The organism is Halomonas sp. ML-15, from assembly GCF_014779595.1.
Lineage (GTDB): Bacteria > Pseudomonadota > Gammaproteobacteria > Pseudomonadales > Halomonadaceae > Franzmannia.
Genome location: NZ_JACXZT010000019.1, coordinates 349,185 through 406,089, shown reverse-complemented (window position 1 = coordinate 406,089; position 56,905 = coordinate 349,185). Strand labels below are relative to the sequence as shown.

Sequence of the window (56,905 nt, the reverse complement as noted above, 5' to 3'; positions counted from 1 at the left end):
GCCGGGGGTGAACGCGCCGGGTACGGCGAACAGCACCACCCGCTTGCCGGCAAACAGCTCGCCGGTGGAGATGTCCTGGGGGCCATCCGGGCCATTGGTCTTGATGGTGACGTCGGGAATCTTGTCGCCTACTGTCAGTGTCATTACCAGATCCTTCCATGTGGTGTGAGTGATACTCCCAGGCTACGCCGATGTGCTCCCTTGTCCAACATGCATCGGGCCAGTCGGGCTCACCATGGCATCGGCAAGGTGAACCAGCTGCCTGCTGGTGGGGTGAGCCGCATCAGCGCGAACATCCCCTGGGCGGTGGCATACACGATGGCGCCGTAGAGTGCCGCGCTGGTCAGGCGCATTCCCGCACACTTCAACAGCAGCCAGGCCAGCAGCAGCGGGGTGGCCAGATTGAAGCCGATCAGCCACATCGCCACGCCATAGGCGAGAATGCCCGCCAAGACTGGCAACTCCTGACGCGAGCCCAGGTGAATGATCCGACCTTGCAGGCGTAGCCGGTAGAGCTGGCGGCCGAGAATATACAGACTCAGCAGCAGCCCCGGCACGATACCCAGCGCCGGCATCAGCCGCGCGTTACTGCGAAAGCCCAGCATCTCGTAGAGGGCATAGGCGAAGGTGACCAGCAGCAGCGATGAGGCAAGCAGCAGAATGGCGGTGTCGCGGGGCGCTTCATCGTCACTGGTGATGTGGTCGGCTGGGCTGGTCGAGTCGGTTGACGCCGGTGTCTTCCTGGTGCGCCATTTGCGTACCATGCTGAGCAGCATGGGGACGACAATCAACGAGGCGATGATCAGCACGCCGGGTCGGGTCAGCCAGGTAAAGCCGTGAATCTGCGTGGTCAGCCAGAAGTACTGCTCCATGGGCGTGGCCAGCACGAAGCCCACCAGGACAGGTGCCCGCGGCCAGCCAGCGTTTTTCATCAGCCAGCCAATCACCCCCAGCACCAGCAGGGCGAGAATGTCGCCAAAGGTCTGGGTGCCCTGGTAGGCGCCGGCGACCATGATCAACAGCAGCGGGGCGGCGATCAGCGCAAAATTGATGCGCGTCAGCCGGGCCAGATAGGGCGTCACGGCGAAGCACAGTGCGGCGCCCATCACCGAGGCGAGTGCCACGCTCCAGACGATCATGTACATCAAGTCAGGCGTCTCGCTGACCATGCGTGGGCCGGGATAGAAGCCGAACGAGAACAGCGCGCCGAGGAAGATGGCCGCCGCAGGACCACCGGGCACGCTGAACAGCATGGTCGGCACCAGATCGGAGATCACGGTGGCGTTGTTGGCGCCCTCGGCGCCGGCTACCCCACGAATCTCGCCCTTGCCGAAGCGCCGCTTGTCCTTGGTCGAGCTCATGGCGTGGCCGTAGGCGATCCAGGTCGAGGCGCTGGCGCCCACGGCAGGCACGAAACCGCCGAAGATGCCGATGATCGACGAGCGCACGATCAGCCAGCGGCTGCGCCAGAATTCCCTGAAACTCTCGCCCCACTTGCCCATGGTCATGGGCTTGCCGGCGATACCGCCGCCGGAGGCGACCATGCCGATCAGCTCGGCCACCGCAAACAGCCCCAGCGCGACGATGGGCAGCGACAGGCCATCCATCAGGTAGGACTGGCCGAAGATGAAGCGGTAGTTGGCGGCGGCAGGGGCGGCACCGACCACGCCCAGCAGGATGCCGAAGCAGGCCGCGGCCAGGCCTACGACGATATCCTTGCCGACCATGCTGGCGGCAAAGCACAGCCCGACCAGGGCGAACATGAACAGCTCCGGCGTGCCCAGCGCCAGCACCAGCGGCCCGGCAATCGGGATCGCCACGGACAGGATCATGGCGCCGAACAGACCGCCGACCATCGACGCCAGAAAGCCGACACCCAGTGCCAGCGAGGCCTTGCCCTGCTTGGCCAGCGCATGGCCCTCGATGGCGGTGGGGGCCGAGGCCGGTGACCCCGGGGCGCCCAGCAGCACCGAGGTGATGGTATCGGCGGTGTAGATCACCGAGATGGCACCCAGCAGCATGGCGAGCCCCGAGTAGCTGTCCATCAGATAGATAAACGGCAGCAGGATCGAGACGGCGGCGACGCCGCCCAGGCCGGGCAGCATGCCGAATACCATGCCGGCCAACATCCCGGCGAACAGCGCCAGCAGTCGCATGGGTTCGAACAGCAGCCCCAGGGCCGTTGTAATGTTCTCTAGCACAAGACATGTCCTATGCAGCGGTCAAAAAAACGCGGCCACTGCCACCCGCGGGGCGGGTGGCTGGCCGCGACACGAGGCGAGGGATCAGAGCTCGACGTCGTACTCTTCCGAGAGCAGCGTGCGCAGGTGCTCACGTACTTCGTCCGAGGGCTGCAGCGCCTCGCTGAGCGCTTCGGTGACCTCCGAGGCGGGAAGCAGCGAGTAGCCGCCTACGGCATCCTGACTCTGCTGCTGATACTCGGGGTCGTCGTTGATGGCGGCGATCGCCGCTTCGAAGATCTCTAGAATCTCGTCCGGTGTGCCCTCCGGCAGGTAGGCGGTAAGGCCATAGTTGAAGGTCACGGCCCCGATCGACTGGAAGGCGTCCCACTCCACGCCGGAGGGGGCTTCTCCGTAGAGCTCCTCATAGACTTCGTAGACCGAGGGGTAATCCGGGAAGGCCGCGTCCCGTGCGCTGAGTACGCCATCGTCTCCGACCGAGCCGCCGGTCATGATGGGCACCGCGCTGCCGGCTTCCACCATGTCGACGACCTGGGACATGTAGGCAGGGGTGAACTGGAAGTCGATATTGGTTTCGCCGCGCTCGAAAGAGAGGCGAGCCGGGCCACGGCCGTCGAAGCCGAGCACCTTCTGGATATCGAGGTCGAGCAGCTCGAAGGCCAGCAGCGTCGGAAGGTCGCTGGCCGCCGCGGCGATGCCGCCGTAGATCAGCGGCATGTCGGGTTCCTTGAGGCCGGCGGGTGAGTCGATCCCGGTGCTCGGCGAAACGTAGACCACCGCGCCGAAGGGCAGGCTGTAGGCCGGGCGCATGGCGGCGAGATCGTATTCCACGGCGTCCATGCCCAGCACATAGGGGTTGGAGGTGGACGAGGTGGTGAACAGGATGGTTTCGCCGTCCGGCTCGGCGTTCTGTTCGAACCAGTTGGCGCCGAGGATCGAGCCGCCGCCGGGGCGGGTCTGGACATCAATGCGCGGATTGCCGGGCAGATGCTTCTCGAGGTAGGGCTCGAGGAACTTGGCGGCGACGTAGGTGGCGCCGCCCTCGCCGAAGGGCACGACCATCTCGATGGTCTTGCCCTCGTAGAAGTCGTCGGCCAAGGCCGGAGCGGCGGCGATACCGCCGGCGGCGACCAGTACGGCGGCTGACAGTGTCTTGAGGGGGTGGGTTTGTGTGAACATGGCGTGCTCCTGGTGTTGTTGTGGAATATTGTTGACCCGGTGCGTCTACCTGGTGGGCGGTTACTGACCGACCCGGTTCTCGATGGCGCCCATGCCCTCGACCTCGACGCGGACCACGTCACCGGTCTGCAGGAACTTGGGCGGATTGAAGCCAATGCCGACCCCGACCGGGGTGCCGGTGATAATGACGTCGCCGGGCTTGAGTTCGATGCCGGCCGAAATGGTTTCGATCAGGGTCGGAATATCGAAGATCAGCTGGCCGATATTGGAGTCCTGACGCAGCTCACCGTTGACCCAGCACTTGATGCCGGCATTGCTTGGGTCGATCTCGTCGGCGGTGGTGATCCAGGGTCCCATCGGGCAGAGTCCGTCCAGCGATTTGGCCAGGTGCCACTGCTTGTGCTTCTTCTGCAGATCGCGGGCGGTAACGTCGTTGGCCACGGTGTAGCCCCAGACGTGATCGAAGGCCTGATCCTTGCGGATGCCGCGCCCCCCCTTGCCGATGATGATGGCGAACTCGGCCTCGTAGTCGAGCTGCTCGGTCACCGCGGCGTGACGCGGGATCTCGTCGCCGTCTGCGATCAGGGTGGTGTAGGCCTTGGTAAAAATGATGGGGTGCTTTGGTACTACATCATCGGCACTGGTACTGCTGTCGAACCCGGAATTGCTGAACTCGGCGGCATGCTCGAAGTAGTTCTTGCCCACACAGAACATGTTGCGCTGTGGGTGGATGGGGGCCTCAACCCGCGCTTGATCGAGGGGCTGACCGTCGCCTTGCGGTACAATTTTCTGCTTGAGGCGGCCCCATTCCTGCACCAGCTGGTTCATATCCCCCGTGAAGTCGGGTATCAGGTCGGACAGTGGCCAGTAGCGCTGGGTGTGCTCATCGACCAGGGCGACGCAGGTCGGCTGGTCGGGATGTGAGCGAAGCGTCGCGAATTTCATCTGGCTTGGTTCTCCATAGGTTTGTTTTGGTTCCGTATCCATCGAGACTAGATCCTATGAAGTACCAATTCAAGGGTATTTTTTGAATAGTGGGACCAAATGGTATAGTTTTCTCAGCATTGGTGGCGTAATGGCACGACATGAAGGACAGCCTGTGAGTGACAAGACTTTGGGCAAGGCGGTGCGTGCTGACGGTGCGCGCTCGCTGGCTCGCTATCTTCAGCAGCAGATCGAAAACGGCAGCTTCCCTGCGGGCCACCGTTTGCCCACCGAGCGTGAACTCAGCGAAAGGTTCGCTGCATCGCGTGGCGCGGTCAGGCGCGTGCTCGGCAACTTCAAGCAGCAGGGGCTGATTACTCAGGTGGTGGGGAGCGGCACCTTCGTCTCTGAGGAGGTCGCTGAGCTGATGCCGCAGCGCGAAGAGTCCCCTACAGGAGCGCGAGCAGTGGCGGTGCAGACCAGCCCGGCGCAGTTGATGGAGGCACGCCTGCTGATCGAGCCACAGATGGTAGCGCTGATTGTGCGCTACGCCACCGCGTCCGACTTCGAACTCATGGATGAGTGCATCCTACGCGCGGAAGCCGCCACGGCCATCGAGGCGTTCGAGCACTGGGACGGGGCGCTGCACCAAGCATTTGCCGAAGCCACCCACAACAGCTTCTTTCTGCGCATCCTCGAACTGACTAACGTGGTGCGTGAGGAGGGGGAGTGGGGACGGCTCAAGCGCGTCTCGCTGACGCCCGAACGGCGTCAACGCTACGAAATGCAGCATCGCGCCATCGTCGCGGCACTGCGCGATCGCGATGAGGACACGGCCAGGGCGCTACTTGAGGAGCACCTGAGAGAGGTGCAGAAGAACCTGTTCGGTAGAGACTGAAGCGAAGGGGGCCGAAACCCTCGCATTCCCGCAGGGCGCCTGCAATCATTGCGGCAATCTCATGGGGCAGGGGGCCCGTCTGTGAAACGTCGTACTCGAGTTGCCGCCTACACGGCCGTGGTGATTGCCGTGATTTTCAGCGTGGGCAGCGTGCTGCTCTACAACGCCACGCCGAAGCCCAAGCGGCTGCTCGAACCAGTGGAAGTTGACTTTACTACCAGCGATGCGGATTTCCGGCGCAGCATGGGGCTGATCCTCGAGCAGCCGATTGTGGCCGGCAATCGCATCGCCATGCTCGAGGACGGCGAGGCGATCTATGCCGACATGCTCGACGCCATCGACGCGGCCGAGGCCTCCATCACCTTCGAAACCTTCGAGTTCTGGGGCGAAGAGGCCACCGAGCCATTCGTCGACGCCCTGGTGGCTGCGGCCGAGCGTGGCGTCGCGGTGCATGCCCTGATCGACTACGTCGGTTCGGTGCCCGCTGCGGCTGACAAGTTCGAGCGCATGCTGGACGCAGGCGTCGAGGTGATCCGTTGGCGCAAACCGTCCTGGTACGAGTTGGCGCGTTTCAATCACCGCACTCACCGCAAGCTGCTGATGACCGATGGTCGCACCGGTTTCATCGGTGGGGCCAATATCACCGACAGCTGGCTGCCCGACGACGACGGCCTGGCCTATCGCGATCACCACTTCCGCGTTGAGGGACCGGTGGTGGGCAACATGCAGGCTGCCTTCGTCGATACCTGGCTGGACGCCAGTGGCCGGCTACTGCTCGGCGATGCCTATTTTCCCGAACTGGAGGAGCAGGGCGAGCTGGATGCGCAGATGGTCACCAGTACGCCCCGCGAAGGCCGTCACCGCATGCGCAAGATGCTGATGGTGGCGATCGCCACGGCCGAGCAGCGAATCTCCCTGGGCTCTGCCTATTTCTACCCCGATGCGGAGTTCCTCGAAGCATTGGTCGATGCCCGCGAGCGCGGCGTCGAGGTCAATATCCTGGTGCCCGGCGACAGCATCGACATGGGCTTCGTGCGTCACGCCTCGGTCAATCGCTGGGGGCCGATGCTCGAAGCCGGGGTGGTGATCCATGAGTACCAGCCTTCGATGTATCACGCCAAGTTGGTCAGTATCGATGATCGCTGGGCCAGTATCGGCTCGACCAATCTCGACAACCGCTCCTTCCGCATCAACAAGGAGGGCAATCTCAACGTCTACGATGAGGATTTTGCCCAGCGGGTCCGCGAGCTGATCGAGGACGATATCCGCGACGCCGAGCGCTATGACCTCGATCGCTGGGAGAACCGCCCCTGGCGCAAGCGCGTGGCCGGCTGGGTCAGTATGCTAGCCGGCGCACATTTCTAGGCTCTGTCTGAAAACTGGCTGCGCTCGGCCATACTGCGTTAAAAATCGGCTCAAAGTACTCATTTACACCCCAGTAAACTCCGTCTTTTGGACTCGCAACATCCATGTCGCTCGCTCTTCGAGCAGCAGAGCTGCCCAAATCGTCAATCCTGACGATTTGTCGCCGATTTTGCTTTGCGACCCACATGGATGTGGGGAGTGCGTTGGCCCGAAGGGAACGGGCCTAGCCCTGACCTTCGCTCGCCGACTTTTCAGATAGAGCCTAAGTTATGTCCAGACACTGGCTGCGCTCGGCGACTTTTTTTGTGCGTGGCCTAATGCTTAATTGTTGTCGCCTGCGTTGAAGGCGGCGAACACCTGATCGCCGGTCATATCATGGGTCTCGTTGGCGAAGGCGTAGTAGCCGGGCTTTTCATCGATAAAGATCTGGGTGGCGAAGTGCCAGCCGTGGCCCTGGTCGACCAGCCCTACCGGCACGGCGTGATGCTCGCCGCTCTTGAGGCGGTAGAACAGGTGGGTGCCGCAGTGCCGGCAGAAACCGCGCTCGGCCCAGTCTGAGGAGGGGTATACCGTGACATTGTGTTCGCCGACGAGATCTATCGTGCTGACGCTCTCCAGTGCCAGCAGCGGACCGCCTCCCCAGCGGCGACACAGGCTGCAGTGGCAGGCAGCGACCTCGTCGGACGCGACTTCGACGCTCAGGGTAACGGCGCCGCACAGGCAGCTGCCGGTATGTTGAGTGGTGGCAGACATGAGACTCTCCTGATGATGACGATTCCTCAGCCAGTCTAGTCGCTAATCGCGTCGCTGCGAGCTGCCTTGGCGCGAGGCATCATCGAAGCGGTCGACCTGGCGCAGGGTGGGGAACAGCCGCATCCAGGCGCCGACCACCGCCAGGGTGCCGAGGCCGCCGATCACCGCCGCCGGCACCACGCCAAGCCAGGCCGCCATGCTCCCGGCACGGAACTCGCCGAGCTCGTTGGATGAGCCGATAAACAGCATGTTGACGGCGTTGACCCGGCCGCGCATTTCGTCGGGGGTGGCGAGTTGGATCACCGTCATGCGCACGTAAACGCTGATCATGTCGGCCGCGCCGGCGACCAGCATGGCGATCAGCGACAGCCAGAACAGCGTCGAGAAGGCGAACACCAGGTTGGCAACGCCGAATATCGCCACCGCGATAAACATCACCAGCCCGGCGTGGCGCTTGATGCCGCGCACGCCGAGATAGATCCCCATCAGCAGCGCGCCCACAGCGATGGCGCTGCGCAGTGCGCCGAGCCCCTCGGGGCCGACGTGGAGCACCTCCTGGGCATAGATGGGCAGCAGCGCCACCACCCCGCCCAGCAGCACCGCAAAAAGATCCAGCGAGATGGCGCCGAGGATGATCGGCTGGCGGCGGATATAGTCGATCCCGGCGGTAAAGCGCCGCCAGGCGGTGGCCTCCAGGGAGGCAGCGGCCTCGACAAAGCGGATCGGCACCGGCAGCAGCGAAACCAGGGCAACGGCGAAGCAGCCCAGGCATGCCGCGTAGGCGAGGCTGCCGCCGCCCAGCGCATAGAGGATCCCGCCGAGCAGCGGGCCGCCGATCACGGCGACCTTCATGATCGCACTGTTCAGGGCGATGGCCTGGGCGAGTTGGGCGCGCGGCACGATATTGGGCAGCAGACTCTGCAGCGCGGGGCCGGTGAAGGCGCGGGCGGAGCCAAACAGTGCGAGCACGGCGTAGTAGGCGCCGACCCGCTCGCTGGCCGCCAGCGCCAGGCCGAGCAGCAGCGCACTGCACAGTGCCTGTACCGCCCAGCTCAGCTGAAGGATGCGCTTGCGCGGAAAGCGGTCGACCAGGTCGCCGGCGGGCAGCAACAGCAGCACCATGGGCAGGAACTGCGCCAGGCCCACATAGGCCAACGACATCGGATCGCGGGTCATGGCATACACCTGCCAGGCCACCACCACCGCTTGAATCTGCATGGCGAACACCGCCGCCAGGCGCGCTACCAGGAAACTCACAAAACCGGGTTGACGATGCAGGGCGACCAGATCGTCGGCGGGGGAATCAGCGGCGTGGGCGGAGCTCATGGCGTGTCCGACAGCGAGACGAAATCTCGATTCTAGTGATTCTTAGGGAGATATTCACTCGGCTAATGAATAAGGGGCTAACGGATTAGGCAGGCGGCCTGCTAGAGGCCAACGAAGACGCCCCGGTCACTCCCTGTGACCGGGGCGTTGGCTACGTCAGGCTACTCCCGCAGTGGGGACAGGTTTCGTGGGCGCTGCGGGTGGCGGCCTTGCGGGGCTTGGGCGCCGACTCGCGCTCGGGGTTGATGGCGACCAGGGTGCCGCGCTCCCAGCGCAGGCCCATATCCTTGAGCATACGTGGGTCGCACTCCTTCAACTGAGCGAATTGACGACGCTTGGTGGCGCGGTCGCGCAGCGCATGCAGCAGGCTTTTGACGCTAGTGAAAATTGCCATTTCTCGGTCTCCTTGCGGGAGGCCGGGATGCAGCGCGAACAGGAGATAACCAAATAAAGCGGGGGTAATCACATGGCCGCGACGCATGCCGCGGCCATTGTTTCTCAGTGTCGGATTGGCACGCGGCAACGGCAGGCTGGCATCGCATTTTTGGCAATGCGATGCTGCTTGCTTACACGGTTGACGCGGGTTTGCCAGCGCATGAGAAAACGGTCTCTGGATAGGGTTGATGTCGCCCACCTAGGGTGAGTGACCTTTTTCTTATAAACAATCGCTGATCAAGCGTCAAGCGGTTGGGGCCAGACCCTCAGCGATAGCCCTTGGCCTGTAGCCGGAATAGCGTGGCGTAGCGGCCGTCGGCAGCCAGTAGTTGGTCGTGGGTGCCGCGTTCGATGATCTGGCCGCGGTCGATGACCAGGATCTGCTCGGCGCTGCGCACCGTGGAGAAGCGGTGAGAGATCAGGATGGTCATCTTGTCGCGTGCGTGCTCGCGGAAGCGCGCGAAGATCTCCGCCTCGGCGGCGGCGTCCATTGCCGCGGTGGGCTCGTCGAGCACAAGGATGTCGGCGTTTTCACGCATATAGGCCCGCGACAGGGCGATCTTCTGCCACTGCCCGCCGGAGAGCTCCTGGCCGCCCTTGAACCAGCGCCCCAGTTGGGTCTGGTAGCCGCTGGCCATGCGCGCGATGAAGTCGTCGGCCATGCCGTGGCGGGCGGCTTCCTGCCAGCGCTGCTGGTCGTCGAAGGCGTGGGTGTCACCCACCCCGAGGTTCTCGCCGACCTGCAGCTGGTAGCGCACGAAGTCCTGGAAGATCACGCCGATGCGCTCGCGCAGGGCCTCGGTCTGCCAGTCGCGCAGGTCACTGCCATCCAGCAGGATGCGTCCCTGGGTGGGGTGATAGAGCCGCGTCAGCAGCTTGATCAGCGTGGTCTTGCCGGAGCCGTTCTCGCCCACCAGGGCGAGACTCTGACCCGGGGCGAGGTGCAGGTTGATGTCGTGCAGCACCTCCTCGCCGCCGGGGTAGGCGAAGCCGACGTCCTCGAAGCGCAGGCCATCTCCGGGCGTGGCGCCTTGGGTGAGGGTGCCGCCGTTGTCCTCCACCGGTTGCTCCAGATACTCGTAGAGATTGGAGAGGTAGAGATTGTCCTCGTACATGCCGCTGATCGCGGTGAGGCTTGCCGAGAGCGCCGCCTGGCCCTGCTTGAAGACCATCAGGTACATGGTCATCTCGCCCAGCGTCAGGGCGCCGCCGATGGTCTCCACCACCACCCAGCCGTAGGCGCCATAGAAGGTCAGGGTGCCGAGCAGGCCGAGCAGGAAGCCCCAGGTCTCGCGGCGCAGCGTTAGCAGGCGCTCTTCGGCGAACAGCCGCGTGAAGATATCGCGATAGCGCTGCAGGAACAGCTCCTCGAGACCGAACAGCTTGACCTCCTTGATGCTGTCTTCGCGGGCCAGCACGGTCTCCAGGTAGATCTGCATGCGGGTCTGGGGCGAGCGCCAGCGGAACAGCCGGAAGGCGTCGCCGGAGAACTTGGCTTCGGAGATAAATACCGGCAAGGCGCCGGCCACCAGCAGCAGTATTGCCCAGGGCGAGAACTGCACCAGCAGCACGCCGAAGCTGGCCAGGGAGATGGCGTTCTGCAGCAGCCCGAAGGTCTTGTTGACCAGCGCCAGGGGCCGGGTCGAGGCCTCGCGGCGGGCGCGGGTCAGCTTGTCGTAGAGTTCGGAATCCTCGAACTGGCTGAGCGACAGGCGCCCCGCCTTCTCGAGAATCAGCACATTGACCTTCTGGCCGAGCAGCGCCCGCAGCAGTGACTGCTGGGCGGCGAGGCCGCGTTGGGCGAGGGCGATAAGCGCGATGATCAGCCCCTCCAGCGCCACCAGCCACAGCACCGGGGTGATCAGCGTGAGCAGTTCGGGATCGCTGGCCGCGCGGTGGGCGTCCATGGCGGCGACCACGCCGTCGACGATCAGCTGGCCCACCCAGGCCGCCACCGCCGGCAGCACCCCGGCGACCAGGGTGCAGAGCATCAGCCCCAGGGTCATCCAGCGCGAGGTCTCCCACACCAGACCGAGGGCCCGACGGCTGTAGCGAAACACGCCGAAGAAGCCGGCTAGCGGAGTGGCGGAAGCGTGGTCGGGGGTTGAGGGCGGCGACACGAAGGGGCTCCAGGCGAGGGAGCCGCCAGTGTACGCGCAACGGTTGCGTTGCGCATGATGCTCAGCTCAGCTTGAGCGGCGGCTCGGCCAGCCCGCTGACGCCCACTTCTGCCATGAAGAGGCCGCCGGCATGGGGCTGTTGTGAAAGGTCAGCGGCGCCGAGGCCTTCCCGGGCGGTGGTGATGTAGAGGCGCTCGAGCGCCGCGCCGGCGAACGCCGGGCAGGAGGGCTGGCTAATCGTCAGCGTCACCTCGCTGACCACGCGGCCGGCTGGGTCCAGGCGCACCACCATGCCGGCGCCCCACAGCGCCAGCCACAGGTGGCCCTCGGCATCGATGACCGCACCGTCGGGGTTGCCGGGATGGGCAGAAAAATCGGCCCAGGGAGTGGGCTCGCCCAGCGGCCAGCCGTCGGCATCGAGGGGCCAGCGCATGACGCGGCCGGTCGGGGTGTCGGTGAAGAAGGCGAACTCGCCGCCGGGCGTGAAGCACAGCGCATTGGGGATGGTCAGGCCGCTGCGCAGCCTGACCAGTTCACCGCGGTGCAGGCGGTAGAGGCTGCCAGCGCCAGCCTCGGCGCTCTTGCCCATGCTGGAGAGCCACAGGCTGCCGTGGCGGTCGACTCGGGCATCGTTGCTACGGGTGATGGGGTTGTCGGCCTCGAAGTCGCAGAGCGTCTCGAGGGCAGCGCGTGTCGGGTCGAAACGGCTCAGGCGTTTCTCACCCACCAACAGCACGCCGCCCTCCTCAAGCGGCGCGGCCAGCGACAGCATATGGCCCACCTCGAGGTAAGCGCTGTGGCCGCTTGCCGGGTCCAGCCAGTGCAGTCGCCCCTGAGTGATATCGCACCAGAACAGTTTGCCCTCGGCGGCATGCCACTGGGGGCCTTCGCCCAGCGCGCAGCGGCTGTCGACGGCGAGTTCGGCTGAGTGGGTCGGCACGCTCACGCTTCACCTCCCGCAGCGCGCCAGGCCGAGACAAGGGCGTGGGCCTGCTCGCCCACCTGCTCAGGCGTCTGGCCTGGCTTGAACAGCGCACTGCCGAGGCCGGCACCATCCACTCCGGCAGCGCGCCAGACGGCGAAATTATCCACGCCGATGCCGCCCACCGCGTAGAGCAGGGTGCCGGCGGGTAGCACCGTGCGTAACGCCTGCATACCCGGGATGCCTACCTGGACCGCGGGAAACAGCTTGAGGCCAGTAGCGCCGGCGTCCAGGGCGTCGAAGGCCTCGCTGGGGGTGACGATTCCCGGCCAGCTCTGCAGGCCGAGGCGGCGGCTTGCCTCGATCACCGCCGGGTGGCAGTTGGGTGAGACGATCAGTCGCCCACCGGCTGCGTGGACATCGCGCACCTGGTCGACCGTCAGCACGGTGCCGGCGCCCACTAGGGCACGCTCCCCCAGGGCGTCGCTGAGTCGGCGAATGCTCTCCAGGGGCTGCGGCGAGTTGAGCGGCACCTCGAGCCGGGTAATGCCGGCGGCCAGCACCGCCTCGCCCACCGCCACGGCCTGGTCAGGGGTGACGCCGCGCAGGATGCCGATCAGGGGCAGGGTCATGACAGTTCTCCAAGTGATAGCATCAGGCGCCAGAGGCGCGACTCAGGGTGGCGCGGGCCAGTGCCAGGCCGGCCAGCACCGCAGTCTCGCCGTCCAGGTGTCGGCTGGTGTGGCCCAGGGTCTCGAGGGCCAGGGCGTAGCGTGTGCAGAGCAGGTCGTTGCCGATCAGCGTGATGCACGCCTCGTGTTCCAGCTCATCGGCCATGCCGGCCAGCTCCAGGCCGATGGTAAGCCCCGAGAGGCGCGCGGCCAGTTGGGCACCGCGGGCGCTTCCCTGGGGCAGGGGGGCGTCGAGCAGGTCGGCGGCGCGCAGGCCGAAGAGCCGGGCGCTGAAGGTCTGGGGAGCCGAGTTGATCTCAGCCACCGCGGTGACGAACGCCTGGCGACAGCCGGGATCGTTCAGGTCATCTTCGCCGGGTGAGTGGCCAAGCGAATGGCGCAGCACCGACTGCTGGGCCAGTAGTCCGTATAGCTCGCCGGTCAGGCAGGTGGTAAAGCGGGTTACGCTGCCGGCCTCGAGCCGGGCCCACTTGGCGTGGGTGCCGGGCAGACAGGCGAGCCCGGAGACCCTCGGCGTCGCTTGGCACAGCCCGGCCAACTGGGTCTCCTCTCCGCGCATCACGTCGAAGGCCTCACCGCTCTGGCTGAGCCCCGGTAGCAGCCGAATCTTGAGACGCGGGTCGCTGACCGCTGGCGCCACGGCGCCACGTGCCAGGTCATCCAGGCGCGCTGGCAGCGGCAGGTAGGCGGCCTCTCGCCAGCCCTGGCGGGCGCCGGCCATGCCGCAGATCAGCACCTCTAGCGTGCCGCTCGCGGGCAGCCAGCCGCCGATCACCCGCAGCAGCTCGGCCTCGTAGTCATCCGCCGTCAGTGACAGCATGCCGCGTCCACTGCGGCCCCGCGCCAGCACCTCGCCTTGCGCGTCCAGAGCCCAGGCGCGCAGATTGCTGGAGCCCCAGTCGACTGCCACCCAGGCGAGCTGGGTGGCAGTAGTGTCGTGCGGATCTGCGCTCATCTCTTTCTCCCGGTGACCTGGCCTTACCACTCGGCGATAGAGCCGTCTTCATGGGTCCACACCGGGTTGCGCCAGCGGTGGCCCACCTTGGCGCGCTCCTCGACGAAGGCCTCGTCGATCTCCACGCCGAGGCCGGGCCCTTGGGGAATCGCGCAGAAGCCGTCGTCGATGGCCAGCACCGATTTGTCGACCAGGTAGTCGAGGACATCGTTGTCGCGGTTGTAGTGGATGCCCATGCTCTGCTCCTGGATAAAGGCGTTATGCGACACCGCATCCAGTTGCAGCGAGGCGGCCAGGGTCAACGGGCCGAGGGGGCAGTGGGGCGCCAGGGCCACATCGTAGGCCGAGGCCAGCGCGGCGATCTTCAGCCCCTCGCTGATGCCGCCGCAGTGGGAGAGGTCGGGCTGGATGATGTCGATCATGCCTTCGGCCAGCAGGTCGCGGAACTGGAAGCGGGTGTGCAGCCGCTCGCCGGTGGCCAGCGGATAGCCGAGCCCGCCGGCGATCTGCTTGAGGCACGGCAGATGCTCCGGAGCCACCGGCTCCTCCACGAACATCGGATGGAAGGGTTCCAGCTCGCGCAGCAGCGCCTTGGCCATGGGACGGTGCACGCGGCCGTGGAAGTCGATGGCGATGCCCACCGCCGGCCCCACCGCCTGGCGCGCCTCGGCGACCCGGGCCACCGCCTCGTCGATCTTGTGGTGGCTGTCGACGATTGCCAGCTCCGGGGTGCCGTTCATCTTGAAGGCGGTAAAGCCCTGCTCGACCAGCGCCTTGGCGCCGGCGCCCACGTCGCTGGGTCGGTCGCCGCCGGTCCAGGCATACATGCGCATCTTGTCGCGGACCGCGCCGCCCAGCAGCTGGTGGACCGGCACGCCGAGATCGCGCCCCTTGAGGTCCCACAGCGCCTGGTCGATGCCGGCGATGGCGCTCATCAGGATTGGGCCGCCGCGGTAGAAGCCGGCGCGGTAGAGCATGTTCCAGAGGTGCTCGATACGGTGCGGATCCTGGCCGACCAGATAGTCGGCCAGCTCGTGAACGGCGGCCTCCACGGTGGCCGCGCGGCCCTCGACGACCGGCTCACCCCAGCCATAGCAGCCCTCGTCGGTCTCGATCTTGAGGAACAGCCAGCGCGGAGGCACCTGCCAGGTCTTGAGTCGGGTGATCTTCATGATGGATTCCTCAGTGAGCGTCGGCTGTCTCGGCGACGATGCCCAGGTCGATGGCGGTGCGCCGCAGTACCTCGCAGGCGGCGTGTTCGGCGCCCTCGGCGTCGCGGCGGCGGATCGCCTCAAGCACTCTGCCATGGCGGCTCAGGCTGTCGTCGAGGCTATCGTGCTCCTCACGGACGTGGGCCTGGGAGCTGTGGATCAGGGCGATGATGGAGGGGCGCAGCAGATGCCCCATCTGGCGCCACACCAGATTGTGGCTGGCGCGGTAGATGGCGTCGTGGAAGGCCACGTCATACTCGGCGTGCAGGCCCTGGGTGTCGGGATCGCCTGCGGTGCGGGTCATGCCTTCGAAGGCGGCCTCCAGGCGCTGGAGATCGTCGGCTTCAGCGGCCGTAGCGGCCAGGCGCGCCAGCGTCGGCTCGGCGGAGTAGCGAAAGGCGAAGATTTCGCGCACCAGCGTCGGGTCCAGGCTGTCGATGCCGGTCATCCAGTCGCTGATCAGCGGATCCAGCAGATGCCACTCGGCGACCGGCCGAACCACCGTGCCGCGACCGGCGGTGCGTTCGATCAGGCCAGTGGCCGTGAGGCTGGTCAGCGCGTTGCGCACCTGATTGCGGCTCACCGCAAAGTGGGCGCAGAGGTCCAGCTCCTTGGGGAAGGGGTCACCGGGCTGCCAGCGGCCGGCGAGCAGAGCCCGCGCCAGCCGCCGCGCCAGCGCGTCGGCGCCACCGCCGTGGGGGGCAAGTCCATCCAGCGTCATGGACGTCTCCTGAACGTATCAATAACGATAGCCTATTAAATGTCTGACATTTTGGCAATCGTCTATTAAGTCCAGGCGCCCGATTGGCCGGCGAGTCTGCCTTCTGGCTTAGTTGTCGTCGCTGCCGAAGGCCTTGAGGCCGCCCTGGATATTGACCACCTGGGTGTAGCCCATGCGCTGCAGGGTGTCGGCGGCCAAGGCGCCGCGGTTGCCGCCGGCGCAGTGGCAGACGATGGGCGCCTGCTTGTCCGGGGCTGCCTCGGCAATGCGCATCTCCAGCGTGCCGCGGCTGATATTGACCGCCTCATCGATATGGCCCTGCTCGAACTCCTCCTTGTCGCGAACGTCCAGCACCATGGCGCCGTCGCGGATCAGCTGCTTGGCCTCGGCGGGTGAGACTTCCTTGATGCGCCCCTTGGCCTCATTGGCCAGGCGCAGAAAATCCTCGGAATGATTGGCCATGGCGTGACTCCTCTGTTCGAGATGGGGCTTGCCCCGCACCAGCGGGCTTGCTAAAACGGAAACCGATATCGATTTTCGTTAGTTGTCATCGGCGAGTCTACAACATGGAACATCATGACCTGCTATCGGGGTTGGTGCGGCTGCACGTGCTGCACCACGCCGCCGAGCACGACATCTACGGCCAGTGGATGATCGACGAGCTGGCGCGCCACGGCTACCGGCTCAGTCCCGGCACCCTCTATCCCATGCTGCACGCCATGGAGCGCAAGGGGTATCTGCGCTCACGCCAGGAGCAGCAGGGCAGCACGCGGCGCAAGCTGTACCGCGCCACGCCCCTGGGCCTCGAAGGCCTGGCGGTGGCCAAGCGCCAGCTCAAGGAGTTTACCGCCGAGGCGGAGCATAGCGAGAGTACTGAACACGCGGCACCACCACACAAAAAGGAGTCAGGAGAATGACGGCAGTGACCTATCCGGCGGGACGCATCAAGGAGGTCTTTCAGGCCTTCCTGATGCTGGGCCTGACCTCCTTCGGTGGGCCGATTGCTCACCTGGGCTACTTTCGCACCGAGTTCGTGGCACGCCGCAAGTGGCTCTCGGAGAAGGATTACGCCGACCTGGTGGCGCTCTGCCAGTTTCTGCCTGGGCCAGCGAGTAGTCAGGTCGGCTTCGCGCTGGGCCTGATGCGCGCTGGTCCCTGGGGGGCGGCGATGGCGTGGCTGGCCTTCACCCTGCCGTCGGCCATCGTGCTGGTGCTGTTCGCGTTTGGGGCGGCGGTGATGGAGGGGCCGGTGGGCAGCGGCATCATCCACGGCCTCAAGGTCGCGGCGGTGGCCATCGTCGCCCACGCGGTATGGGGCATGGCACGCAACCTTTGCCCGGACCGCCAGCGTGCGGCTATCGGCCTGGCTGCAGTGCTGATCGTGGTGATGGTCAGCGGCCCGCTGGGGCAGGTGGCGGCGATCGTTGCCGGGGGGCTGGCCGGGCTGGTGATGTGTCGCGCCGCGGTGGAGAAGGCGGTCAGCGAGGTGCACTTCCCGGTCACCCGGCGCGCCGGCGGCATCGCGCTGGCGGTCTTTGCACTGCTGCTGGTGGGCTTGCCGCTGCTGGCGTGGGCCACGCCGTCACAGACCCTGGCACTGATCGACGCCTTCTACCGCGCCGGTGCGCTGGTGTTCGGTGGCGGTCATGTGGTGCTGCCGCTGCTCGAGGCCGAGGTGGTGCAGTCCGGCTGGGTCACGCCGGACGAGTTCCTGGCCGGCTATGGGGCGGCCCAGGCGGTTCCAGGGCCACTGTTCACCTTCGCCGCCTACCTCGGTACGGTACTCGAGCCGCTGCCTAACGGCCTGATTGGCGCGGCCCTGGCGCTGGTGGCGATCTTCGTCCCGGGCATGCTGCTGCTGGTGGCGGTGCTGCCGTTCTGGAACCGCTTCCGCCAGTGGGCCAGCGCTCAGTCGCTGATGCGCGGCGCCAATGCCGCCGTGGTGGGCATTCTCGGTGCCGCGCTCTACCAGCCGGTGTGGACCAGCGCGATCATCGGCTCTCATGAGTTCGCCCTGGCGCTGACCGGCTTCCTGCTGCTGACGATCTGGAAGCTGCCGGCCTGGGCAGCGGTGGCGGTAATGGCGCTGGGCGGCGTGCTGATCAGCCTGCTGGGCGGCCTGCCAGCGACCCCATGAGATTAGAGGTTGGTGAAAGCGGTACGGTGGAATGCGGCGGCGGCCTCGACCTCGGCGACGCCAAATTCGCCGGGCGGCGGCGGTATGGCGCCGGCCAGCACCTCGAGCACGGCCTTGACTCCGTGGGAGAGTGAGATCAGGTTGTAGCCGCCCTCGAGCACGAACACCAACCGGCCGTCGCAGTGCCGCTCGGCGAGCAGCTTGAGGCGGTGAGTCATGGCCGCAAAGCCGCCGTAGGAGACATTCAGCGCCAGATCGTGGGCGTGGGGGTCGAAGCCTGCCGACACCAGAATCAGGTCGGGTTTGAACCACTCGGCGGCCGGTTCGAGGATGCTGTCGAAGGCCAGCAGATAGGCGGCGTCGCCGGCATTGGCCGGCATCGGGATATTCACCGTGGTGCCCTCGCCAAGCCCCACCCCGACCTCCTCCAGGCTGCCCGAGCCGGGATAGAAGGGCGCGGCACGGTGCAGGTCGATGAACAGCACGTCGGGGTCGGCCCAGAAGATGTCCTGGGTGCCGTTACCGTGGTGGGCATCCCAGTCGACGATCATGATGCGCTGGCAGCCGAGCTCGGCCTGGGCGTGGGCGGCGGCCACCGCCACATTGTTGAACAGGCAGAAGCCACGTGCGCGCACCGGCTCGGCGTGGTGTCCGGGGGGGCGGACCAGGGCGAAGGCGCTGGCACTGCGTCCGGAGACCACCGCCTCAACGGCGGCAATGGCGGTGCCGGCGGCCACCTCGGCGGCCTCGACGCTGCCCGGTGAGACGGCGGTGGTATCCACGTCCAGCCAGGCGTACTGGCCGCGCAGTTTGAAGACCTGCTCGAGGTAGGACGAGGTATGTACCCGGCCCAGCTGTTCGTGGGTGGCGGCCGTGCCCTCGGCATAGGCCACGCCGTCGATGGGGGTCAGCGCCAGAAACTGCTGGATAGCGGTCAGCCTGCCCGGGTGCTCCGGATACTTCCAGGGCACCCCGAGCCCCGACAGCAGCTGGCGAATGCGGGTATCCATACGGCCGGGCAGAAAGGCGGCATCGGGGCTGGGTTCGTGGGCCAGCATGCGCTGGTCATAGAACACCGTAACGGGGGCGACATCGGTCATTGGGCGGGCTCTGGATCGCGGTCGATGGCTATGAGCATGGTCCTATGACTGCCAGCTTGCCATCTTTGTCGTTATTCCGTGTCGCCAATATGAACGACCGTCACCCGAAGGTGGCGGTCGTTGAAGCACTTGGTCGGACACCGATGTGATCAGGCGCGGGCCTTGGTGGGTTTGGGCTTGGCAGGCTTGTCACGCCGCTCGGCGAGTTGCTCGACCTTGCGCTGTTTCTCGTAGAGAAAACGCAGTACTTCCTGTCGGTAGCGGTTGTAGGCCGGATCGTCGGCCAGGGTGATGCGATTGCGCGGCCGCGGCAGATCGATGTCGAGGACTTCACCGATGCGTGCCGAGGGGCCGTTGGTCAGCATCACGATACGGTCGGAGAGCAGCACCGCCTCGTCGACGTCGTGGGTGATCATGATCACTGTGTTGCCGAGCTCGTCCTGGATACGCATCACCTCCTCCTGGAGGTGGGCGCGGGTCAGAGCGTCGAGTGCGCCGAAGGGCTCATCGAGCAGCAGTACCTTGGGCTCCATGGAGAGCGCCCGGGCGATACCGACGCGCTGCTTCATGCCGCCGGAGATCTCTGCCGGGCGCTTGTCCAGGGCGTGGCTCATGCCCACCATCTCCAGATTCTTGAGAATCCAGTCGTGACGCTCGGCTTTGGTCTTGGTGCGCGCGCAGGTCTTGTTGACCGCCAGTGCGACGTTCTCATATACGGTCAACCACGGCAGCAGCGAGTGGTTCTGAAACACCACGCTGCGATCGGGGCCTGGGGAATTGACCTCCTTGCCGTCGAGAATCACCGCGCCGGAGGTGGAGTCGGTCAACCCGGCGATGATATTTAGCAGGGTCGACTTGCCGCAGCCGGAGTGGCCGATGATCGAGATGTACTCGCCGCGGGCGACGCTCAGGTTGATGCCCTTGAGGACATCGCTCGCCCCGCCCTTGGAGTGAAAGGTCATATCGACCTGTTCGATGCTGAGATAGCGATTGGTCATGGGGAGTCTCCGTTAGCCTTTGGCGGTGCCGCGGGTCACGCGATTGCCGATGTAAGCGACCATGCGATCGAGGAAGAAGCCGACGATGCCGACATACACCAGCGCCAGTACGATGTCGCTGATCATCGAGGCGTTCCAGGCGTCCCAGATAAAGAAGCCGATGCCCACGCCGCCGATCAGCATCTCGGCGGCGACGATGGCCAGCCACGAGAGACCCACGCCGATACGTAGCCCGGAGAAGATATAGGGGGCGGCGGCCGGCAGCATGATGCGGGTGAAATACTCCGCGCCGTTGAGGCGCAGCACCCGCGCCACGTTGCGGTAATCCTCGGGGATATTACGTACCCCGACCGAGGTGTTGATGATGATCGGCCAGATCGCCGTGATGAAGATCACGAAGATCGCCGAGGGGGTGCTGTCCTGAAAGCCGGCCAGCGAGATCGGCAGCCAGGCCAGCGGCGGCACGGTGCGCAGCACCTGGAAGACCGGATCGAGCCCGCGCATGGCCCAGGTGGACTGGCCGACCAGTACGCCCAGGCTGATGCCGGCCACCACCGCCAGCAGATAGCCGTAGGCGACCCGCTCGAGGCTGGCGAGGATCTGCCAGCCCATGCCCTTGTCGTTGCCACCGTAGTCGTAGAAGGGATTGACGATCAGCTCCCAGGTGTCGGTGATTACCTGGGAAGGGGGCGGCAGTGCCGCGCCTGGCGCCGAGCAGAGGATCTCCCAGATCGCCCCGAGCACGGCGAGGATGATCACCGGCGGCAGGACATTGTGGATCAGGGTGTCGCGAACCTTTTGCAGATTGGCGGACCAGCCGCCCAGTAGCGGACGACTAGGACTATCAGCGCTGGATGAAACGCTCATGGCGATTCTCCCGTGTCAGTGTGTCAGTGGTTTGCCAGGACGTCTGATTCAGGCCAGGCGCTTGATCTCGAGGCTGTCGAGATAGGCCTGGGGATCCTCGGGGTCGAACGTCTTGCCGTCGAAAAAGGTTTCGACGCCGCGGGATGTCGAGTCGGGAATATCGGCCGAGGCCACGCCGAGACGGTCGGCAGCCTGGCGCCATAGGTCCTCGCGATTGACCTGCTCGATCAAGGCTGCGCTGTCGAGATCCTGCGGCAGGTAGCCCCAGCGCTTGTTCTCGGTCAAGAACCACAGATCATGACTCTTGTAAGGGTAAGAAGCGTGGCGATCCCAGTAGCGCATCATCTGCGGGTGGTTCTCGATGACTCGCCCGGTCCCGTAGTCGAAGTTTCCTTGAATACGGTCGATAAGGTCGTCGAAAGGCGCGTGAATCCAGCGTCGACGCGAGCAGATCTGTGCCATCTCTTCATGGTTGGCCGGGTCTTCACACCACATCTGGGCTTCCATGATTGCCATCAATAGCGCCTGGGTAGCGTTGGGATTCTCTTCCACATAATCACTGCGCATGGCGAAGGCTTTTTCCGGATGGTCATTCCACAGTTCGCCGGTGGTATTGGCGGTATAACCGATCCCCTGGTTGACCAGCTGATGGTTCCACGGCTCGCAGACGCAGAAGGTATCCATGCTGCCAACGCGCATATTGGCGACCATCTGTGCGGGGGGAATGGTGATGGTCGAGACATCGCGATTGGGGTCGATGCCGCCGGCGGCCATCCAGTAGCGAATCCACATGTCGTGGGTGCCGCCAGGGAAGGTCATCGCAGCGCTCGCCTCGTCGCCACCGGCACGCTTCTCGGCTAGTGCCTGGCCAAATTCACGGGTGTCTAGCTGCACCTCCAGGTCGGCATAGTCACTGCCTACCGAGATGCATTGGCCGTTGAGGTTGAGGCGCGCGAGGATGCTCATCGGCACCGGCTGGTTATTGGGGGTGACGGCACCGGAGCTGATCAGATAGGGCATCGGCGTGAGGATATGTGCCCCATCGATGCCGTTGCGCTGCGAGCCGAGCACCAGGTTGTCGCGGGTGGTACCCCAGGAAGACTGCTTGAGTACCTCGACATCGGTCATGCCGTGCTTGGCGAAGAACCCCTTTTCGTCGGCGACAAACAGCGGGGCGGCATCGGTCAGGGCAATGAAGCCAAGCTTGGCTGCAGTGGTTTCCGGTTTGCCGTCGGCAAAGGCCCAACTGACGGGCAGGCTGCTGAGCAGTGCCGAGCCACCAACCAAGGTGGCGGAGTTCTTCAGAAAGCGACGACGCTGAGGGGAGTAGCCCTTGAATCTATTGTTGTTCATGCGATGGCTCCAAACAAAAAGAAACGGCGCCTGACTCGAGCTACACCCACGTTGGGTGACTCTTATCAGACGCCGTTGTCCGGTATTGAGAACTGCCTAGGAGCTGAACCGTCGTTGACTCAGCGTACGCTAGAACGTTGCAGGTTGGGTGCCATCGTTACATGAAATCGTCTTGATCCATTCGTTAACAAGGACTTGCGAAAGGTGGGCGGTGTGAGCCGATGCCTGGTATGGCGTTGTCTTGGTGCGTGGCCATGATGCGGCGCACCACAGCCGCCCTTATGCCTGGCGCTTTTTCAGGATATCGGCCAGGTCGATGATGGTTTTCGCCATCTCGGCCATGCTCTTGCTCTGGTCCATGGAGGCCTTGCGCAGGAAACGGTAGGCCTGGTCTTCGCTCATGTGTTGATGTTCCATGATCATGCCCTTGGCGCGCTCGATCAGCTTGCGTTCGCGCAGCATTTCACGGGTGTTTTCCAGCTCATCACTGATATGTTGCAGTCGCGTATTCTGGGACTGCATCAGGTCGATCAGGGCGCGATTGAGCCGCGACTCGACGGCAGTGGCAGTCAGCTGACCGAGTTCATGAGTGGCCTCCTGTGGAAACAGATCGACCAGCTGCTCACAGGTCGAGCACTGCTCGATGGCATCGTGCAGCGAGGCGTCCAACTGCTGCTGGTCGTGCATGTCGCTGCGCGCCTGCTCGATCTTGCGGTGGCAGAGCTGGGAGAGTTCGGCCGCCAGTTGCGCCTCGACCTGCTGCATGGCGTCGATACGCGCGGTAGTGAGCTCGTACCAGGTTTCGCCAAGGCCGTGATCCAGCTGCTGGCTCGCGTTATCGGTGCAGGCCCGCTCGCGGAGTTGCTGGATGCCATCCTGGCGGCGCGGAGCGCGCTGCTGTTGCCAGTGCTCGCGGGCAGCGTCGCTGGCAAACTCGCTGAAGGTATCGAAACAGCGCTGCTGGGCGTCGATCAGTTGCAGCAGAAGCTGGCGATGGGCGCTGTCGAACTCACCGGCGGTGAAGCCGATGGCGCCACAGGCGCGTTCCTGGCCGGCCAGCTCCTTGCCCTGCATGAAATGAAAGATCGCCACCAGCGAGCGTGTCACATCGGGATCGTCTGCGGTGTCAGCGGCATCGAAGACCACTGCCAGCAGGCCGCCGATCAGCCGATTATAGGTCTGGGTGGCGGCATCGGCGCTGATCGCCAGCGACTCGATGTCCCGGCGCAGAGTGGGAAGGGCGTCGAGGGCGGCCCACACGCAGGCAATCCGCTTGAGCAGGCGTGCATTGTTCGCGGCGTGATGCGGCAGGTCATCGAGGCGGTCGCGAATGGCATGCTCACGTTTGAGGCTGTCGGTGATGCGTTCCAGGCGGCGCCCACCAAAGCGCTGGGCATGGGAGGTGAGATAGATGTTCGAGGCGCCGCGCTCTTTCTGCAGTGCATGGACGAAGCGGCTGATATCGCCGACCAGTTCGCAGGTGGCGGCGAGCCGCTGAAGGTTGTCGATTTCACTGCGTTTGGCGGCCTGCAACAGGTGGTGAGCTGGGGTCATGGCCGAGGCCTCCTGAAAGAATACGCTGGAATACAATGCCTAGCGTTACGCAAGCCGCCGCCCTCATGGGCGGCGGCTTGCTGTCAGAACGAGCTCGGTGCCAGTGGCAAACCGTGCTCAACGCAGCGAGAGTGCCCCGGCACCGGTGCTCTCTCCCACGGCATCCTGATAGGCGGCCGCTTCTTCGGCTTCGGTCTCCGGAGAGAAGCGCACCAGCAGGGCACAGGAGGCCAGCACCAGCACGGTGAGGCCGAGGTAGAACAGCCCCTGCTGATAAGTGATGGCTTCCGAGCGGAACAGGAAGGCCGCGGCCACGGCCCCGACGTTGCCGCCGGCGCCGACGATGCCAGCAACGGCGCCCAGCGCCCTCTTGTTGATGAACGGCACCACACCGTAGGTGGCGCCTTCGGCCATCTGCACGAACAGGCTGAACACCAGCATGATGCCGATGGCATAGGAGAGGACATGCATCTGCGAGAAGGCCACCAGGGCGATGCCTTCGCAGATCAGGGCGATGAACAGCCAGCGCACGCGGCCCTTGAGACCGCCGTTGCGTGCGAAGAGATCGGAGAAGATACCCCCCATGGTGCGGGCGAAAACGTTCATCAGACCGAACAGCCCGGCGATAAGGCCGGCGGTGGCCAGGGTCAGATCGAAGTGATCGAAGAAGTAGATGGCAGCGATGTTATTGATGGTCAACTCGACGCCGAAACAGATGGCATAGACCACGAACAGTGCCCAGACACGGATATCCTTGGCGGCTGCCATGAAAGTCTGCCCGGCGCCGCTGTCACCGTCTGCCTGGGGCAGCTCACCGCGGGCGCGCAGATCCTTGAAGTTGCCGTTGGGCGCATCCTGGGTAAAGCGGTAGTAGCAGATGCCGGTAATGAACAGCACCACGCCGGGCACGACCATGGCCAGGCGCCAGCCGAGGGTCTCGCTGACGCCGAGCATCAGAATGCCTGAGAAGATTAGCGGCATCAGGATCTGAGTCGTGCCACCGCCCAGGTTGCCCCAGCCCGCCGAGGTGGCGTTGGCGGTGCCGACCACATTGGGGGCGAACATCATGGTGGTGTGGTACTGGGTAATGACGAAGGAGGCGCCGATGGCACCGATCGCCAGACGGGCCAGCAGGAAGGTCTCGAAGCTGTTGGCGAAACCGATACCCATCACCGGAATCGAGCCGAGGATCAGCAGCCCTGAGTAGGCCTTGCGTGGGCCGATGCGGTCGCACAGCACGCCGATCAGCAGGCGCACGATCACGGTGATCGCCACCGAGGCGATGATGGTGTTGCCGATCTGGGTCTGGGTAAGGTTGAGGTCCTCGCGGACCACGGCCATTAGCGGCGCTATGCCGAACCAGCCAAAGAAACAGATATGGAAGGCGAACCAGGAGAAGTGAAAGGCTCGCATCTGAGGAGTGCTGAAGTTCAACAGGCGAATCTTGTTGGCCTTGTTGCGAATTTCCATGGGACTAACCTCGTCAAGTGACGGTCGAACTCACGATCAGGGCCTTCGCCGTTGAAGGTCAGGTCGACGCACTCGTACTCGGTTTGAGCCTGGTCTACGCCAATATCTGTCTTTTGATAAGCAAACATCTTGCCAAAAAAAAGATATTGTTTTTAAACAATGCCTTATGTTTGCTTTGCCAATGGCGGTAGAGGCGCCGCATGGTACATGGTGGTGCAGTGCACCCCCGGCTTTGCCATGCTGGAGTGCATCATGGTTCAAGGACGCTGAGCGCCGGCAGTCTGCTCTGGGGGGTAGCGTCGAGCCGCGAGTGGCATAGAAAATGGTACCCTGAAACGACCACCATGCCGGCCGCCAAGCGGGCCGTGGCATGCGTCAAGCGCGCGTCGGATGCAAGGAGTCTGGATGGCCAAGAAGAAGGGCGATATTCGTCGCCGCAATGTCGAAAAGATCCTGCTCGCCGCCGAGCAGGTCTTTGCCGAGAAGGGCTATGCGGGTGCTGCCATGGGAGATATCGCTCAATTGGCCGATCTACCCAAGTCGAATGTGCACTACTATTTCGCCACCAAGGAGGAGCTCTACCGCGAGGTACTGCTGGGGCTCCTCGAGGTATGGAAACAGGATGCGCTGTGCTTCGAGCTCTACGATGACCCACGCATCGTGCTGTCGAGCTATATCCGCGCCAAGATGCAGCACTCGCGCAACCGGGCCTACGGCTCCAAGGTGTGGGCGGCCGAGGTGATGCAGGGGGCACCGATACTTCAGGAACGCCTGCGCGATAACCTCTATGAATGGGCCAAGCTCAAGGAAGCCAAGATTCGAGAATGGATCGAGGCCGGCAAGATCCTGCCGGTGGAGCCATCGCACCTGCTTTACATGATCTGGGCCTCGACCCAGCACTATGCCGATTTCGATCACCAGATAGCGCTGCTCAACGACGACCGCCCGCTCGACGATATCCAGTTCGAGCGGGCGGTACAGTCGGTGACCTCGGTGATTCTGCGCGGAATCGGTCTGTCGGCCTAGGCCTCCCGCGTTTAGCTCAGGGCTGCAGGGCGGCGACCACCTCTTCGACCTGCAGGCGCAGGCTCTGCAGTCCACCGCCCGAGAGATACCAGAGCGCTGGTGACAGTATTTCGATGCGAATCCCTTCGGCGCCGGCCGCGGCGAGTGTCTCCTGGGCAGCGTCGATGTTGATAGCGTCATCGCCGATAGCGGCACTGCGGTCGATGATCAGCAGCACCTCGGGGGCGATCTCGGCAATGGCGTCGGTCGGCAACGGGGTGAAGACCCGGTTGCCGCGTGTCTCGCTGGTGACGCTAGCGGGCAGGGTCGGTGCTGCCACGTCGAGTACCTGATGCACCACCGGGTGCCGGTTGAGCGTGAAGTTGCCCTGATTGTGGGTGACCACCAGGCTACTGGGCGCCTCGGCCAGTGCTTGGCGGCGTTGATCGATATGCGCATGCAGCGCCGTCAGTGCCTGCTCGGCCGCCTCGCTGGCGTTCAAGCGTTCGGCAAGGGCCAGAACGTTGCGGTCGAACGAGGCCAGGTAGTCATCGCCCGCCAGGCGGGTATCCATGACCGTCGCAATGCCTTCGAGCTCATCGCGCCACTCGCCCTGACGACCGGTGATCAGGATCAGTCCGGGGGCGAGCTCACTCAGTGTGGCGAGGTCCGGGGAGCGTAAGCCGCCGATATCGACATAGGCGGTGTCGTCGAAGTGTGCGAGGTAGCGGGGCAGGTTCTGCTGGGGCACGCCGACGACATGTTCACTGAGGCCGAGCGCGTCGAGGCTGTCCAGGCTGCCCAGATCGAAGCTGGCAATGCCGACAGGCTCGGCGGCGGCAAGAGCGCCGCTGAGCGACAACGCCAGGGTGGTGGCGAAGAGGCGGGAGAGTGACATATAGGCTCCTGGGTCATGAGAAAAATTATCGTATAAGATATCTTCTCATTTTCTCAGGATGCCGTCTGGATGTCGCTATGCGGGGAGGGAACATGGCGTTGCAGAAGTTCGACCGCGCTGCGCGGCGGCAGCGCGGTCGCTTGGTGGGGCGGGCGCTCAACTGGCCTGACGGAAGGGGTTGCGGGGGTCCTGGTCCCAGCTCATATAGGGCTTACCCGTCTCCTGCGGCACCATGGTGATGCAGTCCTGGACCGGGCAGGTGATCTGGCACAGGTTGCAGCCCACGCACTCCTCTTCGATCACTTCATAGCGCCGCCCGCCGCCGGCATCGATCAGCTTGGCGATCGACTGGTGAGAGGTGTCCTCGCAAGCGATGTAGCAGCGCCCGCACTCGATGCACATGTCCTGATCGATGTGCGCAATGGTCTTGAAGTTCATGTCGAGATGCTTCCAGTCGGTGGTATTGGCCACCGCCTTGCCGCTGAAGTCCCGCAGTGACCGGTAGCCCTGCTCGGCCATCCACCGCGACAGGCCATCCTTCATCTCCTCGACGATGCGAAAGCCGTGCAGCATGGCGGCGGTGCACACCTGCACGCTGCCGGCGCCGAGGGCCACGAACTCTGCCGCATCGCGCCAGTCCGAGATACCGCCGATACCCGAGATCGGCAGGTCGCGGGTGGTGGTGTCGCGGGCGATCTCGGCGACCATGTTTAGGGCGATGGGCTTGACTGCGCTACCGCAGTAGCCGCCGTGGGTGCTCTGCTGGCCCACCGTGGGCTTGGCCACCATGCTGTCGAGATCGATGCTGGTGATCGAGTTGATGGTGTTGATCAGCGACACTGCATCGGCCCCGCCGCGCAGGGCGGCCTGGGCGGCGACACGGATATCGGTGATATTGGGTGTCAGCTTGACGATCACCGGCTTGAAGTAATACTGCTTGCACCAGCGCGCGACCTGCTCGATCAGCTCCGGATTCTGGCCCACCGCCGCGCCCATGCCGCGCTCCGGCATGCCGTGGGGGCAGCCCAGATTGAGCTCTATGCCATCGGCGCCGGTCGCCTCGACCAGCGGCAGGATGTGCTGCCAGGCCGCCTCCTCGCAGGGCACCATGATCGAGACGATCAGGGCACGATCCGGCCAGTCGCGCTTTACCCGGGTAATTTCTGCCAGGTTTACTTCCAGCGAACGGTCGGTGATAAGTTCGATATTGTTGAACCCCAGCACCTCGCGGTTCTTGCCGAAGTGCGCCGAGTAGCGCGACGAGACATTGACCGCGGGTGGGTCCTCACCGAGGGTCTTCCAGACCACGCCGCCCCAGCCTGCTCGATAGGCGCGCTCGACGTTATAGGCCTTGTCGGTGGGCGGGGCCGAGGCGAGCCAGAAGGGGTTGGGCGAGGTAATACCGGCGAAGTCGATCGACAAGTCGACGCCGTTGACGAGGCTATCAGTAAAGGTGTTCATGCGGCCTCCTGCTTGGCCAAGAGATCCTGGTGGATGGCGTGGGCAGCCAGCTTGCCGTGCTGCACGGCCTGGACGGTGAGGTCCTGGCCGGGGGCCACGCAGTCGCCGCCGGCATAGACCCGCGGCAGCGAGGTGCGAAAGGCCTCGTCGACGCGGATACGCTCGCCGTCACGAGCCAGTTCGCTGGCCGTGGCATCGCTGAGACTGTCGCCATCGAAGCCCTGGCCGATGGCCTTGAAGATGGCGTCGGCGGCGAGCTCAAAGCGCTCGCCGGTATCGGCCAGGCGTCCCCCGTCGTCATGCGTTCTCGCGAAGCGCATGCCGGTCACGCGCCCTGCGGCATCCAGCAGTACCTCTTCCGGGCGCGCCCAGGTCAGCAGTCGCACCCCGTTGGCCTTGGCGATCTCCTGCTCATGCTCGGTGGCCGACATGGCGCCGATGCCGCGCCGGTAGACCAGGGTCACCTCCTCGGCGCCTAGCCGGGCCATCTGGGTGGCCATGTCGATGGCGGTGTTGCCGGCGCCGATTACCACGCAGCGCCGGGCCAGGGGAAGCCGGGTCAGGTCCTCGGCCTGGCGCAGGGTCTTGATATAGTCCACCGCCGGCGCCAGGCCCGGTGCGTCCTCACCGGTCAACCCGAGTTGGCGGCTAGCCCCCAGGCCGAGACCCAGGAACACGCTGTCATAGTCGGCATGCAGCTGCCCGAGGCTGAGCGCATCGCCGAGCCGCTGGCCATAGCGGATCTCGATGCCGCCGATCTCGAGCAGGAACTCCACCTCCTTGCGGGCGAAGTCATCGGTCATCTTGTAGCGGGCGATGCCGTATTCGTTGAGGCCGCCGGGCTTGGCCTCGGCCTCGAAGACCGTCACGCGATGGCCCAGCATCGCCAGGCGATGGGCGCAGGCCAACCCTGCCGGGCCGGCACCGACCACCGCCACGTGGCGGCCGCTATCGGCGGCACGCTGGAACGGATGTCCGTCGAAGCGCGCATGGTCGGTGGCATGGCGCTGCAGCAGACCGATCAGCACCGGCTGACATTCGCTTTCATGATTACGTACGCAGCTCTGCTCGCAGAGGATCTCGGTGGGGCAGACCCGGGCGCAGCTGCCACCCAGGATGTTCTGCTCGAGGATGGTATGCGCGGCGCCATTGATGTTGCGTTCGCTGATCTGGCGAATAAAGCGTGGGATATCGATATCCGAGGGGCAGGCCTCGATACAGGGCGCGTCGTAGCAGTATAGGCAGCGCTGGCTCTCGAGCATTGCCTGGCGCGCATTGAGCGGCGGGTGCAGGTCGCCGAAGTTGTCGGCCAGGTCGCGCGCGTCCAGCGCGCCGGCCTCGCCGACCCGGGGCAGGTGGGTCAGATCATTCATCACGGTAGTGCCTCTTTGTTATTGGACGGCTGGGCGCCTCGTAGGCCGGGGCGCTGGCGGGGCCTGGTGGGCCCCGACGCCGAGGGTCAGTCGCGCGCGACGGCCTTGGGGGCGTGCAGTTCGGCGCGTCTCTCGAGCAGTTCAAAAACGCCGGGATAAGCGGGGCGCTCGAGGTAGCGGCCGGCGCCTCGCTCGGCATGAAGATCGCCGTCGCGCCACACCCACTTGCCCTGGCTGACGGTGTGGCGGGGGATGCCGCGAACCGTCTTGCCCTCGAAGATATTGAAGTCGACGTTCTGGTGGTGAGTCTTGGCCGAGATGGTGCGAGTGCCTTGGGGGTCCCACACCACCAGGTCGGCATCGGCGCCCACTTGCACGGCGCCCTTGCGCGGATAGAGGTTGAAGATCCGTGCGGTATTGGTGGAGGTCAGCGCGACGAATTCCTGCATCGACAGCTTGCCGCTGTTGACGCCCTCGTCCCAGAGTACCGCCATGCGATCCTCGACCCCGGCAGTGCCGTTGGGAATCTTGGTGAAGTCATCCTTGCCGGCGGCTTTCTGTTCGGCGCAGAAGCAGCAGTGGTCGGTGGCGGTGGTCTGCAGATTGCCGGATTGCAGGCCTTTCCAGAGGGCGTCCTGATGCCCCTTGGGCCGGAACGGTGGGCTCATCACGTGGGCCGCGGCGCGTCCCCAATCGGTATCGAGATAGACGCTGTCGTCGAGCACCAGGTGGCCGGCCAGGCATTCGCCGTAGACCGGGTGGCCCTGCTGGCGCGCATAGGCGATCTCGTCGACGGCATCCTTGGTCGAGACGTGCACCAGGTAGATCGGCGCTCCCAGGGTGCTGGCAATGCGGATTGCCCGGCTGGCCGCTTCGCCCTCGACCTGAGGCGGTCGCGACAGCGGGTGTGCCTCGGGACCGGTAAAGCCTTCGGCAAGCAGCTTCTGCTGCATGTGGTAGACCAGCTCGCCGTTTTCAGCGTGCACGGTGGGCACCGCACCGAGCTCCAGGCAGCGTGAGAAGCTCTCCACCAGGATGTCATCGGTGGCCATGATGGCGCCCTTGTAGGCCATGAAGTGCTTGAAGCTGTTGACGCCGTGCTCGCGCACCAGGGTGCCCATCTCCTCTCGCACGCTGTCATCCCACCAGGTGATGGCGACGTGGAAGGCGAAATCGGTGGCGGCCTTTTCGGCCCAGCCCTGCCAGATCTCGAAGGCTTCGAGCAGCGATTGCCCCGGCTGGGGGATGACGAAGTCGATGATCGAGGTGGTACCCCCGGCCAGTGCTGCCGCGGTGCCGGTGTAGAAGTCCTCGCTGGCCACGGTGCCCATGAAGGGAAGCTGCATATGGGTGTGGGGGTCGATACCCCCAGGCATGACGTACATGCCGCCGGCATCGATGACCTCGCAGCCGGCGGGGGCTTCGAGATCGCTGCCGATCGCGTGAATGGTACCGCCCTCGCATAGCACGTCGGCGCGGTAGGTATCGCTGTCGGTGACCACGGTGCCACCTCGAATCAGTAAGCTCATGATGCGTCTCCTGGTGATCGGGGTCATTCGCCGTCGGTAAGGCGGGCGTAGGCGTCCGGTCGGCGGTCGCGGAAGAACTGCCAGTTGTTGCGCACCTCACGGACCATCTCGAGATCGATCTCATGGATCAGCAGTTCGTCCTCCTTGTCGCTGGCCTGGGCTTCGATCTGGCCGCGCGGATTGACGATGTAGGTCGAGCCGTAGAACTCGCCGATGTTCCAGGGTGCCTCGCTGCCGACGCGGTTGATGGCGGCGATAAAGCAGCCGTTGGCGGCGGCGGACGCGGGCTGTTCGAGTTCCCACAGGTACTGGGAGAGGCCGGCGACGGTGGCCGACGGGTTGAAGATCACCTCGGCACCGTTGAGCGCCAGGGCTCGCCAGCCCTCGGGGAAGTGGCGGTCATAGCAGATGTAGACGCCGATCTTGCCATAGGCGGTATCGAAGACCGGCCACTCCGACTTGCCGGGCTTGAAGAAGAACTTCTCCCAGAAGCCGGCCACCTGGGGGATATGGGTCTTGTGATATTTACCGAGGTAGCTGCCGTCGGCGTCGAAGACCGCCGCGGTGTTGTAGTAGATTCCCGTCACCGTCTCCTCGTAGACCGGCACGATCATCACCATGCGATGCTTGGCAGCGAGCTTTTGCATCATCTGGCAGGTAGGCCCTTCGGGCACGCGCTCGGCGGCGGCATACCACTTGGGGTCCTGGCTGGGGCAGAAATAGGGCTGGTTGAAGACTTCCTGGAAGCACAGCACCTGTACACCTGCATCCGCCGCCTGCTGGATCAACGGCAGATGGGCTTCGTTCATGGCATCGCGAATAGCCTCCGGTGCCAGGTCGGTACTGGTCTTGAGAGCCATCTGGATCAGACCGATCTTCATCTTCTGCATGGTGTCTACCCATCTTGTGTTTGTTGTCAGGATCACTTCCCTGCCCATATTGGCATGGGGTGATCCGGTAAGTTTCTATCTTTCTAAAAAGCTGACTCATGTGTCAGCTTTTTAAAGCTAGTCGCCATCGACAGATCCATGCAAGCACTTTTTGTCAGACCTGCGGGCTTGCATGTAAGTGATTGTATTAAAAGTTTTTATGCGTTTCGATAAAGCTCTGTTCACCATATTGGTGAGCTCTCGCACCATGTTGGATAGAGCGTAAGTCATAAGGAAAAATGTTTAAAAACAGTAGTTTATTTTATTTTTTCTGAGATTTTTCGTTAGCTCGTTAACAAAGCTTGAACCATTATAGAAACTGACTAGCCTGTCATGAAGCGCTATGAGTGTGCTGGTGAAATAAGCAGGATCGTCTTCTTTCGGTGTAATCATTAAGCTGACTTCAAAGACAGTTTTTCAAAAAAATCATTAAGTTGTAGAGCCGTGACATGCGCCTTGGCGTTAACGCCGATGACACCTTGCGACCTGGTCGTTGCAACTGGGCACGCTTATTGCGTTGCAACTGGCACGCGCGCCCTCAGGCGTCGTGAATACATCGAGTGACGAGGAGAACAACAATGACCGTCGAAGCATCGAGGATGGTGGATAGAGAGGGATTGATCGAGCTGGATGAGGGCAGCGATGTGCGTGACAGCCCGCGCTACAATGCCGACATTGCGCCGACCAAGGCCCACGAGCGTACCTGGTCGAAGTGGAACGTGGCCGCGCTCTGGGTGGGCATGTCGATCTGCGTTCCCACCTATACGCTGGGTGGCGTGCTCACCGCTTACTTTGGTCTGAGCGTCGGTGAGGCACTGTTCGCCATCCTGCTGGCCAACGTGGTGGTACTCATTCCCCTCACCCTGAATGCCTTCCCTGGCACCAAGTTCGGCATTCCCTTTCCCGTGGTGCTGCGTTCGTCGTTTGGCATCCTGGGCTCCAATGTGCCGTGTCTGGTGAGGGCGCTGGTGGGCTGTGGCTGGTTCGGGGTGCAGACCATGTTCGGTGGGCTGGCCATTCACCTGCTGCTGGCGACGATCTTTCCCCCCTGGCAGGCATTGGGTGGGCTAGGCGAGGTGGTTGGCTTCTTCGTATTCGGGGCCATGAACCTGTATGTGGTGATTCGCGGGGCGGAGTCGATCAAGTGGCTCGAGACGCTGGCCGCCCCGCTATTGCTGGCGGTAGCGATTGGCCTGATGTTGTGGGCCTGGCCGCACATGTCGATGACCGAGCTGCTGGCGCAGCCGCCGTCTCGTCCGGAAGGGGCGCCGGTCTATGGTTACTTCTTCGCTGGCCTGACGGCGATGGTCGGTTTCTGGGCCACGCTGTCGCTCAACATTCCCGACTTCAGCCGCTTTGCCAAGAGTCAGAAGGATCAGATCGTCGGCCAGGTATTGGGACTTCCCATGACCATGTTCTTCTTTGCCGCCCTCGGGGTGGTGATGACCGCTGCATCGGAGTCGCTGGTCGGGCAGACGGTCGCTGACCCGGTGAGCCTGATCGGCATGATCGACAACCCGTTCTGGGTCGCCCTGGCCATGCTGATGATCATCATCGCGACCATCTCGACGAATACCGCTGCCAATATCGTGTCGCCGACCAACGACTTCCAGAACGTGGCACCCAAGCTGGTCGATCAGACCCGCGGTGTGCTGATCACTGGCGCCGTAGGGGTGTTGCTGATGGGCTACGATCTACTTCAGAAGGCGGGTGTTATCTCCTCTGGCGTGTCGTTGGAGCAGATGTACTCCAACTGGCTGCTGGGCTATTCGAGTCTGCTGGGGCCCATCGCCGGGATCATGGCGGTGGACTACTTCCTCATCAAGCGTCAGCAGCTCGACGTGCCGAGCCTGTATCAGGATGGGTGTGCGTATCCGGCCGTCAACTGGCCGGGCTTCGTGGCTTTCGGGATTCCCGTGGGCTTGACCGTGATATCGCTACTGACCGGCACCATGTACTGGTTCTATGATTATGGCTGGTTTACCGGTTCGGCATTGGGTGCGGTGATCTACTACGTCGCCAGCCAGCTGATGTCGCCGGTCAACGTCTCGGCAACGGCCGCAGCTATCGAAACTGATCGTATGCCCTGATAGCGTCGCTCAGGCAGTGCATGTGCCGCGCCCTGGCCATTAACGCCGGGGCGCTATTGTGTCGGTTCCCTCGGCAGAGGAGCCGTTGTACCCATTCCGGAGCTAATAATGAAAACATCCGATTATCCGCTTAGCGCAGTACCGGCGAGTCGCCGCAAGGGACTGCTCTCGACCACCATGGTGCTGCTGGGCTTTACCCTATTTACGGCGACGATGTGGGCAGGGGGCTCGCTGGGCACGGCGTTCACCTTCGGTGAGCTGCTGTGGGTGATCACCATCGGCAACCTGCTGCTCGGCGGTTATGCCGCGGCACTGGCCTATATCGCTTGTCGCAGCGGTCTCAACTCGGTGCTGATGGGGCGGTTCTGTTTCGGTGAGCTAGGCAGCAAACTTTCCGATCTGCTGCTCGGCTTCACGCAGATCGGCTGGTATGCCTGGGGGACGGCAACCATCGCGGTGCTGCTGGTGCAGACCACTGCGCTACCTGGTTGGCTGGAGGTGCCGCTGATGGTGCTGTTCGGCATGGCCTTCTGCATTACTGCGATGATCGGTTATCGCGGTCTCGACTGGTTGTCGCGTTTTGCCGTGCCGACCATGCTGCTGTTCATTCTGATCAGCCTCTATACCGGCGTAAGCGATATCGGCGGGCTGGCGGGGCTGGTCGGTCAGACGCCCAGCGACAGCATGAGCTTTGCCGCAGCCGTGACGGTGATCATCGGCACCTTCGTGAGCGGTGGGACCCAGGCCACCAACTGGAGCCGTTTCGCGCGCTCGCCGAAGATCGCGGTGATCGCGACGCTGGCGGCCTTCTGCGTCGGCAACGGCCTGATGGTGCTGACCGGTGCGCTGGGGGCGCTGATCTATCAGCAGGCGGATATCGTAGACGTGATGCTGGCGCAAGGCTTCGTGGTACTGGCGGTCTTGATGCTGTTCCTGAATATCTGGACCACTCAGGACAACACCATCTACAACTTCGCCGTGGCCGGCTGCAATCTGCTGCGGACGCCGCGTCGTCGGCTGGTGACCGCGGTGGGTGCTGCCATCGGTACGCTCTTGGCGGTTGGCGGCATGTACGATCTGTTGATTCCCTATCTGGTACTGCTGGGTACCTTCATACCGCCGATCGGCGGCGTGATCATGGCCGACTTCTGGCTGCGCCATAAGGGGCGCTACCCGTCGCTGGAGACGGCGAGTCCGCCGGCCTTTCATTGGGTGGGGCTGCTGGCCTATGCCGCGGGTTCGCTGGCCGCTTATCTCTCGCCGCTGCTGCCGCCGCTGGTGGGTGTGCTGGTGGCCGTGCTGAGTTATGCGCTGCTACTGCGTTTCGGCGCTGCTACTGCGTTTCGGCGCTGCGGCTGCTCCCGCCCGCCAGCCTGAGTAGCCCTCAAACGACGACGCCCCGCGGAAGCGGGGCGTCGTGACGATGCAGCGGCTGTACGCTTAGATGTCGTCGCCACTGCGGCGTGGTTCTGAATCGCCGGTGCTGGCGATGACGGTGCCGGTTTCGCCGCTCTCGAGCGTGGCCAGCAGGCGCTCGGACTCGCGCTGGAACGCGGCCAGGGCGTCGCCTTCGAGGCTCTGGTTCTCGGGCAGATCGACGCGCATCGGGTCGACCTGGTTGCCGTTGACGATCACCTCATAGTGCAGGTGCGGGCCGGTGCTGCGGCCGGTGTTGCCCGACTTGGCGATTGTTTCGCCCATGTTGACGCGATCGCCGCGGCTGACCAGTGGCTCGGAGAGGTGCAGGTAGCGGGTGCGGTAGCCGTTGTCGTGGCGCACTACCAGGAAGCGCCCCGCCAGCGGGTGGTTGCCTACCTTCTCCACGCGGCCGTCGGCCGGGGCATTGACAGGGGTGCCGATCGGCATCGCCCAGTCGGTGCCATAGTGCGGGCTGACGCGGCCGGTGACCGGGTGCTTGCGGCGCAAGTTGAACGATGAGCTCATGCGGTAGTTGCCGTCGAAGGGGTAGCGGTCGAAGGCAGGGTCGAGGCTTGAGCCATCAGGGGTATAGAAGCGATTGTCGGAGCTGTTGCGCACCACCGTCAGGTCCATACGCGCGCCTTCGTACTTTACCGCCAGTACCCGGGAGTCGAGGCTTTGACCATCGATCAGGTCGGACTCCACCAAGACCTGGAAGCGATCGCCGCGACGGGTGTCACGGCGGAAGTCGAGTTTCTTCTCCAGCAACTTGCTGAGCTGGGCGACTTCGGAGGCGGATAGGCCGGTGGCCTCGGCGGAGCGTCCGAAGCTGCCGCTGACGGTACCGGCAAACAAGCGCTGAGTGGGCTCGCCAGCCTTTTCGATGCTCGACACCTCAAACGCCGTCTCGGGGTCGCGCTCGATCAAAAAGCCGCTGCGCGGATTCTTCATCACGCGCAGCGCCAGGAGTTGACCATCTTCATCGAGCTGGTAGTCGAAATTATGCCCTGCCCGCCAACGGGTCAGTACGTTGCGGTCCGGCATCTTGTCGAGTAGCTGCAGTACTTCACTGTAGCCGAGGCCAAGGGTCTGCTGCGCCATCACGGCAAAGGTATCGCCCTGCTGGACCGTATAGGTTTCCCACTCGGGGACATAGGTCTGCTCGGCAATCAGCTCTTCTTCGAGAAATACGTCGCCATCATCGAACAGCACCAGGGGGCCGTCGAGATAATCTTCATAATCGTAGGCGGTATACGAGGCCAGGGATTCGTCGTCGTAACCGGCGTCCTGCATTGATTCGTCGACCAGTTCCAGGTCGTCGGCCTGGCCCAGGTTGGGCAGGTGCAAAGCGAGGTGCAGGACGTCGGTATCAATCGTTGCCGGCGAGCCTTGATGCTGCTCTTGCTCGTCGTCGATGGATTCCGGAGTAATAGCCGCGACGGGGGGCTGCTCACTGCTTGCCTGGGCCGTGGAGAGCATGTCGATGTCGACGATTTCCTGGGCGGCCAGTTCGGCTATCGGAACATATTGGCGAGTAGCATCCAGGGCATTGCTGGCCATTTGTACCGCGTCTGATACGGCATTGCGCTCGAAATCGAGGGCATCAGAGTCGTGGCTGGCATCGGAATCGAGGGGGATGAATGCCGGGGAGGCGGCGGTGGGGCTCTCGCTTGAACTATCGAAAGCGCCGATGATTTTTTGCGTACCTAGCACAGTAACCATAGTGGCAACAGGGAGTAAAAGTAACTTATGCGTGCGAGGCAGCGAATGAAGAATTCGCAACATGATAACGGCCTTGACTTGTAAGATGAACGTAAAAAGGCACGAGAACCTTACCCCAAGCCGCTTGGGATGCCTAGTCTGTATGGATGTACAGATATTTTGGGCGAGGTTTAGCAACGCTGTTCGACTAACGTCTAGCGGTGGATCATGCTGTAATTTCCCGGCAAAATAGCGCTTATCCCTTTTATTTCGCTTTTGCCGGGACGCAATTCAAGTGGATTATCCTGTCAGACTACCGCTCCGGTAGTCGTTCAGGGCTTGTTCGAGCTCCTCATGGCTGTTCATGACGAAGGGACCGTAGTGCGCGATTGGCTCCTGATGAGGGGTGCCGTAGAGGATCAGTGCCTGGGCGCCGGTACGGCTGGTGAGCGATAGTTGCTGCCCATCCCCCAGCCGTGCCAGGTGTCCGTCGGGGATGCGCTGCTCGCCGATCTCGAGCTCGCCAGCGAACACATAGACGGCAAGCATTGGTGACGTTTGCGCGAGTGATAGCCGGCCATTTTCTTCGACAAGCACATGGGCAACACCGCCACTACCGGCCAACGCGTCGAGTGGTCCGCTAATAGTGTGCTGCGGCTCTGCGCACTGCCATTCACCGCCGAGGGCGATCAGCGTGGCGCGATCACCCTCCAGGCGTGGCATCTCATTGGCGCGTACATCGCGATAGGTCGCCTCGCTGAGCTTGTCCTTGGCGGCCAGGCTCAGCCATAGCTGAAAGGCGCGCAGGCCGTGGTGGTCGGTAAGCGGCATTTCGGAGTGAATAATGCCACGTCCGGTATGCATCCACTGGGCGTCGCCGGCATTGATAGTGCTGGAGTGGCCCATGTGATCTTCATGTGTCAGGCCACCGTGAATCACGTAGGTCAGTGTCTGAATACCGCGGTGCGGATGCGGGGGGAAACCGCCGATATAGTCGTCAGGACGATCCGAGCCAAGCTCGTCGAGCATAAGGAAGGGGTCGATGCCACCACCAAAATCATGGATGCGTTTGATCTTGACGCCGTCACCGTCCTGGCTTGGCTGACTGCGTACAAGGGAAACCGGCTGGCGCATAGTAGAGCGGGTCATAGGGAGCCTCTTTAAAATAGTTGGTGCTAATTACACCAATTATTGATGATGGAGAGGCGTAAGCTGAAGCGCATAGTTTTGCTGTAACTGTTCGAGGAATTCGAAATGTCCCGTGTCACCCTGTCGCAGTGGCAGATGCTGGCTGCCGTGGTTGACCATGGCGGCTTTGCACGTGCCTCCGAGGTCGTCCACAAGAGTCCTTCGACCCTCAACCATGCCGTGCACAAGCTCGAAGAGCAGTTGGGCGTCAAGGTCCTTGAGCCGGTAGGGCGGCAAGTACGGCTGACCGAGGCGGGGGAACTGCTGCTGAGGCGCGCCCGTCAGCTGATCGAAAGTGCCGAAGCCCTGGAGGATGTGGCCGAGAGTTTGGCCGCGGGGCTCGAGGCGGAGATTGTGTTGGCCATCGACCAGCTGTTTCCGCCGGATGCCTTGGCCCGGGCGCTGGATGTGTTCTCGGCCCGCTACCCCGGGGTGCGCGTTCAGCTCCACGAAACGGTGCTCAATGGTGGCATCGAGATGCTCTACGACGGTCGTGCCGATCTGGTGGCGTCTGGCCTGGCGGCCCAGGGGTTTCTTGGCGAGCCGCTGGTGACGGTGCGTTTCATCGCGGTGGCGCACCCCGAGCATCCTCTGCACCGGCTCGGTCGCCCCTTGGATTTGCGCGACCTCAAGCAGCATCGCCAGCTGGTCGTGCGCGACTCGGCCCTGCGTCAGTCGATGGATGCCGGCTGGCTCAAGGCCGAGCAGCGCTGGACGCTGAGTCATCTCAATACCTCGGTAGACATGCTCGAGCGCGGCCTGGGCTTCGCCTGGGTGCCGGAAACCCGTATCTGGCAGGCGCTGGCGCGCGGCACCCTGGCGCCACTGCCGCTTAATGCGGGGGGAGTTCGCGAGGTGCCGATGCAGTTGATTTATCGCGATCGCGACCGCGCTGGCCCCGCCGCTCACGCCATGGCGGAAGCTCTCAGCCAAGCCGTTGCCAGTTGCTGTGAGTCGAGCGTCGATTCGACGCCATCGAATGAGTAAGCGTAAAACTTGCGCTTGAGCGTTGGCGCTTTGCGGGTAGGCTGTAGCCACTCGATTTCGTCAAGACTCGGAGGTGGCCAATGGGCCTGTTGATCGACGGTAAATGGCACGATCAGTGGTATGACACCGACAAGCACGGTGGAGAATTCGTGCGCGAGTCTGCCAAGCTGCGTGACTGGGTGACGGCTGCTGGCGGCGCCGGTCCCGATGGCCAGCCGGGCCTGCCCGCCGAGGCTGGGCGCTACCATCTCTATTTGTCGCTGGCCTGCCCCTGGGCGCATCGCACCATGATCCTGCGCAAGCTCAAGGGGCTCGAGTCCCTGGTCGGGCTCTCCCACGTCAGCCCGCTGATGCTCGATCAAGGCTGGACCTATCGTGAAGATGAAGGCTCGAGCGGTGATCCGATCAAGGGCGTCGATTACCATCATCAGCTCTATACCCTGACCGACTCGCGCTATACCGGCCGTGTCACCGTGCCGGCGCTGTGGGACAAGCAGGGTGAGCGAATCATCAACAACGAGTCTGCCGAACTACTGCGGATGTTCAACGGCGCCTTCGACGCGCTGACCGGCAACCGCCTCGACTTCTACCCGGAGGACCTGCGCGAGACCATCGATGCCGTCAACGCCGACGTCTACGACCATATCAACAATGGCGTCTACAAGTCGGGCTTCGCCACCGAGCAGAAGGTCTATGACAAGCACGTCACAGCGCTATTCGAGGCACTCGACCGCATGGAGTCGCGTCTCGCCGAGCAGCGCTATCTGGCCGGTGAGTGGCTGACCGAAGCCGATATCCGCCTGTTTACCACCCTGGTGCGCTTCGATGCGGTCTATTATGGCCACTTCAAGTGCAACCTCCGGCGCATCGAGGATTACCCGAATCTCTCGAACTACGTGCGTGAGCTCTACCAGTGGCCGGGCATCAAGGAAACGGTGGATTTCGACCATATCAAACGCCACTACTACTATAGCCACGACACCATCAACCCGACGCGCATCGTACCCAAGGGGCCGCTGCTCGACCTTGAGCGCCCCCACGACCGCGAGCGGCTGTCGGGGAAGGGGATTCGCGAGAAGGGGTGATGACGTCTCCCTGTCACACGACGGCCGCGCCCCGGTAGAGGGCGCGGCCGAGTTGCCGGTGGGAGTTAGTACGCGGCATCGGGCTCGTAGAACTCCTCCACGTTATCAGCCGTGATCAGGTCGGCGGCCAGGATCACCCGTGACGGAATGCCGTGATACATGTCGCCCAGGCGTTCGCCCTTGACGCCATGCACGGCCAAAGCAATCGCCGAGGCGATCATATTGGGAGGGTAGGTGACAGTGCCTTTGACCATGGGGTGGTCATCGCGAATCATCTCGATGACCCGCTGCGAGCCGCCACCGCCCACGACGAGCTGGATATCGTCCCGGTCGTTCTCCTCAATCGCCTGCAACGCCGCGACTAGCACATCGTCGTCGCCTGCCCAGATGGCATCCACTTGGGGGTTGCTGCCGAGCAGATCCTCGGTAACGCTCAGCGCCTGCTGGGGGTTCCAGTCGGTGTTCTGGGAGGCCAGGATGTTGATCCCCGGATACTCCTCCATTACCCGATTGAAGGCATCGACGCGCTGGCTGTTGATGGGAATCGGTGGCCCTTCCAGTACCAGGATATCGCCTTCGCCGCCGAGCTCATCGGCGATATAGCGGGCCGCCTGCTCGCCAAGGCCGGGATTGTCGCCGGCCAGGAAGACGTCCTGGGCGGGGATCTCCAGCTCACGATCGACCACTACGGTATAGATGCCCTCTTCATAGGCTTCCGAGATCACCGACTGCAGGGTCGCAGGGTTGTAGGGGAGGATCACCAGCGCATCCAGGTTGCGAATCATCAGGTCTTCCACGTTGGAGACCTGGGCGGTGCCGGAGTTGGCCGAGAGCACCGTGAAGCTGACATCCGGATACTTTTCGCTCAGCTCTTCGGTGGCATGTCGCGCCCACCACAGCAGGCCGGCTGTCCAGCCGTGATCGGCCGAGGGTACCGTGACACCGATGTGGTAGTCATTGGCGCTGGCCAGGCCGGCGGTGCCGGTCAGGGCAGCAGTCAGCGCCGCGGTCTTTATCAGGCGTGAGAAGGTCATTGTTGTTGCTCCCATTTTGTCGTGGGTCGTACATAAGCGGGCGGGGTGCTGACCACGCCCGGGATGGCCGCCCGCCACAGTGAGCCACGGCGACCGAAGATGGCATCAGGGGGCACGCTTGTACTGCAGCAGTACCGCCAGCAGGATCACCGCACCCTTGACCAGTCCCTGCAGGTAGGGAGAGACCCCGGTCAGATTGAGCATGTTGTTGATGATGCCGAGGATCAGGGCGCCGATAACGGTGCCCCATACCGAGCCACGTCCGCCGGACAGCGCGGTGCCGCCGATGACCACTGCGGCGATGGCATCCAGCTCGTAGAAGTAACCGGCGTCGCTGGGGCTCACCGAGTTGAGGCGCGAGGTCAGCATGATCGCCGACAGCCCAACGCAAATCCCGGCGATCACGAAGGTGGAGAGCACGATGCGCTCGACGCGGATGCCCGAGTAACGGGCTACCTGGGGATTGGCACCGACGGCGCAGACATGTCGCCCGTACGCGGTATGGAACAGCAGCACATGGGCGACGATGGCCAGGCCGAAGAACACCCAGACCGGAATCGGCAGGCCCAGGAAGAAGCCTCCGCCTACGTTGGAGAAGATCGGGTTGCGCGTCGTGACTTCGGCGGCATCGGTGAAGTAGAGCGCCAGTGAGCGGAAGATCGACATGCTGGCCAGGGTTACCACGAAGGCGGCGATGCGTCCTCGCGTGACCAGCAGGCCATTGAAGAGTCCCAACAAGGAGCCAGCCACGACCGCTGCCAGCATGGCGAGGATCACCGCCTGGATCGGATCGCTGATGGCGTTGACCACGTAGAGCACGATCACACCCACCAGTGCCACCATCGAGCCCACCGAGAGATCGATGCCGCCGGCGATGATCACGAAGGTCATGCCGATGGCGATGATGCCGGTATAGGAGACCTGGCGCAGCACGTTGGAGATGTTGCGGCTGTTGAGAAAGTATTCGCTGGCCAGGGATGACACGGCGAAGAGCAGAATGAGTGCCACCAGAGGGGCCAGGATAGTGGCGTTCAGTGGAATCCTGCGTAGGGTCTGGGCGACGAGGTTCCCCATCGATTTGGCATTGTGTGACTGGTTCATTTCAACTCCCCACTCGTTCACGGTTGGCGTGCTGCCGCGCGCCAGCGGCATACAGCATGATCTGCTCTTCGTTGATGTCGTCACCGCACAGCTCGACCATCACCCGCCCCTCGCGGATGACCAGCACGCGGTCGGCCATGCCGATGAGCTCCTCGAGCTCGGAAGAGATGACGATGACGGCTTTGCCCTGGTCGGTCAGCTCGCGGATCAGGCGGTAGATCTGCTGCTTGGCACTGATATCGATGCCGCGGGTGGGTTCATCCAGGATCAGGATGTCCGGCTCGATATCGAGGAGCTTGGAGAAGTACACTTTCTGCTGGTTGCCGCCGCTCAGTTGACTCACCGGGGCGGCCAGATTGGCGGCCTTGATCGAGAGCCGCTGCTGGTAGTGCTCGGCCTGGCGGCGTTCGGCGCTATGCTGGATCAGGCCGCGTACATAGCGCTTCAAGCTCAGCGCAGTGATGTTCTGCATCACATTGAAGGAGAGCTGCAGGCCCTTGCCCTGGCGATCCTCTGAGAGGTAGGCCAGGCCGAGTGCGTGGGCTTGGTTGGGCGAGCGGATATCGACGACCTTGCCGTCGATGCACAGCTCGCCACCGTCCCTGCGGCGCAGACCCATGATCGCCTCGGCGATCTCGGTGCGCCCCGCGCCTACCAGACCGGAGAGGCCCAGCACCTCGCCGCGGTGTACCTCCAGGTCGACGTCATGGAGCACGCCCTTGAGGCTCAGGCCGCGCACGCGCAGTGCCGGCGACGTCTCATGAGCCGAGGTAGGGGGCTTGTCGGGGTAGATCTGCGACAGCTCGCGGCCGACCATCTTGCGTGCCATATCCTCCTCGCTGAGCACGCCCATAGCGCACAATTCCACCTGCTGGCCGTCGCGCAGGATCAGTAGGCGATCGCAGAGCTCCTTGACCTCCTTGAGCTTGTGGGAGATGAACATGATCGCCACGCCCCGGGCGACCAGTGCGCGCACCACCTTGAACAGCACCGTTACTTCGCGATCGGTTAGCACCGTGGTCGGTTCGTCGAGGATGATGATGCGCGCATCGTTGACCAGCACCCGGGCCACTTCCACCATCTGCTTCTCGGCGACGCTGAGGCGCTCGATGGGCAGGTCCGGGTTCAGTGCCACCTCCAGCGAGTCGAGCAGCTCCCGGGTGCGACGGCGCATGGCGCCGTGGTCGAGCAGCCCGCCGCGGCGCAGTTCCTGGCCGAGGAAGACGTTCTCGTAGACCCGCAGCGTCGGTACCAGGTTGAACTCCTGGGGGATCATCGCCACGCCGTGGCGGCGTGCCGTGATCGGATCCAGGGCGCTGAATGCCTCGCCGTCCAGATGCACCGTGCCGACGCTAGGGGTATAGATACCGCTGACGATCTTGAGCAGGGTCGACTTGCCGGCACCGTTCTCGCCGAGGATACCGAGTATCTCGCCCGGGGCGATGGAGAGTGAGATATTCTCCAGCACCTGGACGGGGCCGAACACCTTGCCGATGCCCTCGAGGCGCAGGATAGGCTCATCCATTGGGCACCTCCTTCTGCGAGAGGGAGGTCCAGACCCCTGCCGCCTGGCTGGAGGCGAGCGTAGCAGCGATAAAGCGCATGCCGTCGACGCCATCGGCAATTCCGGGCAGCCAGGAAGAGTGTTTGTCGTCGGCCAGGTCGTCGGCCAGCGCCTGGTAGAGATTGGCGAACGCCTCGATGTAGCCCTCCGGATGGCCCCCGGGCAGGCGCACGCCGCGACCGATCTCGGCGCTCAGCGCGTCGTCGCGGCGCGTCAGGCGTTGGCTGGGGCCATTGAGGGGCCTTAGCCACAGCTCGTTGGGTGTCTCTTGGGCCCACTGCAGGCTGGCCCGCTCGCCAATCACGCGGATGCTCAGGGCATTCTCGAAGCCCGGTGCCGTCTGGCTCGCCCACAGCATGCCGCGGGCGCCGCCGTCGAAACGCAGTAGCGCTTGGACATTGTCGTCTAACGAGCGGCCAGGCACCGCGCTGCTCAATTCAGCGCTCACCTGGTTGACTCGCTGGCCGCTGATGAACTGGGCCAGTTGGAAGGCGTGAACGCCGATATCGCCCAGGCAGCCGGCGGCTCCAGCCCGGGCGGGGTCGAGTCGCCAGGCAGCCTGGCGATTGTCGTCGGCGGGCGTCTCGCTAAGCCACTCCTGGACATACTCCACCTGAACGTGACGGATGCTCCCCAGGCCGCCGCCCGCCACCAGCTCCCTGGCATGCTGGACCAGCGGGTAGCCCGCATAGTTGTGGGTCAGCATGAAGCGGCGCTGGCTGGCTGCCGCGGTTCTTGCCAGGCGCTCGGCTTCCTCCAGGGTGAGCGTCATGGGCTTCTCGCAGATCACGTGCAGGCCGGCCTCGAGAGCCGCCATCGCTACTGGAAAGTGCAGGTGGTTGGGGGTGACGATGGCGACCACGTCGGCGCCATCCTTGCGTGCCGTCTCGCCGGCTAGCAGTGTCTCGTGGTTGGTGTAGCAGCGTGTCTTGTCGACGCCCAGCTCACTTGCGGTGGCCAGGTTGCGCTCGGCCTGAGACGAGAAGGCGCCGGCGACCAGCTCGAAGCGATCGTCCAGGCGTGCGGCCATGCGGTGGACGCCGCCGATAAAGGCCCCTTGGCCGCCGCCGATCATGGCCAGGCGCAGGCGTTGTCGTGTTGTGTCGTGCGTCATGGCGGGCTCCTTGCGAGGTGTTGCGTGGGGTTCAATCGAGCCCCAGCAGGGCGCGGTTGGCCTGGCGGTCGGTGCCGGCATCGGCGAAGTCGTCGAAGGCGCGGTCGGTGACTCGGATGATGTGGTCAGTGACGAAGCGTGCTCCCTCGGCGGCGCCCTGCTCGGGGTGCTTGAGGGCGCACTCCCACTCGATCACCGCCCAGCCGTCGAAGTCGTACTGGGCGAGTTTCGAGAAGATGCCTTTGAAGTCGACCTGGCCGTCGCCCAGGGAGCGGAAGCGCCCGGCTCGATCGATCCAATGGCTATAACCGCCGTAGACCCCCTGGCTGGCGGAGGGGTGGAATTCTGCGTCCTTGACATGAAACATGCGGATCCACGGGTGGTAGCGGTCGAGGAAAGCCAGATGGTCGAGCTGCTGCAGGACCATATGCGAAGGGTCGTAGAGCATGCAGCAGCGCGGGTGGTGATCCACCTCCTCCAGGAAACGCTCGAAGGTGGCGCCATCGTGGAGGTCCTCGCCGGGGTGAATTTCGAAGCACAGGTCGACGCCGGCGTCATCGAAGGCATCGAGGATCGGACGCCAGCGCCTGGCCAGCTCGGCGAAACCTTCTTCGACCAGCCCGGCGGGGCGCTGGGGCCAGGGATACAGGAAGGGCCACAGCAGCGAGCCGGAAAACGTGGCGTGGGCACTTAGCCCCAGGTTGGCGCTGGCGCGAGCCGCCAGCTTGAGTTGCTGCACCGCCCAGGCCTGGCGCGCCACAGAATCGCCGCGGAGCTCGGCCGGGGCAAAGCCGTCGAACACCCTGTCGTAGACCGGGTGTACCGCCACCAGCTGCCCTTGCAGATGGGTCGAGAGCTCGGTGATCTCCAGACCATGCTCGGCCAGCAGCGCCTGGATCTCACGGCAGTATTCAGGACTCTCCGCCGCTTGCTCGAGATCGAATAGCCGCTTGTCGGCGGTGGGTATCTGCACCCCCTTGAAGCCGAGCGACGCCGCCCAGGGGGCGAGATGCGCCAGGCTGTCGAAGGGGAACTCGTCGCCCACATACTGAGCAAGGAAGAGTGCCGGCCCCTTGATAGTCTTCATCGTGCTGCACCTCGTGATTTGGATGTGTGTGGTCTGGGCGAGAAATGTCGTTGAGCTAAAATGTAATGGATTACATATCAGCAGAGAGGGCGTAGAGGGTCAAGCCAGATGAGGGGATGCGGGGGGAGGGGAGCTCGCGGGCGTAACTTCCCGAAAGTAAAACGTTTTCAGGCTAGGCTATGGCGTGCAAGCCGCTGTTTTTTAGACTAATGGATGAGCGGCGGGCCGAGGGCATATGTTGATGAACATAGCGCAAAGGATTGGCGGCTATTGACCGAAGGGAGGCTGGTGCGGATGGCTATGTCTGTGCAAAGCTTTACATTGTGTGGGAAGAGAAGCACAGCCTTGGCTGACTTCCGGGGCATTACCTCCATCAGGACAATCGCGATATGCTACGCGCCAAGGTATCTGGCAAGCGAAACCACTTAATGCCCACCATCAAAGATGTCGCCCGGGTTGCGGGCTGCTCTACGGCGACGGTATCCCGTGCCTTGGCCAACCCCGAGAAGGTCAGTGACACGACGCGTGAGCGGGTCGCCCTGGCCATCGCAGAAGTTGGCTATGCGCCCAACGTCGCGGCGCGTAACCTGAGGCGCGCCGAGTCGAAGACCATCGTTGCGCTGCTGCCGGATATCTCCAATCCCTTCTTTTCCGAGATCATCAACGGCATGGAGGAGGTCGCTCATCAGGCCGGCTATCAGGTGCTGATCGGTGACTGTGAGCATGATCCGGCACGTGCGGAGGCTTACTTCGAACTGCTGCCTACCAATCAGGCCGACGGCATCTTGCTGCTGACCGCAGAGGTGCCCGCGGTGCTTGTCCGGCAGGCCGATGGGCAGTCCAGCTTTCCCCTGGTAATGGCCTGTGAGTTCTTTACCGACATCGATCTGCCCACCGTTGCCATCGATAACCACCAGGCCGCCTGTCACGCCATCGACTATCTGATCTCGTTGGGCCATCGACGCATTGCCACCCTTAGCGGCCCCGCCGCCAACCCGATCTGTAAAGAGCGGGTCAGGGGGTATAGAGGCACTCTGGCTGCCCATGGTCTGAGCGCCGAGGCACATATCGTGGAGGGCGATTTCGGCTTTCGCTCTGGCTATCAGCAGGGACTGGCGCTGCTCGATCCTGCCCAAGCCCGCCCTACGGCTATCTTCTGTCACAGCGACGAGATGGCCATCGGCGTGCTCAAGGCCGCCCGCCAACTCGGCCTGGCGGTGCCCGGTCAACTGTCGGTGGTTGGCTTCGATAACATCGGCTTTAGCGAATACTGTGAACCGGAACTGACCACCATAAGCCAGCCGCGCAACGAGATCGGGCAGCAGGCGATGCAGCTGCTACTGGGCCTGATGCGGGACAAGCCGGTGGTCAGGCATCAGACGTTGAGCACCCAACTGATCGTGCGCAAGAGCACCGGCCGCGCGGAAGGGTGAGTCCTTATCTCTGCTTCGCCAGCCAGCGATCCAGCGCATTGGCGAACTCGCGGCGGTCGATGTCGGAGTAGCCCTTGGGCCCGCCGGTGTGTTCGCCGCTGGCGCGCAGGGTTTCCATAAAGTCCCGCATCTGTACCCGCGCCTTTATATTGCTCTTGTCGAGCATCTCGCCGCGGCTGGTCATCACCGCGGCGCCCTTGTCGATGGCTTCCAGGGCCAGCGGCAGATCCGAGCTGATCAGCAGATCACCGGCCTCCAGCCGAGCGACGATCTCATCGTCGGCGGCATCGAAGCCGCTGGCCACCGCCAACGACTTGACCCAGCGTGACGGCGGCAGTGGAATCTGATGATTGGCCACGAACCAGGTGGGGGTATCGGTACGCTCGGCGGCACGCACGATAATCTCGCGGGCCACCTTGGGGCAGGCATCGGCGTCGATCCACAGGGTCGGCATGAGGGCTCCTGACAAGGGCTTGATAGGGCGGACTGAAAAAGCGGCGGCGAAAAGGCTGGCCAGGCTCGGGCGGCGATGATAGCATGCGCGCTCCTCGCATGTGTTGACCCCACCATCGTAACGGTTCGTCGCTCATCGCTGCTTGATTCGATGATGCTGCACGACGCTTTGCAGGACGCCAGATGCGTCCGACTATGTAGATGGAGCGCCCAAGTACGCGGATCGTCATTCCGCAGGCGCAAACGGTCGCCACAGCGGTTCGCCGAGGGTCTGATGTGAGCTACGGCTCGCCATGGCCCGAGTCGATTCGGCCGCGCCGAATCTTCACACGTGAACCGGATGCCAGGTGCGACCGGTGTCCCAGACTCCGCCCGTGATGCCCCAAGGGGCAGAGCAGATCGCTTCCAGCGATCGGTTGATCAATGGGATCAGGGACACCACCAAACTCTGTTGCCGGTAACGACCGGCCTACCAAGGTGTGATTGATGACCTCGACTTCTGTCGCTTCGCCGAGCTTCGGCGATCTTGCTCTGTTGCCTGCCGTTCTCTCCGCTGTGGAAACACTGGGCTACGAAACCCCTTCGCCGATCCAGCTGCAGACCATTCCTGCGCTGCTGGAAGGGCGTGACATGCTGGGCCAGGCCCAGACCGGCACCGGCAAGACCGCTGCCTTCGCACTGCCGATCCTGTCTCGGCTGGAGCTGACCCGTCGTGAACCCCAGGTGCTGGTCATGGCCCCGACCCGTGAGCTGGCCCAGCAGGTTGCCATGTCGTTCAGCAAGTACGGCCAGAACCTCAAGGGTCTGGAAGTGGCGACGCTGTGCGGCGGCCAGGAGTATCGCGAGCAGCTAGGCGCGCTGAAGCGTGGCGCCCAGGTCGTGGTCGGCACCCCCGGTCGCATCATCGATCACCTCGATCGCGGCAGCCTCAAGCTAGACGGCCTCTCCGCGCTGGTGCTCGACGAAGCCGACGAGATGCTGCGCATGGGCTTTATCGATGACGTCAAGCGCGTCGTCGCCGACACCCCCAAGGATGCCCAGCGGGTATTCTTCTCGGCGACCCTGCCGACCGAGATCGAGCGTATTGTCAATCGCTACCTGGTCGACCCGGTCAAGGTGGCCATCGAGGCCAGCGCCGGCACCGCAGCCAGCATCGACCAGCGCATGGTGCGCGTCGACGGTGGCGCCAAGCTGGAAGCGCTGGCGCGTATTCTCGAGGTCGAGCCGGTCGACGGGGCCATCGTCTTCGTGCGTACCCGTGCCGCCTGTACCACTCTGGTCGAGCAGCTCACCGCGCGCGGCGTCAATGCCGCTGGCCTGTCGGGCGATCTCGACCAGAGCCTGCGCGAGCGCACCATTACACGCCTCAAGCGTGGCAAGGTCGATGTGCTGATCGCCACCGACGTGGCCGCTCGTGGTCTTGACGTGTCGCGCATTACCCACGTCATCAACTACGACCTGCCGCAGGACAGCGAGGCCTATACCCACCGTATCGGGCGTACCGGCCGCGCTGGTCGTACCGGCATCGCGATCACCTTCGTCGCGTTCCGCGAGACCCGCAAGGTACGTTGGATGGAGCAGGCCACCGGTCAGCACATGGCCGAGATGCCGGTGCCCGACGAGGCGGCGATCCGTGCTCACCGCGACGAGGCATTCTCTCAGCGCGTGCAGGGCATGATCACCTCCGGTGCCGACGAGCAGAAAGCGCTGATCGAGCGGCTGGTGGCTGAAGGTCACGACCCGGTCGAACTGGCCTGCGTGTTCGCTGCCATGGCGCGCGCCGACGAAGCACCGATTGGCCGCGTCCAGGCGCCCCGCGCCGAGCGCGCCAGTGACCGCGCCCCGCGTGACGGCAAGCCCAAGCGTCGCGAAAGCGCCCCGCGTGAAGGCATGACCCGCTACCGTGTCGCGGTGGGTCACAAGGATGGCGTCAAGCCCGGCCAGCTAGTCGGTGCCTTGGCCAACGAAGGCGGTATCGAAGGCGCGCGTATCGGCCGCATCGATATTCGTAACGCCTTCTCGGTGGTCGAGCTGCCTAGCTCGCTGCCGCCCAGCATCCTGGCCAAGATGGCACGCGCCCGTGTCGCCGGTCGCCCGCTGGAGATCAGCGAAGACCAGGGCACCCCGGAGCGCGCACCGCGCCGCCGCAGCGACGGTGACGCACCGATTCGCCGCACCAGCGCCTGATACCGCGACCGCCATCTAGGCGGTCAGGTGAGGCAGTAACACGGGCCGGGGACAATGTCCCCGGCCCGTGTCGTTTTAGGGCGGTCCGATAGCCGCGCCTGCTTGTTGAGCATGTTGCACATAAGGGCCTTATGTTTAACATGTCGACTGGTCGACGCCTGATGCGTCATCGTCTCACTGCATAGGGATATCTCATGTCCACGCTTAAGCTCGGGTTGGTCGGGGTTGGCAAGATTGTCCGTGATCAGCATCTCCCCGCCATCGACGCCGACCCCCGCTGGCGGCTGGCGGCTACCGCCGACCCATTTGCACGCCTAGATGGCGTGCCAGCCTATGACTCCCTGGCGGAGATGCTGGAGGCCCAGCCCGAGCTGGATGCGGTGGCCATCTGCACGCCGACTCATCTGCGCCACTCTCAGGCGCGGCTGGCTCTGGAGGCGGGCAAGGCGGTACTGCTGGAGAAACCGCCCGGGGCCACCCTGAGCGAGGTGGAGGATCTGCAGGCGCTGGCCGAGGCGCGTCGTTTGACGCTGTTCGCGGCCTGGCATTCGCGCTTTGCCCCGGGGGTGGCGCAGGCGAAGCAGTGGTTGGCGGAGCGGCGCATTCAGCGCGTGGTAATCGAGTGGCGCGAGGACGTGCGCGTATGGCACCCGGGCCAGGCGTGGATCTGGCAGCCCGGTGGCATGGGCGTCTTCGACCCCGGCATCAATGCGCTGTCGATTGCCACCGAGATCCTGCCGCGGGCCTTCTTCCTGCGCGAGGGTCAGTTGGCGATGCCCGACAACTGCCAGACGCCGATCGCTGCTACGCTGCGCTTCCAGGATGCCGACGAGGTGCCACTTGAAGTGACCTTCGATTTTCGCCACCAGGGCGACGAAGTGTGGGATATCCATATCGAGTGCGATGACGGTCGCCTGAGCCTAACCCAGGGAGGTTGCCGCTTGAGTGTCGCTGACCGGGTGCTGGTGGAGGCGCCGGAGCGTGAATACCCGGGACTCTACGCTCACTTCGCGGAGCTGGTCGACGCGAATGCAAGCGATGTCGATGTGGCACCGCTACGCCATGTTGCCGACGCCTTCCTCTACGCGCATCGCCAGCGTGTGGCAGCTTTCAGCGAGTGATGCGGGAGTGGGCGATCAGCTCACGCAGGGTCTTCATCAGGGTGCCAGCGCCGGGAGACAAGCGGCGCTGGCGTAGGCTCACCAGCCCATAGGGCTGGACACTGAGCTGCTCGCTGAAGGGCAGGACGCGGAAGCGCGGTGGGGCGCACAGCAACTCGGCGACTTCGCGTGTGGTGACGGTGATGGTGTCCGACTTATCGACCAGTGCCAGCGAGACCAGTACATCGGGGGTGTCGACGATCTGGCGCGGAGGCGTCACGCCATGGTGCAGGAACAGGCTGTCGACCCGTTGGCGCATCAAGGCACCTACCGGCTGCAGCGACCAGGGATAAACGGCCATCGTCTCCAGCGTCAGCGCTGTCTGCCCCGTCAGCGGATGGCCCTGGCGACACACGAAGCATAGGTCCTCCTCGCCGATCTCTTCGAACACGAAATGCTCCGCTTGAAAACCTGCCGGGATACGGGTGATGGCGAAATCGAGCTCGCCCTCCAGCAGACGCGGAACCAGCATCTTGCTGACACCCACCTCGACCCCGATCTTGAGCGCTGGCAGATCACGGTGAACGCGCTCGATGGCGCTGGTCAGTAGCGTTACCGCTGGCGCCATCACCGTACCGATCGTCACCGTACCGGCATTGCCAACGTGCAACGCGTTCAACTCCTCGCCGGTGTGGCGCAGCTCCGACAGCATGTTGCGGGCATGGCGCACCATGACCTCGCCGTACCAATTTGGCGTCAGCCCGCGGGCATGGCGCTCGAAGAGACGCACCTCCAGCCGGGCCTCCAGGTCAGTGAGCAATTTCGATGCTGCCGGTTGACTCATGGCCAGGCGGGCGGCGGCACGGTGCAGGTTGCGCTCTTCGTCAAGGGCCAAAAATAGCTGCAGATGACGCAACTTTAGTCGTGCGCCTAGAAACCACTCCTCGTCGAGCATGCCCATGAGATCGGCCTCCACCGGTTTGTGATAACCATACTCATATCAAATATTGATCAATTACGTATTAGCTGGTTATCAACCAGCTGTCTAGTTTAAAGCGGCCCATGGCGAGACTCGCTCGCTTGGCGATTACAACAAGACGCTTTTGGAGAGCATAGGAGAGGGACATGCCAATCAGCACAACACTTACCCGCCTGGTACTCGGCAGTGCCGTCATGATGACGGCGCTGGGCAGCGCCCATGCGCAGGATGACGAGGTCAAAATCGGCTTTATCGTCAAGCAGCCCGAGCAGGCCTGGTTCATCAACGAGCAGCGGGCTGCCACCGAACGCGGCGAAGAGCTCGGCTTTAGCGTGGTACGTCAGGGCGGCAGAGATGGGCAGGAGGTACTCAGCGCCATCGACAACCTCTACTCCCAGGGTGCCCAGGGCTTCGTCATCTGTCCGCCGGACGTGCGGCTGGGAGCGGCGATCATGAATCGTGCCAACCAGTACGACATGAAGGTGATCACGGTGGACGATCAGTTCGTCGACTCGAGCGGCGAGCCGATGGAGGGCGTGCCCCACCTGGGGATGTCCGGCACCAAGATCGGCCTCCAGGTCGGCGAGGCGATCGCTGCGGAGATGGAGGCGCGTGGCTGGGATCCCCAGGAAGTCGGTGCCCTGCGCATTACCAACAATGAGCTGCCCACGGCGGTGGAGCGTACCGATGGCGCCACCCAGGCGCTACTGGAGTGGGGCTTCCCCGAGGATAATATCTTCGATGCGCCTCAGCAGAGCACCGATACCAGTGGCGCCTTCTCGGCGGCTTCGCCGGTACTCTCCCAGCGCGGTGACTTCGAGCACTGGATCATCTATGCCCTCAATGAAGAGAGCGTCCTCGGCGGGGTGCGTGCCACCGAGCAGTACGGCCTGGCACCCGAGAGCGTGATCGGTGTCGGCATCAATGGCTCCGGTGCGGCGTTCGCCGAGTTTTCCCGCAGCAATCCCACCGGCTTCCACGGCACCGTGGCGGTCAGTTCCACCATGCACGGTCGCCAGACCGCAGAAGATCTCTACCACTGGATTACCGAGGGTGAAGAGCCGCCGGCCAATACCGAGACGTCCGGGACTCTGATGACCCGCGACAACTGGCAGGACGTGCGCCAAGAGCTCGGTCTGTGATGTCACGCCCGGGCCGTGGCGGCCCGGGACACGGACTCTGTGGAGTGAATCCCTATGTCTGACCCCTTTCTTCGCTTCGATACCATCAGCGTTGAGTTCCCCGGTGTGCGCGCACTGGATGGTGTTAGCTTCGCCGCCCATGCCGGCCAGGTGCACGCCCTGATGGGCGAGAACGGTGCCGGCAAGTCGACGCTGCTCAAGGTACTCAGCGGCATCAACCGGGTGACCGAGGGTGCCCTGTGGATCGATGGCCGACGCCATGTCTTCGCCAACGCCCGCGAGGCGTTGGCTCAAGGGATTGCCATTATCTATCAGGAGCTGACCCTGTCGCCGAACATGACGGTGGCCGAAAACCTGCTGCTGGGCCAGCTCCCCACCCGTAATGGTTTCATCAAGCGCCGCCAGCTGCGCGAACGAGCGCTGGCGATCCTTGCCGATCTCGGCGAGGGCGACATTCATCCCTCGACCAAGGTCCGCGAGCTGTCCATTGGCCAGCAGCAGATGATCGAGATTGGTCGTGCGCTGCTCCGCAACGCCAAGATTATCGCCTTCGACGAGCCCACCAGCAGTCTCTCCGTGCAGGAGATTCGACAGCTCAAGCGCATCGTCAAGCGGTTGCGCGACGAAGGCCGAGTGGTGCTCTACGTCACCCATCGCATGGAGGAGGTGTTCGAGATGTGCGATGCGGTGACCATCTTCCGCGACGGTCGCCACATCCGCACTCATGAGGACATGACCAGCCTAAATCACGACATCCTGGTCAGTGAAATGGTCGGCCGCGATATCGAGGACGTCTATGGCTACCGTACCCGCCAGCAGGGGGAGGTGGTGCTGGAGGTGGATGCCATCGAGGGCCGCGGGCTCAAGGCGCCGGTGAGTTTCGCGGTCAAGCGCGGCGAAGTGTTCGGCCTGTTCGGTCTGGTCGGGGCCGGGCGCAGTGAGCTGCTGCGGCTGGTGTGCGGCGTCGAGTCGCCAAAAGCCGGGGCGGTGCGTTTCAACGGCGAAGCGCGACGCTTCAAGAGCCCCGGCGAGGCGATTCGCGCAGGCATCGCCATGTGCCCAGAGGATCGCAAGTCCCAAGGCATCTTTCCCATCGCCAGCGTGGCCGACAACCTGAATATCAGCTGTCGCCGCTTTTTCACGCGCTGGGGGGCCTTTCGCCATCCGCGACGCGAGCGTGCCAATGCCGAAGAGTATATCCGTCGGCTGAGCGTCAAGACGCCCGGCCCTCGCGCCGCCATCGGCACCCTGTCGGGGGGCAACCAGCAGAAAGTCATCCTCGCCCGCTGGCTGGCCGAAGAGATCGACCTGTTCGTGATGGATGAACCGACCCGCGGCATCGACGTGGGTGCCCGACGGGATATCTACACCCTGCTCTACGACCTGGCCGAACAGGGCAAGAGCGTGGTGGTGATCTCCAGCGATCTGGCCGAGGTCAGCTCGATCTGCGACCGCATTGCGGTGATGCGCGATGGCGTATTGGTTGACGTGGTAGCTCGGGATGAGGCCACGCCCGAACGCCTTCTGGGGCTGGCGCTGCCAGCCTGATTCGTCACTCTTTTCAGGAATCGTCGTTATGACAACCAACAAACTGAGACAAGCCGCTGGCGAGTCTCTGCCGGAGCGCCCGGCGGGGCGTCAGGGGTTGATCAAGCCGTTGCGTACGCTGCTCGATACGTCGGGTTTGATCGCCATTTTTCTGCTGCTGTTCGTGGCCCTGGCGGTATTCATTCCCGACTTTCTTACCGGCCGCAACATGGTCGGGCTACTGCTCTCGATCACCCTGATCGGCAGTCTGGCCACCACCATGATGCTGGTGCTGGCGCTGGGCGAGGTCGATCTGTCGGTGGCGTCCACGGTGGCTTTCGCCGGGGTAGTGGCGGCGGTCGTCACCACAATGTCCGGCAGTGTCTTTATCGGCGTGATGGGTGGCATCGCTGCCGGTGGCGCGGTGGGGATATTCAATGGCCTGGTGATCGCCAAGTTCGGCATCAACTCCCTGATCGCTACCCTGGCGGCGATGGAATTCGTGCGCGGCCTGGCCTATATCACCTCCGGCGGCGACGCGGTGATGATCACCGTGCCTGCCTTCTTCGATCTGGGCAGCGCCTCCTTTCTTGGCTTGACGCTGCCGGTCTGGACCATGCTCGCCTGCTTCGTGATCTTTGGCGTGGTGCTCAACATGACCGCCTTCGGGCGTAACGTGCTGGCGACCGGTGGCAACTCCGAAGCGGCGGCCCTGGCCGGGGTCAACGTGCGCAGACTCAAGATCATCGTGTTTGGCCTGCAGGGCGTGGTGGCCGGCATCGTCGGCGTGCTGCTGGCCTCGCGCATGGGGCTCGGCGACCCCAACACCTCCATGGGCCTGGAACTGGCGGTGATCTCGGCCTGTGTGCTGGGTGGGGTGGCGCTGTCCGGCGGCGTTGCCACCATCACCGGCGTGGTGGTCGGGGTGCTGATCATGGGCTGTGTGCAAAATGCCATGGGGCTGCTCAATGTGCCGACCTTCTATCAGTACCTGGTGCGTGGCGCCATCCTGCTGTTGGCGGTGATGTTCGACCGCTGGAAGCAGACCCGCCGCCAGCGTGCCTGACCCCCATTACCGGAGACTTTCCCATGACCGACCGCCAGCGTCCGCTGCGTTCTGCTCAATGGTTCGGCAGCGCCGACAAGAACGGCTTCATGTACCGCAGCTGGATGAAGAACCAGGGCATCCCCGACCACGAATTCCAGGGCAAGCCGATCATCGGCATCTGCAATACCTGGTCGGAACTGACGCCGTGCAATGCCCATTTCCGCAAGCTCGCCGAGCACGTCAAGCAGGGCGTGCTGGAGGCCGGCGGCTATCCCGTTGAGTTCCCGGTA

General features: G+C 63.8%; 50 protein-coding genes (1 of these 50 running past the window's edge). 16 read left to right on the top strand and 34 right to left on the bottom strand.

Annotated elements, in window-relative coordinates; all coding sequences use genetic code 11:
• The 4 genes from IEI94_RS13485 to IEI94_RS13470 form a co-directional block, all read right to left on the bottom strand.
• A protein-coding gene (locus tag IEI94_RS13485; protein WP_191167825.1) for a peroxiredoxin crosses the window boundary here: on the bottom strand, positions 1–144 show its 5' portion. It extends 333 nt beyond the left edge of the window; the window shows 144 of its 477 coding nt (coding positions 1–144); it begins with the start codon at positions 142–144; the stop codon falls past the left edge of the window.
• A gap of 86 nt (positions 145–230) precedes the next feature.
• On the bottom strand, positions 231–2,201 hold the full coding sequence (locus tag IEI94_RS13480) for a tripartite tricarboxylate transporter permease (RefSeq protein ID WP_191167824.1): 1,971 nt from the start codon (positions 2,199–2,201) through the stop codon (positions 231–233).
• Positions 2,202–2,285: 84 nt separating this feature from the next.
• On the bottom strand, positions 2,286–3,380 hold the full coding sequence (locus IEI94_RS13475) for a Bug family tripartite tricarboxylate transporter substrate binding protein (RefSeq protein WP_191167823.1): 1,095 nt from the start codon (positions 3,378–3,380) through the stop codon (positions 2,286–2,288).
• 60 nt (positions 3,381–3,440) lie between these two features.
• Positions 3,441–4,325, bottom strand: coding sequence for a fumarylacetoacetate hydrolase family protein (locus IEI94_RS13470; protein WP_191167822.1), 885 nt, complete (start codon positions 4,323–4,325; stop codon positions 3,441–3,443).
• 154 nt (positions 4,326–4,479) lie between these two features.
• Between IEI94_RS13470 and IEI94_RS13465 the strand changes: the two genes are divergently transcribed.
• Both IEI94_RS13465 and IEI94_RS13460 read left to right on the top strand, forming a co-directional pair.
• Positions 4,480–5,202, top strand: coding sequence for a FadR/GntR family transcriptional regulator (locus IEI94_RS13465; protein ID WP_318153397.1), 723 nt, complete (start codon positions 4,480–4,482; stop codon positions 5,200–5,202).
• Positions 5,203–5,283: 81 nt separating this feature from the next.
• Positions 5,284–6,567 (top strand): phospholipase D-like domain-containing protein, encoded by a 1,284-nt coding sequence (locus tag IEI94_RS13460; protein ID WP_191167820.1) that lies wholly within the window; start codon positions 5,284–5,286, stop codon positions 6,565–6,567.
• A 321-nt stretch (positions 6,568–6,888) separates the two neighbouring features.
• Here IEI94_RS13460 and IEI94_RS13455 read toward each other — a convergent pair whose 3' ends face one another.
• The 10 genes from IEI94_RS13455 to IEI94_RS13410 all read right to left on the bottom strand — a co-directional run bounded on the left by IEI94_RS13455 (position 6,889) and on the right by IEI94_RS13410 (position 16,164).
• Positions 6,889–7,320 (bottom strand): GFA family protein, encoded by a 432-nt coding sequence (locus tag IEI94_RS13455; RefSeq protein ID WP_191167819.1) that lies wholly within the window; start codon positions 7,318–7,320, stop codon positions 6,889–6,891.
• A 42-nt stretch (positions 7,321–7,362) separates the two neighbouring features.
• Positions 7,363–8,646, bottom strand: coding sequence for an MFS transporter (locus tag IEI94_RS13450; RefSeq protein WP_191167818.1), 1,284 nt, complete (start codon positions 8,644–8,646; stop codon positions 7,363–7,365).
• Between the two features lie 151 nt (positions 8,647–8,797).
• Positions 8,798–9,040 (bottom strand): DUF1127 domain-containing protein, encoded by a 243-nt coding sequence (locus IEI94_RS13445; protein WP_191167817.1) that lies wholly within the window; start codon positions 9,038–9,040, stop codon positions 8,798–8,800.
• 307 nt (positions 9,041–9,347) lie between these two features.
• Positions 9,348–11,201: an ABC transporter ATP-binding protein gene (locus tag IEI94_RS13440; RefSeq protein WP_191167816.1), complete on the bottom strand. Its 1,854-nt coding sequence runs from the start codon at positions 11,199–11,201 to the stop codon at positions 9,348–9,350.
• Positions 11,202–11,262: 61 nt separating this feature from the next.
• A complete protein-coding gene (locus tag IEI94_RS13435; protein ID WP_191167815.1) occupies positions 11,263–12,147 on the bottom strand; it encodes an SMP-30/gluconolactonase/LRE family protein in 885 nt (294 codons plus the stop codon).
• On the bottom strand, positions 12,144–12,755 hold the full coding sequence (locus tag IEI94_RS13430) for a 2-dehydro-3-deoxy-6-phosphogalactonate aldolase (RefSeq protein WP_191167814.1): 612 nt from the start codon (positions 12,753–12,755) through the stop codon (positions 12,144–12,146). The genes IEI94_RS13435 and IEI94_RS13430 overlap by 4 nt, the downstream gene beginning before the upstream one ends.
• A gap of 22 nt (positions 12,756–12,777) precedes the next feature.
• Complete coding sequence (locus tag IEI94_RS13425) at positions 12,778–13,770, bottom strand: 2-dehydro-3-deoxygalactonokinase (RefSeq protein ID WP_191167813.1); 993 nt, start codon at positions 13,768–13,770, stop codon at positions 12,778–12,780.
• A 23-nt stretch (positions 13,771–13,793) separates the two neighbouring features.
• Entirely contained in the window at positions 13,794–14,942 is a 1,149-nt protein-coding gene (gene dgoD, locus IEI94_RS13420) for a galactonate dehydratase (RefSeq protein WP_191167812.1), read from the bottom strand.
• A 10-nt stretch (positions 14,943–14,952) separates the two neighbouring features.
• A complete protein-coding gene (locus tag IEI94_RS13415) occupies positions 14,953–15,702 on the bottom strand; it encodes a FadR/GntR family transcriptional regulator (RefSeq protein WP_191167811.1) in 750 nt (249 codons plus the stop codon).
• A 108-nt stretch (positions 15,703–15,810) separates the two neighbouring features.
• Positions 15,811–16,164 (bottom strand): rhodanese-like domain-containing protein, encoded by a 354-nt coding sequence (locus IEI94_RS13410; protein WP_191167810.1) that lies wholly within the window; start codon positions 16,162–16,164, stop codon positions 15,811–15,813.
• A gap of 104 nt (positions 16,165–16,268) precedes the next feature.
• On the opposite strand from IEI94_RS13410, the gene IEI94_RS13405 reads away from it, so the two are divergent.
• Entirely contained in the window at positions 16,269–16,619 is a 351-nt protein-coding gene (locus tag IEI94_RS13405; protein ID WP_191167809.1) for a PadR family transcriptional regulator, read from the top strand.
• Complete coding sequence (chrA, locus tag IEI94_RS13400) at positions 16,616–17,839, top strand: chromate efflux transporter (protein ID WP_191167808.1); 1,224 nt, start codon at positions 16,616–16,618, stop codon at positions 17,837–17,839. The genes IEI94_RS13405 and chrA overlap by 4 nt, the downstream gene beginning before the upstream one ends.
• A 2-nt stretch (positions 17,840–17,841) precedes the next feature.
• Here the strand turns inward: chrA and IEI94_RS13395 are convergent, their stop codons facing one another.
• From IEI94_RS13395 to IEI94_RS13370, 6 genes are all read right to left on the bottom strand, one after another.
• Positions 17,842–18,939 (bottom strand): histone deacetylase, encoded by a 1,098-nt coding sequence (locus IEI94_RS13395; protein ID WP_191167807.1) that lies wholly within the window; start codon positions 18,937–18,939, stop codon positions 17,842–17,844.
• Positions 18,940–19,088: 149 nt separating this feature from the next.
• Positions 19,089–19,937 (bottom strand): ABC transporter ATP-binding protein, encoded by an 849-nt coding sequence (locus IEI94_RS13390; protein WP_191167806.1) that lies wholly within the window; start codon positions 19,935–19,937, stop codon positions 19,089–19,091.
• A 12-nt stretch (positions 19,938–19,949) separates the two neighbouring features.
• On the bottom strand, positions 19,950–20,804 hold the full coding sequence (gene ntrB / locus IEI94_RS13385) for a nitrate ABC transporter permease (RefSeq protein WP_191167805.1): 855 nt from the start codon (positions 20,802–20,804) through the stop codon (positions 19,950–19,952).
• 48 nt (positions 20,805–20,852) lie between these two features.
• Positions 20,853–22,157, bottom strand: a complete 1,305-nt coding sequence (locus tag IEI94_RS13380; RefSeq protein ID WP_191167804.1) for a CmpA/NrtA family ABC transporter substrate-binding protein — start codon at positions 22,155–22,157, stop codon at positions 20,853–20,855.
• A gap of 279 nt (positions 22,158–22,436) precedes the next feature.
• The gene (locus IEI94_RS13375) at positions 22,437–23,711 is read right to left on the bottom strand and encodes a nitrate- and nitrite sensing domain-containing protein (RefSeq protein ID WP_191167803.1); all 1,275 of its coding nucleotides are present in this window, start codon (positions 23,709–23,711) and stop codon (positions 22,437–22,439) included.
• Positions 23,712–23,828: 117 nt separating this feature from the next.
• Positions 23,829–25,181: a NarK family nitrate/nitrite MFS transporter gene (locus IEI94_RS13370; protein ID WP_191167802.1), complete on the bottom strand. Its 1,353-nt coding sequence runs from the start codon at positions 25,179–25,181 to the stop codon at positions 23,829–23,831.
• Positions 25,182–25,586: 405 nt separating this feature from the next.
• Here IEI94_RS13370 and IEI94_RS13365 point away from each other — a divergent pair, with 405 nt between their 5' ends.
• Positions 25,587–26,207 (top strand): TetR/AcrR family transcriptional regulator, encoded by a 621-nt coding sequence (locus IEI94_RS13365; RefSeq protein ID WP_191167801.1) that lies wholly within the window; start codon positions 25,587–25,589, stop codon positions 26,205–26,207.
• A 16-nt stretch (positions 26,208–26,223) separates the two neighbouring features.
• Here IEI94_RS13365 and IEI94_RS13360 read toward each other — a convergent pair whose 3' ends face one another.
• The 5 genes from IEI94_RS13360 to IEI94_RS13340 form a co-directional block, all read right to left on the bottom strand.
• Positions 26,224–27,084: an ABC transporter substrate-binding protein gene (locus IEI94_RS13360; protein WP_191167800.1), complete on the bottom strand. Its 861-nt coding sequence runs from the start codon at positions 27,082–27,084 to the stop codon at positions 26,224–26,226.
• 156 nt (positions 27,085–27,240) lie between these two features.
• Positions 27,241–28,545: an NAD-dependent dihydropyrimidine dehydrogenase subunit PreA gene (preA, locus tag IEI94_RS13355; RefSeq protein WP_191167799.1), complete on the bottom strand. Its 1,305-nt coding sequence runs from the start codon at positions 28,543–28,545 to the stop codon at positions 27,241–27,243.
• Positions 28,542–29,918, bottom strand: a complete 1,377-nt coding sequence (locus IEI94_RS13350) for an NAD(P)-dependent oxidoreductase (RefSeq protein ID WP_191167798.1) — start codon at positions 29,916–29,918, stop codon at positions 28,542–28,544. Before IEI94_RS13350 ends, preA begins: the two co-directional genes overlap by 4 nt.
• 86 nt (positions 29,919–30,004) lie before the next feature.
• Positions 30,005–31,447 carry a dihydropyrimidinase gene (hydA, locus tag IEI94_RS13345; protein ID WP_191167797.1) on the bottom strand — a complete coding sequence of 481 codons (1,443 nt, stop codon included), beginning with the start codon at positions 31,445–31,447 and terminating at the stop codon, positions 30,005–30,007.
• Positions 31,448–31,470: 23 nt separating this feature from the next.
• Complete coding sequence (locus IEI94_RS13340) at positions 31,471–32,337, bottom strand: nitrilase-related carbon-nitrogen hydrolase (RefSeq protein WP_191167796.1); 867 nt, start codon at positions 32,335–32,337, stop codon at positions 31,471–31,473.
• 617 nt (positions 32,338–32,954) lie between these two features.
• Here IEI94_RS13340 and IEI94_RS13335 point away from each other — a divergent pair.
• Positions 32,955–34,466, top strand: a complete 1,512-nt coding sequence (locus IEI94_RS13335) for an NCS1 family nucleobase:cation symporter-1 (protein ID WP_191167795.1) — start codon at positions 32,955–32,957, stop codon at positions 34,464–34,466.
• Between the two features lie 108 nt (positions 34,467–34,574).
• Positions 34,575–35,843, top strand: a complete 1,269-nt coding sequence (gene codB / locus IEI94_RS13330) for a cytosine permease (RefSeq protein ID WP_191167794.1) — start codon at positions 34,575–34,577, stop codon at positions 35,841–35,843.
• A 63-nt stretch (positions 35,844–35,906) separates the two neighbouring features.
• Here codB and IEI94_RS13325 read toward each other — a convergent pair whose 3' ends face one another.
• Both IEI94_RS13325 and IEI94_RS13320 read right to left on the bottom strand, forming a co-directional pair.
• Positions 35,907–37,670 carry a peptidoglycan DD-metalloendopeptidase family protein gene (locus IEI94_RS13325; protein WP_191167793.1) on the bottom strand — a complete coding sequence of 588 codons (1,764 nt, stop codon included), beginning with the start codon at positions 37,668–37,670 and terminating at the stop codon, positions 35,907–35,909.
• Positions 37,671–37,886: 216 nt separating this feature from the next.
• The gene (locus IEI94_RS13320) at positions 37,887–38,735 is read right to left on the bottom strand and encodes a pirin family protein (protein WP_191167792.1); all 849 of its coding nucleotides are present in this window, start codon (positions 38,733–38,735) and stop codon (positions 37,887–37,889) included.
• Between the two features lie 105 nt (positions 38,736–38,840).
• On the opposite strand from IEI94_RS13320, the gene IEI94_RS13315 reads away from it, so the two are divergent.
• Entirely contained in the window at positions 38,841–39,761 is a 921-nt protein-coding gene (locus tag IEI94_RS13315; RefSeq protein WP_191167791.1) for a LysR family transcriptional regulator, read from the top strand.
• Positions 39,762–39,841: 80 nt separating this feature from the next.
• Positions 39,842–40,846, top strand: coding sequence for a glutathione S-transferase family protein (locus IEI94_RS13310; RefSeq protein ID WP_191167790.1), 1,005 nt, complete (start codon positions 39,842–39,844; stop codon positions 40,844–40,846).
• Between the two features lie 65 nt (positions 40,847–40,911).
• Here IEI94_RS13310 and IEI94_RS13305 read toward each other — a convergent pair whose 3' ends face one another.
• From IEI94_RS13305 to IEI94_RS13285, 5 genes are all read right to left on the bottom strand, one after another.
• Positions 40,912–41,880 carry a substrate-binding domain-containing protein gene (locus IEI94_RS13305; RefSeq protein WP_191167789.1) on the bottom strand — a complete coding sequence of 323 codons (969 nt, stop codon included), beginning with the start codon at positions 41,878–41,880 and terminating at the stop codon, positions 40,912–40,914.
• 105 nt (positions 41,881–41,985) lie between these two features.
• Positions 41,986–42,981, bottom strand: coding sequence for an ABC transporter permease (locus tag IEI94_RS13300; protein ID WP_191167788.1), 996 nt, complete (start codon positions 42,979–42,981; stop codon positions 41,986–41,988).
• Between the two features lies 1 nt (position 42,982).
• Positions 42,983–44,506: a sugar ABC transporter ATP-binding protein gene (locus tag IEI94_RS13295; RefSeq protein ID WP_191167787.1), complete on the bottom strand. Its 1,524-nt coding sequence runs from the start codon at positions 44,504–44,506 to the stop codon at positions 42,983–42,985.
• Positions 44,499–45,659 (bottom strand): Gfo/Idh/MocA family protein, encoded by a 1,161-nt coding sequence (locus tag IEI94_RS13290; protein WP_224750129.1) that lies wholly within the window; start codon positions 45,657–45,659, stop codon positions 44,499–44,501. Before IEI94_RS13290 ends, IEI94_RS13295 begins: the two co-directional genes overlap by 8 nt.
• Positions 45,660–45,690: 31 nt before the next feature.
• On the bottom strand, positions 45,691–46,746 hold the full coding sequence (locus IEI94_RS13285; protein ID WP_191167786.1) for a sugar phosphate isomerase/epimerase family protein: 1,056 nt from the start codon (positions 46,744–46,746) through the stop codon (positions 45,691–45,693).
• A gap of 428 nt (positions 46,747–47,174) precedes the next feature.
• On the opposite strand from IEI94_RS13285, the gene IEI94_RS13280 reads away from it, so the two are divergent.
• Positions 47,175–48,179, top strand: coding sequence for a LacI family DNA-binding transcriptional regulator (locus IEI94_RS13280; protein ID WP_191167785.1), 1,005 nt, complete (start codon positions 47,175–47,177; stop codon positions 48,177–48,179).
• Positions 48,180–48,183: 4 nt separating this feature from the next.
• Here IEI94_RS13280 and IEI94_RS13275 read toward each other — a convergent pair whose 3' ends face one another.
• On the bottom strand, positions 48,184–48,633 hold the full coding sequence (locus IEI94_RS13275; RefSeq protein ID WP_191167784.1) for a YaiI/YqxD family protein: 450 nt from the start codon (positions 48,631–48,633) through the stop codon (positions 48,184–48,186).
• A 485-nt stretch (positions 48,634–49,118) separates the two neighbouring features.
• On the opposite strand from IEI94_RS13275, the gene IEI94_RS13270 reads away from it, so the two are divergent.
• Together IEI94_RS13270 and IEI94_RS13265 are read left to right on the top strand one after the other, a co-directional pair.
• Positions 49,119–50,819, top strand: a complete 1,701-nt coding sequence (locus tag IEI94_RS13270) for a DEAD/DEAH box helicase (RefSeq protein ID WP_191167783.1) — start codon at positions 49,119–49,121, stop codon at positions 50,817–50,819.
• A gap of 194 nt (positions 50,820–51,013) precedes the next feature.
• Entirely contained in the window at positions 51,014–51,940 is a 927-nt protein-coding gene (locus IEI94_RS13265; RefSeq protein WP_191167782.1) for a Gfo/Idh/MocA family protein, read from the top strand.
• On the opposite strand, the gene IEI94_RS13260 is transcribed toward IEI94_RS13265, so the two are convergent.
• On the bottom strand, positions 51,930–52,880 hold the full coding sequence (locus IEI94_RS13260; RefSeq protein WP_191167781.1) for a LysR substrate-binding domain-containing protein: 951 nt from the start codon (positions 52,878–52,880) through the stop codon (positions 51,930–51,932). The two genes, IEI94_RS13265 and IEI94_RS13260, sit on opposite strands and share 11 nt — an antisense overlap.
• A gap of 164 nt (positions 52,881–53,044) precedes the next feature.
• Between IEI94_RS13260 and IEI94_RS13255 the strand changes: the two genes are divergently transcribed.
• From IEI94_RS13255 to IEI94_RS13240, 4 genes are all read left to right on the top strand, one after another.
• Positions 53,045–54,040, top strand: coding sequence for an arabinose ABC transporter substrate-binding protein (locus tag IEI94_RS13255; RefSeq protein ID WP_191167780.1), 996 nt, complete (start codon positions 53,045–53,047; stop codon positions 54,038–54,040).
• A gap of 54 nt (positions 54,041–54,094) precedes the next feature.
• Positions 54,095–55,588: an L-arabinose ABC transporter ATP-binding protein AraG gene (gene araG, locus IEI94_RS13250; protein ID WP_191167779.1), complete on the top strand. Its 1,494-nt coding sequence runs from the start codon at positions 54,095–54,097 to the stop codon at positions 55,586–55,588.
• Between the two features lie 28 nt (positions 55,589–55,616).
• Complete coding sequence (araH, locus tag IEI94_RS13245; protein WP_191167778.1) at positions 55,617–56,633, top strand: L-arabinose ABC transporter permease AraH; 1,017 nt, start codon at positions 55,617–55,619, stop codon at positions 56,631–56,633.
• A 23-nt stretch (positions 56,634–56,656) separates the two neighbouring features.
• On the top strand, positions 56,657–56,905 hold a 249-nt coding region (locus IEI94_RS13240), incomplete at its 3' end, for a dihydroxy-acid dehydratase (protein WP_191169581.1).

What these genes read in the sequence shown, in the direction of transcription:
- IEI94_RS13475 (WP_191167823.1), bottom strand. Translation starts at nt 3,380, where the DNA reads ATGTTCACACAAACCCACCCCCTCAAGACACTGTCAGCCGCCGTACTG.
- IEI94_RS13470 (WP_191167822.1), bottom strand. Translation starts at nt 4,325, where the DNA reads ATGAAATTCGCGACGCTTCGCTCACATCCCGACCAGCCGACCTGCGTC.
- IEI94_RS13455 (WP_191167819.1), bottom strand. Translation starts at nt 7,320, where the DNA reads ATGTCTGCCACCACTCAACATACCGGCAGCTGCCTGTGCGGCGCCGTT.
- IEI94_RS13450 (WP_191167818.1), bottom strand. Translation starts at nt 8,646, where the DNA reads ATGAGCTCCGCCCACGCCGCTGATTCCCCCGCCGACGATCTGGTCGCC.
- IEI94_RS13445 (WP_191167817.1), bottom strand. Translation starts at nt 9,040, where the DNA reads ATGGCAATTTTCACTAGCGTCAAAAGCCTGCTGCATGCGCTGCGCGAC.
- IEI94_RS13430 (WP_191167814.1), bottom strand. Translation starts at nt 12,755, where the DNA reads ATGACCCTGCCCCTGATCGGCATCCTGCGCGGCGTCACCCCTGACCAG.
- IEI94_RS13425 (WP_191167813.1), bottom strand. Translation starts at nt 13,770, where the DNA reads ATGAGCGCAGATCCGCACGACACTACTGCCACCCAGCTCGCCTGGGTG.
- dgoD (WP_191167812.1), bottom strand. Translation starts at nt 14,942, where the DNA reads ATGAAGATCACCCGACTCAAGACCTGGCAGGTGCCTCCGCGCTGGCTG.
- IEI94_RS13415 (WP_191167811.1), bottom strand. Translation starts at nt 15,702, where the DNA reads ATGACGCTGGATGGACTTGCCCCCCACGGCGGTGGCGCCGACGCGCTG.
- IEI94_RS13410 (WP_191167810.1), bottom strand. Translation starts at nt 16,164, where the DNA reads ATGGCCAATCATTCCGAGGATTTTCTGCGCCTGGCCAATGAGGCCAAG.
- IEI94_RS13405 (WP_191167809.1), top strand. Translation starts at nt 16,269, where the DNA reads ATGGAACATCATGACCTGCTATCGGGGTTGGTGCGGCTGCACGTGCTG.
- chrA (WP_191167808.1), top strand. Translation starts at nt 16,616, where the DNA reads ATGACGGCAGTGACCTATCCGGCGGGACGCATCAAGGAGGTCTTTCAG.
- IEI94_RS13395 (WP_191167807.1), bottom strand. Translation starts at nt 18,939, where the DNA reads ATGACCGATGTCGCCCCCGTTACGGTGTTCTATGACCAGCGCATGCTG.
- IEI94_RS13390 (WP_191167806.1), bottom strand. Translation starts at nt 19,937, where the DNA reads ATGACCAATCGCTATCTCAGCATCGAACAGGTCGATATGACCTTTCAC.
- ntrB (WP_191167805.1), bottom strand. Translation starts at nt 20,804, where the DNA reads ATGAGCGTTTCATCCAGCGCTGATAGTCCTAGTCGTCCGCTACTGGGC.
- IEI94_RS13380 (WP_191167804.1), bottom strand. Translation starts at nt 22,157, where the DNA reads ATGAACAACAATAGATTCAAGGGCTACTCCCCTCAGCGTCGTCGCTTT.
- IEI94_RS13375 (WP_191167803.1), bottom strand. Translation starts at nt 23,711, where the DNA reads ATGACCCCAGCTCACCACCTGTTGCAGGCCGCCAAACGCAGTGAAATC.
- IEI94_RS13370 (WP_191167802.1), bottom strand. Translation starts at nt 25,181, where the DNA reads ATGGAAATTCGCAACAAGGCCAACAAGATTCGCCTGTTGAACTTCAGC.
- IEI94_RS13365 (WP_191167801.1), top strand. Translation starts at nt 25,587, where the DNA reads ATGGCCAAGAAGAAGGGCGATATTCGTCGCCGCAATGTCGAAAAGATC.
- IEI94_RS13360 (WP_191167800.1), bottom strand. Translation starts at nt 27,084, where the DNA reads ATGTCACTCTCCCGCCTCTTCGCCACCACCCTGGCGTTGTCGCTCAGC.
- preA (WP_191167799.1), bottom strand. Translation starts at nt 28,545, where the DNA reads ATGAACACCTTTACTGATAGCCTCGTCAACGGCGTCGACTTGTCGATC.
- IEI94_RS13350 (WP_191167798.1), bottom strand. Translation starts at nt 29,918, where the DNA reads ATGAATGATCTGACCCACCTGCCCCGGGTCGGCGAGGCCGGCGCGCTG.
- hydA (WP_191167797.1), bottom strand. Translation starts at nt 31,447, where the DNA reads ATGAGCTTACTGATTCGAGGTGGCACCGTGGTCACCGACAGCGATACC.
- IEI94_RS13340 (WP_191167796.1), bottom strand. Translation starts at nt 32,337, where the DNA reads ATGCAGAAGATGAAGATCGGTCTGATCCAGATGGCTCTCAAGACCAGT.
- IEI94_RS13335 (WP_191167795.1), top strand. Translation starts at nt 32,955, where the DNA reads ATGACCGTCGAAGCATCGAGGATGGTGGATAGAGAGGGATTGATCGAG.
- codB (WP_191167794.1), top strand. Translation starts at nt 34,575, where the DNA reads ATGAAAACATCCGATTATCCGCTTAGCGCAGTACCGGCGAGTCGCCGC.
- IEI94_RS13325 (WP_191167793.1), bottom strand. Translation starts at nt 37,670, where the DNA reads ATGTTGCGAATTCTTCATTCGCTGCCTCGCACGCATAAGTTACTTTTA.
- IEI94_RS13320 (WP_191167792.1), bottom strand. Translation starts at nt 38,735, where the DNA reads ATGACCCGCTCTACTATGCGCCAGCCGGTTTCCCTTGTACGCAGTCAG.
- IEI94_RS13315 (WP_191167791.1), top strand. Translation starts at nt 38,841, where the DNA reads ATGTCCCGTGTCACCCTGTCGCAGTGGCAGATGCTGGCTGCCGTGGTT.
- IEI94_RS13310 (WP_191167790.1), top strand. Translation starts at nt 39,842, where the DNA reads ATGGGCCTGTTGATCGACGGTAAATGGCACGATCAGTGGTATGACACC.
- IEI94_RS13305 (WP_191167789.1), bottom strand. Translation starts at nt 41,880, where the DNA reads ATGACCTTCTCACGCCTGATAAAGACCGCGGCGCTGACTGCTGCCCTG.
- IEI94_RS13300 (WP_191167788.1), bottom strand. Translation starts at nt 42,981, where the DNA reads ATGAACCAGTCACACAATGCCAAATCGATGGGGAACCTCGTCGCCCAG.
- IEI94_RS13295 (WP_191167787.1), bottom strand. Translation starts at nt 44,506, where the DNA reads ATGGATGAGCCTATCCTGCGCCTCGAGGGCATCGGCAAGGTGTTCGGC.
- IEI94_RS13290 (WP_224750129.1), bottom strand. Translation starts at nt 45,659, where the DNA reads ATGACGCACGACACAACACGACAACGCCTGCGCCTGGCCATGATCGGC.
- IEI94_RS13285 (WP_191167786.1), bottom strand. Translation starts at nt 46,746, where the DNA reads ATGAAGACTATCAAGGGGCCGGCACTCTTCCTTGCTCAGTATGTGGGC.
- IEI94_RS13280 (WP_191167785.1), top strand. Translation starts at nt 47,175, where the DNA reads ATGCCCACCATCAAAGATGTCGCCCGGGTTGCGGGCTGCTCTACGGCG.
- IEI94_RS13275 (WP_191167784.1), bottom strand. Translation starts at nt 48,633, where the DNA reads ATGCCGACCCTGTGGATCGACGCCGATGCCTGCCCCAAGGTGGCCCGC.
- IEI94_RS13270 (WP_191167783.1), top strand. Translation starts at nt 49,119, where the DNA reads ATGACCTCGACTTCTGTCGCTTCGCCGAGCTTCGGCGATCTTGCTCTG.
- IEI94_RS13265 (WP_191167782.1), top strand. Translation starts at nt 51,014, where the DNA reads ATGTCCACGCTTAAGCTCGGGTTGGTCGGGGTTGGCAAGATTGTCCGT.
- IEI94_RS13260 (WP_191167781.1), bottom strand. Translation starts at nt 52,880, where the DNA reads ATGGGCATGCTCGACGAGGAGTGGTTTCTAGGCGCACGACTAAAGTTG.
- IEI94_RS13255 (WP_191167780.1), top strand. Translation starts at nt 53,045, where the DNA reads ATGCCAATCAGCACAACACTTACCCGCCTGGTACTCGGCAGTGCCGTC.
- araG (WP_191167779.1), top strand. Translation starts at nt 54,095, where the DNA reads ATGTCTGACCCCTTTCTTCGCTTCGATACCATCAGCGTTGAGTTCCCC.
- araH (WP_191167778.1), top strand. Translation starts at nt 55,617, where the DNA reads ATGACAACCAACAAACTGAGACAAGCCGCTGGCGAGTCTCTGCCGGAG.